The 57,671-nt window shown below is 38.4% G+C and carries 52 protein-coding genes (1 of these 52 only partly in view); 26 read left to right on the top strand and 26 right to left on the bottom strand.

Features of this window, described 5'->3' with window-relative positions; translation table 11 throughout:
* Window positions 1-189: 189 nt before the first annotated feature.
* Entirely contained in the window at window positions 190-696 is a 507-nt protein-coding gene (locus tag BGO88_RS16625; protein ID WP_101471171.1) for a GNAT family N-acetyltransferase, read from the bottom strand.
* A gap of 247 nt (window positions 697-943) precedes the next feature.
* On the opposite strand from BGO88_RS16625, the gene fbp reads away from it, so the two are divergent.
* Window positions 944-1,957, top strand: coding sequence for a class 1 fructose-bisphosphatase (gene fbp / locus BGO88_RS16620; RefSeq protein WP_056067792.1), 1,014 nt, complete (start codon window positions 944-946; stop codon window positions 1,955-1,957).
* Between the two features lie 41 nt (window positions 1,958-1,998).
* Here the strand turns inward: fbp and BGO88_RS16615 are convergent, their stop codons facing one another.
* The gene (locus BGO88_RS16615; protein ID WP_056067790.1) at window positions 1,999-2,430 is read right to left on the bottom strand and encodes a tellurite resistance TerB family protein; all 432 of its coding nucleotides are present in this window, start codon (window positions 2,428-2,430) and stop codon (window positions 1,999-2,001) included.
* 130 nt (window positions 2,431-2,560) lie between these two features.
* Between BGO88_RS16615 and BGO88_RS16610 the strand changes: the two genes are divergently transcribed.
* Window positions 2,561-3,154, top strand: a complete 594-nt coding sequence (locus tag BGO88_RS16610) for a HupE/UreJ family protein (RefSeq protein WP_056067789.1) — start codon at window positions 2,561-2,563, stop codon at window positions 3,152-3,154.
* Between the two features lie 67 nt (window positions 3,155-3,221).
* On the top strand, window positions 3,222-3,971 hold the full coding sequence (locus BGO88_RS16605; RefSeq protein ID WP_371417538.1) for a UDP-2,3-diacylglucosamine diphosphatase: 750 nt from the start codon (window positions 3,222-3,224) through the stop codon (window positions 3,969-3,971).
* Here the strand turns inward: BGO88_RS16605 and BGO88_RS16600 are convergent.
* The 5 genes from BGO88_RS16600 to BGO88_RS16580 form a co-directional block, all read right to left on the bottom strand.
* Window positions 3,968-4,327: a hypothetical protein gene (locus BGO88_RS16600; protein ID WP_056067785.1), complete on the bottom strand. Its 360-nt coding sequence runs from the start codon at window positions 4,325-4,327 to the stop codon at window positions 3,968-3,970. The two genes, BGO88_RS16605 and BGO88_RS16600, sit on opposite strands and share 4 nt — an antisense overlap.
* Before the next feature lie 149 nt (window positions 4,328-4,476).
* Window positions 4,477-6,174: a single-stranded-DNA-specific exonuclease RecJ gene (gene recJ / locus BGO88_RS16595; protein ID WP_286707630.1), complete on the bottom strand. Its 1,698-nt coding sequence runs from the start codon at window positions 6,172-6,174 to the stop codon at window positions 4,477-4,479.
* 79 nt (window positions 6,175-6,253) lie between these two features.
* Entirely contained in the window at window positions 6,254-6,670 is a 417-nt protein-coding gene (locus tag BGO88_RS16590; protein WP_286707629.1) for an OsmC family protein, read from the bottom strand.
* A gap of 32 nt (window positions 6,671-6,702) precedes the next feature.
* Window positions 6,703-7,380 carry a 16S rRNA (cytidine(1402)-2'-O)-methyltransferase gene (gene rsmI, locus BGO88_RS16585; protein ID WP_286707628.1) on the bottom strand — a complete coding sequence of 226 codons (678 nt, stop codon included), beginning with the start codon at window positions 7,378-7,380 and terminating at the stop codon, window positions 6,703-6,705.
* A 5-nt stretch (window positions 7,381-7,385) separates the two neighbouring features.
* The gene (locus BGO88_RS16580; RefSeq protein WP_286707627.1) at window positions 7,386-8,483 is read right to left on the bottom strand and encodes a DUF8457 domain-containing protein; all 1,098 of its coding nucleotides are present in this window, start codon (window positions 8,481-8,483) and stop codon (window positions 7,386-7,388) included.
* 101 nt (window positions 8,484-8,584) lie between these two features.
* Between BGO88_RS16580 and BGO88_RS16575 the strand changes: the two genes are divergently transcribed.
* The 9 genes from BGO88_RS16575 to BGO88_RS16535 all read left to right on the top strand — a co-directional run bounded on the left by BGO88_RS16575 (window position 8,585) and on the right by BGO88_RS16535 (window position 19,684).
* Window positions 8,585-9,211 (top strand): thymidine kinase, encoded by a 627-nt coding sequence (locus BGO88_RS16575; RefSeq protein ID WP_056067776.1) that lies wholly within the window; start codon window positions 8,585-8,587, stop codon window positions 9,209-9,211.
* Window positions 9,212-9,318: 107 nt separating this feature from the next.
* Complete coding sequence (locus BGO88_RS16570) at window positions 9,319-11,760, top strand: bifunctional UDP-N-acetylmuramoyl-tripeptide:D-alanyl-D-alanine ligase/alanine racemase (RefSeq protein ID WP_286707626.1); 2,442 nt, start codon at window positions 9,319-9,321, stop codon at window positions 11,758-11,760.
* Between the two features lie 99 nt (window positions 11,761-11,859).
* Window positions 11,860-12,246, top strand: coding sequence for a large conductance mechanosensitive channel protein MscL (mscL, locus tag BGO88_RS16565; protein ID WP_101471165.1), 387 nt, complete (start codon window positions 11,860-11,862; stop codon window positions 12,244-12,246).
* A gap of 178 nt (window positions 12,247-12,424) precedes the next feature.
* Window positions 12,425-13,414, top strand: coding sequence for an aspartate-semialdehyde dehydrogenase (locus BGO88_RS16560; RefSeq protein ID WP_101471164.1), 990 nt, complete (start codon window positions 12,425-12,427; stop codon window positions 13,412-13,414).
* Between the two features lie 100 nt (window positions 13,415-13,514).
* Window positions 13,515-13,859: a hypothetical protein gene (locus BGO88_RS16555; RefSeq protein WP_286707625.1), complete on the top strand. Its 345-nt coding sequence runs from the start codon at window positions 13,515-13,517 to the stop codon at window positions 13,857-13,859.
* Between the two features lie 81 nt (window positions 13,860-13,940).
* Window positions 13,941-16,328 (top strand): TonB-dependent receptor, encoded by a 2,388-nt coding sequence (locus BGO88_RS16550; protein WP_286707624.1) that lies wholly within the window; start codon window positions 13,941-13,943, stop codon window positions 16,326-16,328.
* 19 nt (window positions 16,329-16,347) lie between these two features.
* Entirely contained in the window at window positions 16,348-16,917 is a 570-nt protein-coding gene (locus tag BGO88_RS16545; protein WP_056067755.1) for a hypothetical protein, read from the top strand.
* Window positions 16,918-17,131: 214 nt separating this feature from the next.
* Window positions 17,132-17,512, top strand: a complete 381-nt coding sequence (locus BGO88_RS16540) for a hypothetical protein (RefSeq protein ID WP_056067752.1) — start codon at window positions 17,132-17,134, stop codon at window positions 17,510-17,512.
* 48 nt (window positions 17,513-17,560) lie between these two features.
* Window positions 17,561-19,684 (top strand): prolyl oligopeptidase family serine peptidase, encoded by a 2,124-nt coding sequence (locus BGO88_RS16535; protein WP_286707623.1) that lies wholly within the window; start codon window positions 17,561-17,563, stop codon window positions 19,682-19,684.
* 67 nt (window positions 19,685-19,751) lie between these two features.
* Here the strand turns inward: BGO88_RS16535 and BGO88_RS16530 are convergent, their stop codons facing one another.
* From BGO88_RS16530 to BGO88_RS16500, 7 genes are all read right to left on the bottom strand, one after another.
* Window positions 19,752-20,357, bottom strand: a complete 606-nt coding sequence (locus BGO88_RS16530) for a carboxypeptidase-like regulatory domain-containing protein (RefSeq protein ID WP_056067749.1) — start codon at window positions 20,355-20,357, stop codon at window positions 19,752-19,754.
* Between the two features lie 246 nt (window positions 20,358-20,603).
* Window positions 20,604-20,906 (bottom strand): hypothetical protein, encoded by a 303-nt coding sequence (locus BGO88_RS16525; protein ID WP_056067747.1) that lies wholly within the window; start codon window positions 20,904-20,906, stop codon window positions 20,604-20,606.
* Between the two features lie 55 nt (window positions 20,907-20,961).
* Window positions 20,962-21,912, bottom strand: coding sequence for a lipid A deacylase LpxR family protein (locus tag BGO88_RS16520; RefSeq protein WP_353743427.1), 951 nt, complete (start codon window positions 21,910-21,912; stop codon window positions 20,962-20,964).
* A 3-nt stretch (window positions 21,913-21,915) separates the two neighbouring features.
* Entirely contained in the window at window positions 21,916-22,593 is a 678-nt protein-coding gene (mtgA, locus tag BGO88_RS16515; RefSeq protein WP_286707621.1) for a monofunctional biosynthetic peptidoglycan transglycosylase, read from the bottom strand.
* Between the two features lie 26 nt (window positions 22,594-22,619).
* Complete coding sequence (locus tag BGO88_RS16510) at window positions 22,620-23,747, bottom strand: NAD(P)/FAD-dependent oxidoreductase (RefSeq protein ID WP_286707620.1); 1,128 nt, start codon at window positions 23,745-23,747, stop codon at window positions 22,620-22,622.
* A 50-nt stretch (window positions 23,748-23,797) separates the two neighbouring features.
* Window positions 23,798-24,496 (bottom strand): DedA family protein, encoded by a 699-nt coding sequence (locus BGO88_RS16505; protein WP_056067741.1) that lies wholly within the window; start codon window positions 24,494-24,496, stop codon window positions 23,798-23,800.
* A 2-nt stretch (window positions 24,497-24,498) separates the two neighbouring features.
* Window positions 24,499-25,749: a dicarboxylate/amino acid:cation symporter gene (locus BGO88_RS16500; RefSeq protein WP_056067739.1), complete on the bottom strand. Its 1,251-nt coding sequence runs from the start codon at window positions 25,747-25,749 to the stop codon at window positions 24,499-24,501.
* A 258-nt stretch (window positions 25,750-26,007) separates the two neighbouring features.
* On the opposite strand from BGO88_RS16500, the gene BGO88_RS16495 reads away from it, so the two are divergent.
* Window positions 26,008-29,610 carry a reprolysin-like metallopeptidase gene (locus tag BGO88_RS16495; protein WP_286707619.1) on the top strand — a complete coding sequence of 1,201 codons (3,603 nt, stop codon included), beginning with the start codon at window positions 26,008-26,010 and terminating at the stop codon, window positions 29,608-29,610.
* 112 nt (window positions 29,611-29,722) lie between these two features.
* Window positions 29,723-31,624 carry a S9 family peptidase gene (locus BGO88_RS16490; protein WP_286707618.1) on the top strand — a complete coding sequence of 634 codons (1,902 nt, stop codon included), beginning with the start codon at window positions 29,723-29,725 and terminating at the stop codon, window positions 31,622-31,624.
* Window positions 31,625-31,684: 60 nt separating this feature from the next.
* Here BGO88_RS16490 and BGO88_RS16485 read toward each other — a convergent pair whose 3' ends face one another.
* The 3 genes from BGO88_RS16485 to BGO88_RS16475 form a co-directional block, all read right to left on the bottom strand.
* The gene (locus BGO88_RS16485) at window positions 31,685-32,527 is read right to left on the bottom strand and encodes a T9SS type A sorting domain-containing protein (RefSeq protein ID WP_286707617.1); all 843 of its coding nucleotides are present in this window, start codon (window positions 32,525-32,527) and stop codon (window positions 31,685-31,687) included.
* 173 nt (window positions 32,528-32,700) lie between these two features.
* Window positions 32,701-33,423 (bottom strand): tetratricopeptide repeat protein, encoded by a 723-nt coding sequence (locus tag BGO88_RS16480; RefSeq protein ID WP_286707616.1) that lies wholly within the window; start codon window positions 33,421-33,423, stop codon window positions 32,701-32,703.
* 7 nt (window positions 33,424-33,430) lie between these two features.
* A complete protein-coding gene (locus BGO88_RS16475; protein WP_056067730.1) occupies window positions 33,431-34,012 on the bottom strand; it encodes an RNA polymerase sigma factor in 582 nt (193 codons plus the stop codon).
* 173 nt (window positions 34,013-34,185) lie between these two features.
* On the opposite strand from BGO88_RS16475, the gene BGO88_RS16470 reads away from it, so the two are divergent.
* The 6 genes from BGO88_RS16470 to BGO88_RS16445 all read left to right on the top strand — a co-directional run bounded on the left by BGO88_RS16470 (window position 34,186) and on the right by BGO88_RS16445 (window position 41,982).
* Window positions 34,186-34,626 carry a hypothetical protein gene (locus BGO88_RS16470; RefSeq protein WP_121366403.1) on the top strand — a complete coding sequence of 147 codons (441 nt, stop codon included), beginning with the start codon at window positions 34,186-34,188 and terminating at the stop codon, window positions 34,624-34,626.
* 52 nt (window positions 34,627-34,678) lie between these two features.
* Window positions 34,679-35,644 carry a hypothetical protein gene (locus BGO88_RS16465; protein WP_286707615.1) on the top strand — a complete coding sequence of 322 codons (966 nt, stop codon included), beginning with the start codon at window positions 34,679-34,681 and terminating at the stop codon, window positions 35,642-35,644.
* Window positions 35,645-35,707: 63 nt separating this feature from the next.
* Complete coding sequence (locus BGO88_RS16460; protein ID WP_286707614.1) at window positions 35,708-36,313, top strand: hypothetical protein; 606 nt, start codon at window positions 35,708-35,710, stop codon at window positions 36,311-36,313.
* Window positions 36,314-36,381: 68 nt separating this feature from the next.
* Window positions 36,382-37,350, top strand: a complete 969-nt coding sequence (locus BGO88_RS16455; protein ID WP_056067721.1) for a hypothetical protein — start codon at window positions 36,382-36,384, stop codon at window positions 37,348-37,350.
* Between the two features lie 82 nt (window positions 37,351-37,432).
* Window positions 37,433-39,439, top strand: coding sequence for a PKD domain-containing protein (locus BGO88_RS16450; RefSeq protein ID WP_286707613.1), 2,007 nt, complete (start codon window positions 37,433-37,435; stop codon window positions 39,437-39,439).
* A complete protein-coding gene (locus BGO88_RS16445) occupies window positions 39,439-41,982 on the top strand; it encodes a CHAT domain-containing protein (RefSeq protein ID WP_286707612.1) in 2,544 nt (847 codons plus the stop codon). Before BGO88_RS16450 ends, BGO88_RS16445 begins: the two co-directional genes overlap by 1 nt.
* A gap of 31 nt (window positions 41,983-42,013) precedes the next feature.
* On the opposite strand, the gene accC is transcribed toward BGO88_RS16445, so the two are convergent.
* The 6 genes from accC to pdxA all read right to left on the bottom strand — a co-directional run bounded on the left by accC (window position 42,014) and on the right by pdxA (window position 47,025).
* Window positions 42,014-43,360 carry an acetyl-CoA carboxylase biotin carboxylase subunit gene (accC, locus tag BGO88_RS16440; protein ID WP_286707611.1) on the bottom strand — a complete coding sequence of 449 codons (1,347 nt, stop codon included), beginning with the start codon at window positions 43,358-43,360 and terminating at the stop codon, window positions 42,014-42,016.
* Between the two features lie 102 nt (window positions 43,361-43,462).
* Complete coding sequence (gene accB, locus BGO88_RS16435; protein WP_056067715.1) at window positions 43,463-43,951, bottom strand: acetyl-CoA carboxylase biotin carboxyl carrier protein; 489 nt, start codon at window positions 43,949-43,951, stop codon at window positions 43,463-43,465.
* 24 nt (window positions 43,952-43,975) lie between these two features.
* Window positions 43,976-44,974 (bottom strand): beta-ketoacyl-ACP synthase III, encoded by a 999-nt coding sequence (locus BGO88_RS16430; protein WP_056067713.1) that lies wholly within the window; start codon window positions 44,972-44,974, stop codon window positions 43,976-43,978.
* Window positions 44,975-45,141: 167 nt separating this feature from the next.
* Window positions 45,142-45,336 (bottom strand): 50S ribosomal protein L32, encoded by a 195-nt coding sequence (gene rpmF / locus BGO88_RS16425; RefSeq protein WP_082482157.1) that lies wholly within the window; start codon window positions 45,334-45,336, stop codon window positions 45,142-45,144.
* 9 nt (window positions 45,337-45,345) lie between these two features.
* Window positions 45,346-45,891, bottom strand: a complete 546-nt coding sequence (locus BGO88_RS16420) for a YceD family protein (protein ID WP_056067711.1) — start codon at window positions 45,889-45,891, stop codon at window positions 45,346-45,348.
* 84 nt (window positions 45,892-45,975) lie between these two features.
* Entirely contained in the window at window positions 45,976-47,025 is a 1,050-nt protein-coding gene (pdxA, locus tag BGO88_RS16415) for a 4-hydroxythreonine-4-phosphate dehydrogenase PdxA (protein ID WP_286707646.1), read from the bottom strand.
* Between the two features lie 57 nt (window positions 47,026-47,082).
* Here pdxA and BGO88_RS16410 point away from each other — a divergent pair, with 57 nt between their 5' ends.
* The gene (locus BGO88_RS16410) at window positions 47,083-47,667 is read left to right on the top strand and encodes a riboflavin synthase (RefSeq protein WP_286707610.1); all 585 of its coding nucleotides are present in this window, start codon (window positions 47,083-47,085) and stop codon (window positions 47,665-47,667) included.
* A gap of 22 nt (window positions 47,668-47,689) precedes the next feature.
* On the opposite strand, the gene BGO88_RS17420 is transcribed toward BGO88_RS16410, so the two are convergent.
* From BGO88_RS17420 to BGO88_RS16395, 3 genes are all read right to left on the bottom strand, one after another.
* Window positions 47,690-47,887 carry an Fjoh_0651 family PID-CTERM protein gene (locus BGO88_RS17420; protein WP_502686517.1) on the bottom strand — a complete coding sequence of 66 codons (198 nt, stop codon included), beginning with the start codon at window positions 47,885-47,887 and terminating at the stop codon, window positions 47,690-47,692.
* A 346-nt stretch (window positions 47,888-48,233) separates the two neighbouring features.
* Complete coding sequence (locus tag BGO88_RS16400) at window positions 48,234-49,700, bottom strand: tetratricopeptide repeat protein (RefSeq protein WP_286707608.1); 1,467 nt, start codon at window positions 49,698-49,700, stop codon at window positions 48,234-48,236.
* Between the two features lie 990 nt (window positions 49,701-50,690).
* The gene (locus BGO88_RS16395) at window positions 50,691-51,578 is read right to left on the bottom strand and encodes a hypothetical protein (RefSeq protein WP_286707607.1); all 888 of its coding nucleotides are present in this window, start codon (window positions 51,576-51,578) and stop codon (window positions 50,691-50,693) included.
* Between the two features lie 329 nt (window positions 51,579-51,907).
* Between BGO88_RS16395 and BGO88_RS16390 the strand changes: the two genes are divergently transcribed.
* The 5 genes from BGO88_RS16390 to BGO88_RS16370 form a co-directional block, all read left to right on the top strand.
* A complete protein-coding gene (locus tag BGO88_RS16390) occupies window positions 51,908-52,087 on the top strand; it encodes a hypothetical protein (protein WP_101471145.1) in 180 nt (59 codons plus the stop codon).
* Between the two features lie 312 nt (window positions 52,088-52,399).
* On the top strand, window positions 52,400-54,094 hold the full coding sequence (locus BGO88_RS16385) for a tetratricopeptide repeat-containing sensor histidine kinase (RefSeq protein ID WP_286707606.1): 1,695 nt from the start codon (window positions 52,400-52,402) through the stop codon (window positions 54,092-54,094).
* Between the two features lie 17 nt (window positions 54,095-54,111).
* Window positions 54,112-54,780: a response regulator gene (locus BGO88_RS16380; RefSeq protein ID WP_286707605.1), complete on the top strand. Its 669-nt coding sequence runs from the start codon at window positions 54,112-54,114 to the stop codon at window positions 54,778-54,780.
* Between the two features lie 166 nt (window positions 54,781-54,946).
* The gene (locus tag BGO88_RS16375) at window positions 54,947-55,228 is read left to right on the top strand and encodes a hypothetical protein (RefSeq protein WP_286707604.1); all 282 of its coding nucleotides are present in this window, start codon (window positions 54,947-54,949) and stop codon (window positions 55,226-55,228) included.
* Between the two features lie 720 nt (window positions 55,229-55,948).
* On the top strand, window positions 55,949-57,671 hold the 5' portion of the coding sequence (locus BGO88_RS16370) for a hypothetical protein (protein WP_286707603.1). It continues 1,637 nt past the right edge of the window; the window shows 1,723 of its 3,360 coding nt (coding positions 1-1,723); its start codon is at window positions 55,949-55,951; its stop codon lies beyond the right edge, outside the window.

Raw genomic sequence — 57,671 nt, 5'->3', positions numbered from 1 at the left:
TTATGATTTTAGATTTCTGATTTTAGATTTTTGGCTTACTGCTTATGGCCTATCGCTTTCAGCTTTCATATTCGACTTTTAACTTTCGACCTTAGACTTTTGACCTTAGATTTCTGATTTAAGATTTAAGATTTAAGATTTTTGACTTATGCCCTATTACTTTTAGCTTTTGACTTTCGACCTTAGACCTTAGACTTTTGACGTTCGACTTTCAACCTTAGACTTTTGACCTTTTAAAAAATCATCAATTCCTTGTTCATCCATATGGACAACGCGCCAGTCTGATAAGACTTTTGCTCCGGATTTCTCATAAAATTCGATAGCAGGCGTATTCCAGTTCAGGACATTCCATTCGATGCGGCGTACATTTTCTCTTTCTCCTTCTTTTATAATTTCAGAATACAGTGCCATTCCGGCTCCTGTACCTCTGCTTTTTTCAGTAACAATCAAATCTTCGAGATGGATAGTCTTTCCTTTCCATGTAGAAAATCGGTAATAGTACAACGCCATGCCTATAATTTCACCGTCCAGTTCTGCTACAAAAGTATGGAACAACGGATTGCTCCCAAAACCATCCCGGATTAAATCTTCTTTTGTCACTACCACAGCTTCCGGCTCTTTTTCAAAAACTGCGAGTTCCTGAATCAGGGCTAAAACGGCTTTCATATCGTTTTCAGTTCCTCTTCTGATTATCATTTCTTTATTCTTTTCTCTGTTTCGATTTTTACAGCGAATATATTAAAAGCTTGTCCAACTGCACAATTCAGGACATTTCTTTTCTCAAAATTCCTTAAATAATCCAATCTTACCGCCTCTTTTAAAGTTGTGCAAAAATAACATTTATTTATATTTATAACATTTGTTTATAATATTTTTTTACTGCCTACTCTAAAATTATAGAATTTATGAACGATATTTGCACCACAACTACAACGATATAGTAATGGAGGAACGCAATAAAACATTAGGGGAATTTATTATTGAAAAACAGGAAGATTTCCAATATTCTTCCGGAGAATTATCCAGATTAATCAACTCCATCCGATTGGCCGCTAAGGTCGTTAACTACAAAGTGAACAAGGCCGGATTGGTAGATATTGTGGGCGCTGCCGGCGAACAGAATATACAGGGAGAGGATCAGCAAAAACTGGACGTTTTTGCCAACGAAACTTTCATACAGACGCTTATCAACCGTGAAATCGTATGTGGTATTGCTTCAGAAGAAAGTGATGATTTCATTACGATTAAAGGTAAGGACGAATGTCACAACAACAAATATGTCGTATTGATGGACCCGCTTGACGGTTCATCCAATATTGATGTAAATGTTTCTGTTGGAACCATTTTTTCGGTTTACAGAAGAATAACACCAATAGGGACGCCTGTAACTATAGAAGATTTTCTTCAGCCGGGTGTTAATCAGGTAGCTGCCGGATATGTAATTTATGGCACATCAACCATGCTGGTATACACTACCGGACGTGGTGTCAACGGATTTACACTGAATCCTGCCATTGGTACTTTCTATCTTTCTCACCCAAACATGAAATTTCCAAAAGACGGTAAGATTTATTCTATCAACGAAGGAAATTATGTGCACTTTCCACAAGGCGTAAAAGATTACATCAAATATTGCCAGTTAGAAGAAGGTGACAGACCGTATACTTCCCGTTATATAGGAAGTCTGGTTTCTGACATCCACAGGAATATGATTAAGGGAGGAATTTACATTTATCCGACAAGCTCTAAAGCTCCTAGCGGAAAATTACGTCTTCTGTATGAATGCAACCCGATGGCGTTCCTGGCAGAACAGGCAGGCGGTAAGGCTTCTGACGGTTTTGGAAGGATTATGGAAATCCAGCCAACAGAATTGCACCAGCGTGTTCCATTCTTTTGCGGCAGCTACAACATGGTAGAAAAGGCAGAAGAATTTATGAGAATAGCAAGCGAAAAATAAAAAGCATAGGCATAAAAAAAGCTCCGATTGGAGCTTTTTTTTTATTTATTCATGTGAGTCATTTCGAAAAGGAAAGTGTCCAAATCTACACCCAGGACAAGCAATGAAAGTGCTTTGTCAACAATGTAATGTACGTTTCCTGGAGTAAATCCTAATGCCAGAGCAAATCGGGTAAGGATTTCTTTTTGTTTTGGACCTAAAACGTGGTCGGCATATACCATCCTTGAAAGGTCATACAAACGCTCCAGTCTTTGCGTGTGCAGGTAAGGAGGATTGATTGGGTATTTCATCGGATTGGCAAGAATTTCAGCATACTCTTCAGAAGAAATCTCCAATTGCATGGCCAGTTTGTCCAAGAAGTGTCTTTCTTCCTCGCTTAAGTGCCCGTTTTCCATTGCAACTCTCACGATAGAAGCGAAATGTCCTTTATTTCTATTTTTAAATCCGCTATCAAATAAATCTGAAATTGACATAATTATATATTTTTTGCAAATATAATTCTATTTCTATTTTAACGGCATAAATTGCTGACTTTTCTTAACAGAAATAAACTCTTTCCAAAATATATCGTATGTTTGAAATCCCAATCAAAAATATCTATATATGTCTGAGTTTTGGATTTACTTCAACACAGGATTACGTCATGTTTTAGACATCAACGCCTACGACCATGTCTTGTTTTTAATCGCATTGACAATTCCTTATGCTTTTAAGGACTGGAAAAGAGTATTGCTTCTGGTCACTCTTTTTACTGTGGGGCATACCATGTCATTATTGCTTTCTGTATATGGCTTTGTACAAATCAAGGTCAATCTTGTTGAGTTTCTAATTCCAATCACCATATTAATCACGGCCGTTTTTCATCTTTTTACTGCCGGAAAAAATTCAAAAAAGGAAAGTATCAGCTTTATCGCTATCGTAACGCTTTTCTTCGGAATCATTCACGGATTGGGATTCTCAAATTATTTCAACACCATCCTTCCGGGAAATTCTTCTGACAAATTGCTTCCGTTACTGGAATTTGCATTAGGTATTGAAGCCGCACAGATTATTGTGGTTCTTATCGTGCTGATTCTGTCCTACATTGTACAGACTGTTTTCCGTTTTTCCAAACGCGACTGGACGCTCGTCATGTCTTCTTTTGTTATAGGTGTCGTTATCCCGATGGTTATTGAAAGTGAAATCTGGGGAAGGTAAAAGAAGAAAGCGCCATATCCTGTTAAGTGCGCAATCTTTCTTATCTTTGGATTTTAATTGAATAAACGTGGCAGACACTAAAATATATTTTGCTTCCGACCAGCATTTTGGAGCGCCAACGCCTGAATTGAGTTTTCCAAGAGAGCAGAAATTTGTAGCCTGGCTTGATGAAATCAAAAAAGATGCAACTGCATTATTCCTATTAGGTGACTTGTTTGATTTTTGGTTTGAATACAAAACCGTAGTTCCGAAAGGATTTGTACGCGTTTTGGGCAAATTAGCTGAAATTCGCGACAGCGGCATTCCGGTTTATTTTTTTGTAGGCAATCACGATTTATGGATGAGTGACTATTTTGAGAAAGAACTTAATATTCCTGTTTACCATACTACAAAAGAATTCACATTCAACGACAAACATTTTTTGATTGGCCACGGTGACGGATTAGGCCCCGGCGACAAGGGCTATAAAAGAATGAAAAAAGTGTTTACCAATCCTTTTTCAAAATGGCTTTTCAGATGGCTTCATCCTGATTTGGGCGTGAAACTGGCACAACATCTTTCTGTAAAAAACAAATTGATTTCCGGAGCAGAAGACGTTCGTTTTTTAGGCGAGGATAATGAATGGCTGGTACAATACTCCAAACGAAAACTGGAAACCAAACACTACGATTATTTTGTATTTGGACACCGGCATCTTCCTATGACAATAAAAGTTGGCGAAAATGCTACCTATATAAATCTGGGGGATTGGATTGGCTATTTTACCTACGGCGTATTTGATGGAACTACTTTCGAATTAAAAGAATACAAATCTTAATTCTGGCAGATTTCATCCAGATAATCTTTTAATTGGATTTGGAACAGGGTGCCTTCTACCAGGTCTTTAATCTGCATCAATTCATTGACGGAAACGGCCAAATCAATCTGCTGCACGGGTGTTTTTAGTAAAAATTTGTGGCATTTTCTTTTGAACTCGCAGGTGTCACAATTGGCATTGACCTCATAGCAAGTCGCATCAATCGTTTCTGCAAAATAATTCAGTTCTTCTTTTGAAAGATAGAAGCCTGTTTCCTTAAAAACCAGTTGTATTTTGTTTTTCAACACCTTCTGCTCTTTTTTCCAATGGAAAGCGACACCAAAGTCATTAAAATAGATTTGCTCGATTTCTTTCATAACTGAATTGTTTCGAACAAATATAAGAATTATTTAAAATCGTTCTAAATTAAATTTTCATAAAGTTTTTTCTTGGCGTCTTTGTCTCTTTGCGAGAAAATAATGGCACGCAGAGGCGCAAAGTTTTTAATATGCTTATTCGTATAGTTTTATTCCTTGCCTTTGATATCGCGGAGTCTTAGCTGCAGGCTGACGTTTCCATTGAATTCGTTTTCTTCCAGTGAGTAGACTGCATCGAATGGTTGCTGATTTTGAGTAAGTTCAAACTTATTCCCCATTCCAAATCCTATGGCACCATAACCTTCTGAATCGTCTTGCTTTACAAAAAGCCTCAGGTGGCTTTCATCACTGCCAATTCTTTTTCCGTAACCGGTATCTCTCAAATTTTCCGTCATAAAAACCGGCATCATGTTCATAGGCCCGAAAGGCTCGAATTGATTTAAAATGCGGACAAATTTTTCGGTAATATCGTTCAGGTTGATTACGGCATCAATCAGAATTTCAGGAGTCCTTAACTCTTCCGAAATAGTTTCCGAAATCACTTTTTCAAAGTGTGCCTTGAAATTCTCGAATTGTGCTTCTTCCAAAGTCAGTCCGGCGGCATACATGTGCCCGCCAAACTGCAACAAATATTCTGAACAGGCTTCCAATGCATTGTAAACATCAAAATCTTTGACAGAACGGGCAGATGCGGCCAACTTGTCGCCACTTTTGGTAAACACTAAAGTCGGACGGTAATAGGTTTCAATCAGGCGTGAAGCCACAATCCCAATAACTCCTTTGTGCCAGTCTTCTTTATATACGACCGTTGAATACCTGTCTTCTTCCTGATTTTCTATAATCTGGAGTAAGGCTTCCGAAGTAATCTGCTTGTCTAATTCTTTTCTATCAGCGTTAAAAACTTCCAGTTCTTTTGCAAAGGCTTCTGCTTCTTCAATTCCGAATTCTGTGAGTAATTTAACGGCGTAATTGCCATGCTTTATTCTGCCTGCTGCATTGATTCGTGGCGCCAATATAAAAACGACATCCGTAATGGTAAGGTTTTTTTTCTTGAGGTTTTGGGTGATTGCCTTAAAACCCGGTCGTGGATTTGAATTAATAACTTCCAACCCGAATTTGGCCAAAACTCTGTTTTCACCTGTTATCGGAACAATATCAGCTCCAATAGCCGTAGCTACCAAATCCAGATACGGACGCAAATCATCTATGGTCTGGTTTCTGTTTTTGGCCAATGCCTGCAATAGCTTAAAACCGATACCGCAACCGCACAATTCGTCATACGGATAATGGCAATCTTCGCGTTTCGGGTCTAAAACAGCAACCGCGTCCGGCAATGTATCACCTGGCCTGTGGTGGTCGCATATGATAAAATCGATGTTTTTTTCTTTGGCATACGCTACATGGTCTATAGACTTGATGCCACAATCCAGTGCAATAATCAGCGTAATCCCATTATCATCCGCATAATCGATACCTTTAAGAGAAACGCCATAACCTTCGTCATAACGGTCCGGAATATAAGTATCAACATTAGGATAAAAGCTTTTCAAATAGGAAGAGACCAATGATACGGCAGTAGTACCATCAACATCATAATCTCCAAAAACCAGAATATTTTCCTGTTTTTCAATGGCCTTTTCAATACGAGCCACTGCCTTATCCATATCTTTCATGAGATACGGGTCGTGCAGGTCTTCTAACTTTGGCCGGAAAAACTGCCGGGCCTGTTCAAAGGTTTCAATACCTCGTTGCAGGAGCAATGTTGCAATAAGTTCATCAATGTTTAAGGAATCCTGCAGGCTTTTAATTTTTTCTGAATCGGGTGTAGGTTTAAGGTTCCAGCGCATGTTTTAAGGTTCTAAGGTTCTAAGGCGCTAAGTTGCTAAGGCCTTAGAACCTTAGTATCTCAGCAACTTAGTACCTTTATTAATGATACAATATTCTAACTTCTACCTTTGCAAAATGACGGAACATTTCCATCACGCCGCAATATTTTTCAACGGATAGGTCTACGATTTTTTGAAGTTTTGTCTGGTCGAGATCCATTCCGTAAAAATGGTAATCGACACGAACCGTATGGTAAAATTTTGGATGTTCTTCCGTCAGGTCGCCTTCCACTTCAATCGTGAAGGTATCAATATCCACCTTCATCTTTTTTACCAGAGAAGCAATATCAATTCCGGTACAGCCTGCCAAAGAAGCCAGCATCATGGCTTTTGGACGAAGTCCGTCGTCATGTCCGCCATATTCCGGATCTGAATCCATTTTTATTGTTCCGCCAGGGTTGGTGGCTTCAAAAGCCATGTCGCCCAGCCATTTCGTAGTTACGTGATGTGTTGCCATGAATGTTTACAGTAAGGTATTAACTGATAAAATTATTTATTGCTTTTTCCTCCAACAATAACTACAATCTCTCCTTTTGGAGGTTTGGTTTCAAAATGTTTCAAAACTTCTGTAGCTGTGCCGCGAACCGTTTCTTCGTGCAATTTGGTCAATTCGCGTGAAACCGAAACCGGCCTTTCTGCTCCAAAATACTGTATAAATTCTGCCAGAGTCTTGACTAATTTATGAGGCGAAACGTATAAAATCATGGTTCGGGTTTCTTCCGCCAAAGCCAGAAAACGGGTCTGCCTTCCCTTTTTATCAGGCAAAAAACCTTCAAAAACAAACCTATCATTTGGCAGGCCACTGTTCACCAAAGCCGGAACAAAAGCAGTTGCTCCGGGAAGACATTCTACTTCAATATTATTTTCTACACAAGCCCGCGTCAGCAAAAATCCCGGATCGGATATGGCAGGAGTTCCTGCATCCGAAATCAGGGCAATCGTTTCACCTGACTTTAGTCTTGCAATCAGATTTTCCACCGTTTTATGCTCGTTGTGCATATGATGGCTCTGCATGTGCGTTCCAATCTCGAAATGTTTTAGCAGCTTGCCGCTGTTGCGGGTATCTTCTGCCAGAATCAGGTCGACTTCCTTCAGGACTTTTATAGCCCTGAATGTCATATCTTCAAGATTCCCGATAGGTGTTGGAACTAAATATAATTTTGACATCCGGATTATTTAAACTTGTTCTCTACCACTTCAAGGAAACGCTCGGCATAATCTTCCTTACCTTTCCATTCGTTATAGTCCGGCTTTACCAAATCTTCAATAAAATTTCTGGCATCCTGGAAAGTATCAAAGGTGTTCAACTGAGACAGTACCCTGTTGAAATCCTCATTACTACCGCCAAAAAGATGGTTTACAAAACCAACCCTGTCGTTTAGCCCAATCGTAATTCCTTTGGTTACTTTTTCAACAGCCGGTTTTGGAGTTTCCACGACAGGCTCTTCTATCTTTTGAGGCTCTTCCGCTTTAACTTCTTCTGCAATTTCTTCTTTTACTTCTTCCCTGGTTTCTTCTGCGACAGGTTCTTCATAGTGGTCATGCCTGTGCTTTTCTTCGATTTCCGCCTTTACAAATTCAAGGTCTTTATAATCCGAACCTAAGAAATCCTCAAAAATGATCTGGTGTCCTGACTCTTTTGCTACTTCTTCAACATCCTCTTTTTTATCAAAAGCCAATTCAAAAGCCGGTTCTGCCAATTCTTCTTTTGTTTCTTCTTTTGTTTCTTCTTTTATTTCATCAGAAGCTTTTTCTTCCTCCTCTTCTTCCGGTTCTTCTATTGCGGGTTCTTCTTCCTCTTCTTTCTCAACAGGTTCCTCCTCTTCCATTTCTTCATCAGAAAGTTCAATTTCGCCTACTACCACTTTTTCCTGTTCAGATTCCGGTTCATTAGCCACTTCCTCTTCTGCCTCTTTTATTTCTTCAGCAGTTGTTTTTTCTCCTTCAGGCGCTTTTTCTTCCTGTATTTCTTCTTTTGGTGCTTCTTCTATTGTTTTTTCAGCTTCCAAAGCAATTTCTTCCTGTACATCCATTTCAATTTTTCCAGGAACCTCATCATTATCAAAAGCGGTTTCCAAAACTTCATAAGCCTCAGACCTGCCAATTGTTGGCTGTGATCCTGTAAAATTCTCTTCTACAAACAGCAAGACAGACAGTTTTTCATACAATTTTTGGCTTTCCTGATGGAGCTGAATCAATTCAGATTTATTTTTCAGCTTCAAAATCCTGTGTGCTATGCTGATTAACTCGGCCTCTAATTTTTTCTTCATAACTTTTGATATTATATTGAGTAAAGCAAGGGTTTTTTAATAAATTTGTTTTCAGCACAAAGTAAAAAAAACTAATCCTTTTTAAGGCTGAAAAATACAAAATGTTTCTCGAAAATACAGTAAATCATAAAGAACAATTTGGCTGGATTGAAGTAATCTGCGGTTCAATGTTTTCGGGAAAGACCGAAGAGCTTATCCGCCGTCTGAAAAGGGCGCAATTTGCCAAGCAGAAAGTAGAAATTTTCAAGCCTGCAATCGATACACGCTACCATGACGAAATGGTCGTTTCGCACGATTCCAATGAAATACGGTCAACTCCGGTTCCTGCTGCTGCCAACATCCGCATATTGGCTCAGGGCTGTGAAGTGATTGGCATTGACGAGGCACAGTTTTTTGACGATGAAATTGTTTCGGTCTGCAATGACCTCGCCAATTCCGGAATACGCGTGATTGTGGCCGGACTGGACATGGATTTCAAAGGCAATCCTTTTGGCCCGATGCCCGCTCTTATGGCTACGGCAGAATATGTCACAAAAGTCCATGCCGTATGCACCCGCACCGGAAACCTTGCCAATTACAGCTTCCGAAAAGCCAATAACGACAATCTGGTGATGCTTGGCGAAACAGAAGAATATGAACCTTTAAGCCGTGCAGCCTATTTTAATGCGATGAAAGAATTACAGGAAAAAGAAGAAGGCTTTTTTGCCAAAAAGAAAGAAAACAAATAATTGTTTCAGACATAAAATAACCCGTTTTTCTTTTTGTTTCTATTATCATTCTTCCTGTGAATCGTCTAAAATCGCTACCTTTAACCTAGCTTTAAAAAGAAACCAAATTGAGCCTGAAAATTCAACATATTGTTCCTGAAATACAAGCCCGTCTTTCAGGAAATCCAGACATTGAAATCACCAATGTTTCTATAGACAGCCGCTCGCTGCAAAACAATTCCGGAACTTTATTTTTTGCCCTTTCCGGACAAAATAATGATGCACACAGCTATATCCCGGACCTTATCGGTAAAGGTGTACGCAATTTTGTTGTGAACCATATTCCAAAAGGACTGGAAAACAAGGCTAATTTTCTGGAAGTAAAAAATACGCTTCAGGCTTTGCAGGACTTTGCCTCATTTTACAGGAAAGGCTTCCGTTTTCCAATCATCGGGATTACGGGGAGTAACGGAAAAACCATTGTAAAGGAATGGCTTAATTTTCTGTTGAGTCCGGATTACAACATCATCCGAAGCCCAAAAAGCTACAATTCGCAAGTTGGCGTACCGCTTTCGGTAATTTCTATAAATGAAAAACACAATCTTGGGATTTTTGAAGCCGGTATTTCCACCGTACATGAAATGGAAAAACTGGAAAAAATCATCCAGCCTACCATTGGAATCCTAACCAATATAGGTTCTGCCCATGATGAAGGCTTTCAAAATCAGGAAGAAAAAATCAAGGAGAAACTGCGCCTTTTTGAACATTCAGAAGTCCTGATTTACCAAAAAAATACTCTTGTCGATTCGCTTATCAGACCAGACATCAAGACTTTTTCGTGGAGTCTTGACAATAAAGAAGCATCAGTACACATTTCGCAAAAATCGGTTGCAGGGAAAACCCAATTGACCATCACTTATGATAAAATTTCTTTTGATGCCGTGATTCCTTTTCAGGACAAAGCGTCTATCGAGAATGCCATAAACTGCCTGATGGCTATGCTTTATTTGGGCTACCTGCCGGAAATTATACAGGAAAGAATCCAGCTTCTGTATTCTGTTGAAATGCGACTCAAAGTGAAAAACGGAATCAACAATACCGAAATCATTGACGACAGCTACAGTTCCGATTACCAATCGCTCAGAATTGCCCTGGATTTTCTGGAACAGCAAAAACAATACAAGAAAAAGACAATCATCCTTTCGGATATTTTCCAAAGCGGATTGCCCACGGATGATTTATACAAAAGAGTTTCAGAACTCGTCGCTTCCAACAAAATAGACCTGGTTATTGGTGTAGGAGAAGAAATAGGCACATATTCCGGCAGTTTCAAAAATATCATTACCTATAAAAATACGGATGAACTGATTGCCGACTTCAAAAACCTGAATTTCGCCAACGAAACCATATTGATAAAAGGAGCCCGTATTTTCCAATTTGAGAAAATCGCTTCCTTGCTCGAAGAAAAGACCCATGAAACGGTTTTGGAAATCAACCTGAACGCCATCAGTCATAATCTGAATTTTTTCAGGTCAAAGCTAAAACCCGAAACCAAACTTATGGTTATGGTTAAAGCTTTTGGTTATGGCAGTGGCGGTTTTGAAATCGCAAAACTTCTGGAATATCATAAAGTAGACTATTTGGGGGTTGCCTTTGCAGATGAAGGTATTGCCTTGAAAAGCGCAGGAATAACATTGCCAATTATGGTGCTTAATCCTGAAAACACAAGCTTTGGCGCCATAATCGAGCACAATTTAGAGCCTGAAATTTATTCCATAAAAGGATTAAGGGCCTTTTTGAAAATAGCCGAACAGAGAAACCTGCAACAATTTCCAATCCATATCAAACTGGACACTGGAATGCACCGTCTTGGCTTTCAGGAAAATGACCTTCCGGAATTGATTGAGACGCTCAGAGGAACTTCCTACATACAGGTAAAAAGTATACTTTCGCACATGGCAACCAGTGATGACCTGGAGCACCACGATTTTGCGAAATCACAGATTGCCCTTTTTGAAAAATTATCATCCCGATTGATGCAGGAACTTTCTATAGAGCCAATCCGTCATATCCTAAATACCTCCGGTATCAGCAATTATCCGGAAGCCCAATACGGAATGGTACGATTAGGAATAGGACTTTATGGAATTTCCAACGACCCGTCGGAAACAAAATATTTAGAAAACGTAGGAACCTTAAAATCCATAATCTCACAAATAAGAACCATACAGTCTGGCGAAAGTGTTGGTTATGGCAGACGGTTTATGGCTCAAAAAGAAACCCGAATCGCCACAATCCCTATTGGTTATGCCGACGGAATTCCAAGAAGTTGGGGGAATCAGCTGGGTTATGTGCTAATCAAAAATGAGAAAGCCCCAATTGTAGGCAGTATCTGTATGGACATGCTGATGGTGGATGTTTCTGCAATTGATTGTCAGGAAGGCGACCCGGTTGTAATTTTTGGAGAAAATCCGAATGTTACCTACATCGCTGAAAAACTCGGAACCATTCCATATGAAATATTAACCGGCATTTCGCATCGCGTCAAGCGTGTTTTTTACAGAGAATAGCACATTTTTTAAAAAGCCGGCGTTGAAATGTTAAAATATTTAACTACTTTAGCTAGTAACAAAAACCAATTTATTTAATAATCCTAAAATCAAATAATTATGGGAATGGTATCTGAATTTAAGGCCTTTGCACTGAAAGGCAATGTTGTAGACCTGGCTATTGGTGTCATCATTGGTGCCGCTTTTGGAAAAATTGTCAGTTCTTTTATTGAAGACGTGATAACGCCGTTATTGCTAAAACCGGCTCTTGAAGCTGCTAACCTTTCCAGAATTGAGGACCTTGTTATTTTCGGGTCTGTCAAATACGGTATGTTCCTTTCTGCCGTAATTAACTTCCTTATCGTAGCGTTCGTTCTTTTCCTGGTTGTGAAAGGTATTAATGCTGCCAGAAAAAAAGAAGCCGAGGCACCTGCTGCACCACCTGCTCCAACCAATGAAGAAAAGCTGTTGATGGAAATCCGCGATGCGTTGAAAAACAGACCGTAATTAGCCAATACCGCTATACTATATATTCTAATTAAACCGCCTGAAAAACAGGCGGTATTTTTATAAAATATAATTTTATATAACAATTTGTTATATTTTTATAATTCGTTTTTTCAATAACTTTATTAGCTACTTTTGCATTCATAAAATCAGTTTTAACCACTTTAAAAAATAGAATATGAGAGTTGCTGTTGTTGGCGCAACCGGAATGGTTGGCGAAGTAATGCTTCAAGTTTTGGCAGAAAGAAATTTCCCTGTAACCGAATTAATTCCTGTAGCTTCTGAAAAATCAGTAGGCAAGGAAATTGAATTTAAGGGTAAAAAGTATGCCGTTGTCGGATTGGAAACAGCCGTATCAATGAAGCCGGACATTGCCTTATTTTCTGCCGGTGGTGAAACCTCATTGGCCTGGGCTCCTAAATTTGCTGAAGCCGGGACTACCGTAATCGACAACTCTTCTGCGTGGAGAATGCACGCCGACAAAAAACTGATTGTTCCTGAAATCAACGCTTCAGAACTTACAAAAGAAGATAAAATTATTGCCAACCCAAACTGTTCAACCATACAAATGGTTCTGGCTTTGGCACCTTTGCATAAAAAATACAACATCAAAAGAATTATAGTTTCAACCTACCAGTCTATTACCGGAACGGGAGTAAAAGCTGTACAGCAACTTGAAAATGAATATGCCGGCACTAAAGGTGAGATGGCCTACAAATACCAAATCCATAGAAATGCCATTCCGCAATGTGATATTTTTGAAGACAACGGATACACCAAAGAAGAAATGAAACTGGTTCGCGAAACTCAAAAAATATTAAGCGACAAAACGATTGCAGTAACCGCTACAGCTGTTAGAGTGCCAATCGTAGGGGGACATAGTGAAGCTGTGAATGTTGAGTTTTCTAATGATTTCGATGTAAATGAGGTAAGGCGAATTCTACATGAAACTCCGGGAGTTGTTGTTCAGGATAACACCGATACATTTACTTACCCAATGCCTCTGTATGCACAAGGAAAAGACGATGTTTTTGTGGGAAGAATCCGCCGGGACGAATCACAACCGAACACGCTAAACATGTGGATTGTTGCTGACAACCTTCGCAAAGGTGCTGCAACCAACACTATCCAGATTGCAGAATATCTGGTTGCTAACGGCTTGGTATAAATCATTTTTGAAATAAATTAAGGTACCGCCTGTTTTGACAAACCATAAAATTTGTTAAAACGGGCGGTATTTTTTTTCACTTTCATACATTTGCATTGGAATGAAGAAGAAGTTTGCCATAATAAATCTCTCTTTGATGATTGCAGTATTGTTTTCAATACTGTTTCAATCCGTTCACTCCTATGAGCATTTCTTAAGTGGAAAAGCAGCAACAGTAAGCCAGTCAGACGACAATGGCCATACTAAAATCCAAACTTTAGACCACGACCACGAAAAATGTTTTGTCTGCGAATTTACGCTAAGCAGTTTTATCGCGACAGAAACCTACACTTTTGATTTATTTGTCCCTTTTAAGGCAGTTGCCTATAACTTTGCTTCTGTAGAATCAACTGAATTCTTTGCCGGAAGCCTGTATTCACATCGCGGACCACCATCTAACTGCTAATTAACGAAAAGAGCAATGCTCTTCTTTCGGACGGCTTCATTCCCGAAGCACGTCTTAATTATCATTTTAGATTTTTTCAAAATGCGCTATATCTTATTTTTTGTTTTCCTCCTGGCAGGAAACCAAACTCGTGTATATTCCCAACAGGTGTTGAGCGGAACGATTACCAACGAGAAAAAACAACCTTTGGCAGGAAGCCACATCCATGCCGGAACTTTTTTTGCAACCACTGCTGTTGACGGCCGTTACGTAATAAACGGAATCCCGCAGGGAAACATTCCAGTCACTATTGAATATCTGGGTTACAAGACCCTGGATACTATAATTGCCATACAAAATGACCAAGTACTGGATATTTCCCTCCAACCGGACGTATCGCAACTGTCTGAAGTAGTGCTAAAAAAGACCGTTTCTGAAAAGAACGCCTCAACACAGGAACTCAAAGCTAATGTGCTCGAGAACTACAGCAGCGAGAGCCTGGGCGATGCGCTTAAGGAAATTAGCGGTATTTCTTCACTAAAAACCGGGAGTACTATTGTCAAACCAATTATTAACGGATTGCACAGCAGCCGCGTACTGATTATCAACAACAATGTGCGTCTTGAAGACCAGCAATGGGGAACCGAGCACGCTCCGAATATGGATGTCAACACGGCCGGGAAGATTTCCGTAATCAAAGGTGCTTCCGGGCTGCAATATGGTGGCGATGCCATTGGCGGAACCGTAATTGTAGAACCTGCCCATATCCCGGTAAAAGACACCATTTTTGGAAAAACCATTATTAACGGTGCTACCAACGGACGAGGCGGCAGTATTTCTTCTTCGCTTTCCAAAGGCTATGAAAATGGCTGGAACTGGAACCTTCAGGGCACTTTCAAATATTTTGGAGATTTTGAAGCACCGGATTATGTACTTTCCAATACCGGAAACCGGGAGAAAAATTTTTCCGGAAATGTGGGCTATAAGGGAGAAAACCAGGGTTATAGTTTTTTCTACAGTTATTTCAATGCTGATATCGGTATTTTGAGGTCATCACATATCAGCGGTATGTCTGACCTGATTCGGGCTATCAATAGCGGACAGCCCCAAATTATCAGGGATTTCACTTATGATATTAACGCACCCAGACAGGAATTACAGCATCATTTAGGAAAAATAAATTACTATACTTTCTTCTCTGAAGCTTCAAAACTGTCTTTGCAATATTCTTTCCAGTTCAACAACCGTAAGGAATTTGACCTGAGAAGAGGTGATGACCGCAACAAAGCAGCTGTTGACCTCGACCTGATGACACATTCTTTTAATGCCGATTTTGAAACCAATTCTTCAGAAAAGGTAAAATACAAAGCCGGAATTAGTGCTGCCTATCAAAACAATGCGGCGAATACAGGAGATACACAGGTTCGTGCCCTGATACCGAATTATAACAAATTTGATGTGGGAGCTTATGCTGTTGCCAGCTACCAAACCAATGAAAATCTGGTTTTGGAAGCAGGCTTACGCTACGACTTTAGCCATATTGATGCCAAGAAATATTATTTGAAATCGCGATGGACGGAACGGGGTTACGACCGTGACTTCAGCGACATCATTATTGGTGAAGAAGGACAGCAATGGTATACGAATCCTGTCTTTACCTATCATAATTTTTCAGGAAGTCTGGGTGCCAAATACCAACTCAACGACAAGCTGAAGTGGTTTTCCAACATTGGAATAGCCAGCAGAAATCCAAATCCTGCGGAATTGTTCAGTGACGGACTGCACCATGCTACCGGACAGATTGAACTTGGCGACCTGAGACTGAAACGCGAAGTGGCGCTTAAAATGTCAACGGCACTTCATTATGCCGGTGACGGTTTTGCTTTTGAAATCAATCCCTATTTCAACACTATTTCCGATTTCAAAATCCTGATTCCTACCACCATCATCCTGTCCAACCGCGGACCATTTCCGGTTTGGGAATACAGACAGGTTGATGCCAGAATGTTAGGAATTGACCTCACTGCAGATTATGATTTCGCCAAAAACCTCAACTGGCATTCAACTGCCGCTTTTGTATATGGCGAAGATCTGACAAATGACAGGCCTTTGATTGATATGCCGCCGTTGAATCTCAACAACACTATAAGTTTTAAGAAGGAAAATTGGAATCATCTGGTGCTGGGAATTAAAAACGAAACTGTGTTTACACAGCACCGCTACCCTAACAATGACTTTTATGTGGATGTAACCGATTCCGGCGAACCTGTCAGTACGCTGGTAAAAATAAGCAGACCGCCAAAGGGATATAGCCTGTTGCATTTTAACTCCGAAATGAGCTTTGATGTTTTGAAAAAATCTAAAATGACCATCGGATTCAATATCCAAAATCTTTTGAACACGAATTACAGAGATTACCTCAACAGAACGCGCTACTATGCAGACGAGTTGGGCAGGAATTTCAGGATTCAGGTGAAATTAAATTATTAATCTTTTAAACCATTATCTTATGAACGTATTTAAATTTTTATCAATGGGCTTAGCTGCCATAACACTTTGTGCTTCCTGCAGCAACGACGACAGCAATCCTGTAAATGAAGAAGAAGTAATCACAACGCTTACCGCTACTCTAACAGGCGGTGGCCAAACTATTACCCTGACCTCCCGCGACCTTGACGGTGCGGAAGGACCAAATGCTCCGGTAGTGACGGTATCCGGCAATCTGGCAACAAACACAACCTATAATGGTTCTCTGACTTTGCTGAATGAAGCTGCAACGCCAACCGAAAGTATCACCGAAGAAATCCTGGAAGAAGGCCATGAGCACCAATTCTTCTTTACAGTTTCAAATGCCCTGGCGACTACTGCCTATGCTGTTCCAAATGATGTTAATGGCAAACCGATTGGCCTGAACTTTACGTTTACGACAAACGCCACAACAGGAAACGGCCTGTTTACCATAACTCTTAGACACGAACCAAATAAAAATGCGGAAGGTGTGTCTTCCGGAAACATCACCAATGCCGGAGGAGAAACAGACATACAGGTAAGTTTCCCTATAACGGTAGTTGCTCCATAATTTGTTATACTTATAAAAACCGTCTGAGTGGCGGTTTTTTTATTCCTATCCAATACTTTTGAAGTCTCCAAAAAAATGAAGAATTCACCTGTCCTCAAATTGCATTTTTGTTAATTAACTTTTTATTTTTTTAACATACTTAATTTTAATTAACATTTTTTTAGTAATTTAGGATTTTCAATAAATAGTTAGTAACCAAAAAATTGTAGATAGTATGAATTCGAAATTTACCTCCCTGGTCCGAATATTACTCGGACTTGTTCTTTTAGTTTTTGGATTGAACAAGTTTTACACGCTACCTTTTATTCCAACGCCTAAACTTCCTGAACAGGCCGCAGACTTTATGGGTTCGTTAGCGGCAACAGGCTATGTACTGCCTATCATTGGTATCCTTGAAATTTTCATCGCATTGCTTCTTTTTACAAAAAACTGGATTGCATTTGCGTTGATTTTACTGGTTCCAATTTCTCTGAATATTCTTCTATTCCATTTATTTCTGGATATTCCGAGTATAGGCGGCGCTATTTTAGTAGCCGTTCTCAATGGTATCTTAATCTACAAACATTGGCCGCAATACCGACCACTTTTTAACTAATTACTAACTAATGATTCCCTATTTTTGTAAGAATCAAAAAACATTTTAATGAAAAAAGTATTATTAACCATGATTGCAGCATCAGCACTTCTATCTTGTAAAGAAGAAACTAAAGAAGAAGCCATAGTGCTGAAATATCCTGAAACAAAAAAGGTTGACACCACTAACACTTACTTCGGAACTGAAGTAAAAGACCCTTACCGCTGGCTGGAAGATGACAAATCTGCCGAAACTGCCGCCTGGGTAAAAGCCGAAAACGAAGTAACTTTTGGCTATCTTGAAAAAATTCCTTTCCGCAAAGAGATGAAAGACCGTCTTGAAAAGCTTTGGAATTATGAAAAGATTTCTGCCCCAACACAAGAAGGAGATTATACGTATTACTTTAAGAACAACGGACTGCAAAACCAATCCGTAATGTATCGAAAAGACAAGAGCGGTAAGGAAGAATTATTCCTTGACCCGAATACCTTCTCCTCAGACGGAACAACGTCTTTATCGTCTGTTGAATTTTCAAAAGACGGTTCTTTGGTAGCCTATTCGATTTCAGAAGCAGGTAGTGACTGGAATAAGATTATCATCATGGATGCTGTGAGCAAGAAAAAACTCGAAGCTGAATTGGTTGACGTAAAATTCAGCGGTATTGCCTGGATTGGCAACGAAGGTTTCTACTATTCAAGCTATGACAAGCCAAAAGGAAGTCAGCTTTCTGCTAAAACCGACCAGCACAAATTGTATTTCCACAAGTTAGGAACGTCGCAAAAAGAAGATAAGGTTATTTTTGGACAAAATGAAAAAAGAAGATATGTAGGTGCCAGCGTAACAGAAGACGACAAATACCTTGTAATTTCTGCTTCAAATTCTACTTCCGGAAATGAGTTATACTTTAAAGACCTTAGCACTCCTAACAGCAAAATAGTCAACATTGTTGATAATTTTGACAGTGACAGCTATATTATGGATAACGTTGGAACGAAATTATATATCGTAACCAACCTGAATGCACCGAACCAAAAAGTAGTTACGGTCGACGCTTCAAATCCAAAACCTGCCAACTGGAAAGACTTTATTGCCGAAACAGAAAACGTGCTTTCGGTTTCTACCGGTTCGGGCTTTATTTTCGCCAACTACATGAAGGATGCCGTTTCACAGGTAAAACAATATGATTATGACGGAAAAATGGTTCGTGAAATCAAATTGCCGGGAATAGGTTCTGCAGGTGGTTTTGGAGGTAAAAAAGAAGATAAGGAACTGTATTATTCATTCACGAACTACACAACTCCGGGAACAATCTATTCTTTTGAACCTAAAGGTGGCGTATCTGCAGTATATGAAAAACCAAAAGTAGATTTCAATTCTGCCGATTATGAAAGCAAGCAGGTATTCTACAACTCAAAAGACGGCACCAAAGTACCGATGATTATTACCTATAAAAAAGGCATAAAGCTCGACGGTAAAAACCCGACTATTCTTTACGGATATGGTGGTTTTAACGTAAGTCTTACACCTGCTTTCAGCATTACCAATGCGGTTTGGTTAGAGCAAGGCGGCGTATATGCCGTTCCAAACCTTCGCGGTGGAGGTGAATATGGTAAGAAATGGCACGATGGCGGAACGCAGATGAAAAAACAAAACGTATTTGACGATTTCATCGCGGCAGCAGAATACCTGATTGCACAGAAATACACCTCATCTGACTTCCTGGCTATACGAGGCGGTTCTAACGGAGGGCTTTTAGTAGGAGCTACTATGACCCAAAGACCAGACCTGATGAAAGTGGCACTTCCGGCTGTTGGTGTATTGGATATGCTTCGTTATCATACATTTACTGCCGGGGCAGGATGGGCTTATGATTACGGAACAGCAGAAGATTCAAAAGAGATGTTTGAATATCTGAAAAAATATTCTCCGGTACACAATGTTAAAGAAGGTACCAGCTATCCGGCAACCCTAATTACTACCGGTGACCATGATGACAGGGTAGTTCCTGCGCACAGCTTTAAGTTTGCAGCAGAGCTACAAGCCAAGCAGAAAGGAAACAATCCGGTATTAATCCGTATTGAGACCAATGCCGGACATGGCGCCGGAAAACCGGTTTCCAAGACTATCGAAGAAGCGGCAGATATTCTTTCGTTTACCTTATACAATATGGGAATTCGCGAATTGAAAAAATAACCGATTTACCCAAATAAAAAAAGCATCCTTAACGGGATGCTTTTTGTTTTTAATAAAATCTCAGACGTTATTTCAATTTGACTTTAACAACTTCACCGTCTTCTTTAATCTCTACAAATTCTTCAAGTCGTTCATTGTGATCCACAGTGTAGTATTTCTTTTCATAATGATTGGCTTGCGTACCGTAACTTCCATAACTGGTTCCTGTAAGTTGGTCATACGAACCTGTAGAACTCCAGGTCATAAAACCCTGTAGAAAATATTTCCCAGGTTTCATATCCGGAAAAGTAAACTTTCCTGCACTGTTGGTTATGGCTTCCAGCCTATACTTATAAGCTACATCAGACATATAAACATACCTGCGCTTTTTTAAGTTTTCCTTACTTTTTCGAAGTTTGTACCACGCTTCAAAATAAGGCGTGACCGGAAACAGCACAATCTTGATATTACCGGCATAAATTCTAGGTTGTGAAAATATTGGTCTGGTAAAGGCAACACCCGTAATTTTCCCTTTGCCTAATGCCAGGGCTTTTTTCGCCTGTATGGAATCAAAAACGACTTCAGGATAAAGGGTTGTGATTTTTTCTTCTTCTTCTTTTTCAACATACTGTGCCTGGATGTTCTGGTTAAGACAGAGCATAAAAACAACGGAACATAAGAACTTTAAATTCATAGCAATTTTTATTTTGGGTTATAATTGGTTTTCAAAAAAAACCGGTCGTTTTTAGATTGAATGATAAAATTAATAACCTCATTGCAGAATATGTTCAAAACAGCAATCAAAATATATAAAAATACCTGATATCAGGTAGATTTAGAGGCAATTACGAAATCGATTTGTACTATTTTGACATGTTTAAAAACAAAAAAACTGCCGGAAAAAGCAGTTTTTTTAAAGATATAGTATTGCTACAAAGTTTTATTTGAGTGAAAGCTTTTGCAATAACTCTTCAGAAATATCATCAATATACATTCCGTAAGAAGTTACCAGAATACCTTTTACACCATCTTTTGATTCAATACCATAAACGGTCGATTCTTCATCCGGATTGGAATCGCCTTCATAACGGTAAACTTCAACAATCTCGAAATCGTCGATATGGTAATTACTGGAATTCGCAGTCAAAAAATTTCCTTCTATATTAAAATCGACCATAAATCCGGCATCTCTTAATTGTTTTATGGCTTCCAGCACTGTGGCATATTTATATTGAGCACTCATGTAAAAAAAGTTTTGATTATGTTCCTAAAGTTAGGAAAAATATCAACGCCTAGGTCTAATACAGCAAATATGTCGCACCAATAGAGCCGTAAAAATAGTTTTCCATTCTGTCATTACGCAATTCCTTACTCCTGAAAACGAAAAGGTAATGAAGGTTCCAATGGTCTTTTCTGTAACGGAAACCCGCTTCTCCGTTAAAACGTAACGGCACAAGATTATAAGTTACGGGACTGTTGTCGTTAAAAAGCCTACCCTGTATCGTGGCATCATAAACCTGAACATTCAGATTCGGATTGATGTAGAAATAAAACTCCGACTGTTCTTTATATTTTGCCTTATCCGCATTTAATGACGCGCCATACAGTCCCGAATCATAAACAGGCAACAATGTTTTTTTAAGACTGATTCGTGCCAGCGGACCTACTGTAATTCCGGTAAACACCGTCCCTAAATTTGCTTCACCCTGAATATGGTAGTCGATTTTATCCGTCTGTTTTGGACCAATCTTTTTAGAATAGAACAAACTTCCCTGTACGGCTATTCCGTTATGAATCTGATAATTCCATCCTTCCACATCTTTATAGCCAAAAGCTTTATGAAATAATTTCTGAAAGCCCTCAGCCTGTGAATTGGGACCAATAACACCGAGCTGTGTTCCTAACTTCAAAACCGATTCGTTTTGGTAAAATTTTACAAATCCCGCTTCTCCGAAAAGATAGCCTGCAAAAGGACGGTCGTGCTTTGAAATGGAAGCCGCTTCAACAGTGTGTGGGTTATAAATGTATTGTCCAACCCTGAATTCGGTTGTTTTTTTATTGACTTTTGGGTTCTCGTTGTGATTCAGGTACCGGTAAAAAATCTCGATACCATTCGTATAATACTGGTCATTGACCGTAGAGGTAAACAGGTCGTTATCTATGATTATTCCTATTTCTCCATTTCTTTGCTGAGCCATAAGCGGCAGTGCAAAAATCAGTAGCAAAAACAAAGAAATTTTCCGGCACATAAATCAATAGTCTAGCTTGACATAATTCATGTGTTTCATGATTCTGCCTTTTCTTCTTTCAATATAGGCCGACGAATTGGTCGCCTTGAATTTTCGGGGATTAGGAAGTATGGCAGCAATTCCGGCAGCTTCTCTTTTTGAAACCTGAGAAGCATCTTTACTGTACCAATATTGCGATGCTGCCTGTACGCCATACACGCCTTCTCCCATTTCGATACTGTTGAGATATACCTCCATAATACGTTCTTTGCCCCAAAACATTTCAATCAGGACTGTAAAATAAGCTTCAAGCCCTTTTCGCAGATAGCTCCTTCCCTGCCAAAGAAATACATTTTTTGCTGTTTGTTGTGAAATGGTACTTCCTCCTTTCAGCTTTCTTCCCCGTGAATTATTTTTGTAGGCTTTTTGCAGGGCTTTAAAATCAAAACCATTATGGCTTAAAAAGGTTCCATCTTCACTGGCAATAACGGCCTTTTGAAAGTTGACGGAAATATCTTCAAGTGGCACCCAGTCATGGCTGCAAGTCATTTCTTTTCCTGCTTGCTTTTGTTCCAGAGCACGAATACCCATCAGAGGTGTAAACGGAACAGGAACAAATTTGAAAAGGATGACAAAAAAAACTGAGATTCCAAAGAACCAAAGCGCACACTTCCATAAAAACCTGAATATTTTTCTCAACATATGAATATAAAAACTTAACTATTTTTTTAGCTTGTTACCAAATCTGCCAATTCCTGACCTACAAGGCTGCCAATTGCAACTCCCATACCTCCCAGTCTTACGCCGCAATAGACATGTTCGGAAAGTTTTTCAACAATAGGCTTTTTGCTTGAACCCATTCCCATAATACCACTCCATCGGTGTTCGATTTTGAAATTGTGCCCCGGCAAAATTACTTCTTTTAAAATTTCCTCAAGTTTATTTTGGATTAAATCTGTCTGTCCGAATGTTGATGTCGTTTCGCCCTCAAAATCAAGATTCCTTCCTCCTCCAAAAAGAATACGGTCACCAAAATTTCTAAAATAATAATAACCTCTGTCAATATGGAAAGTTCCTTTTATGTCCAGATTGGGAATTGGTTCTGTAATTAGCACTTGTGCCCTGGCCGGCTTTACGGCTCCGTTAGTCAGTTTTTCTGCAAATCCGTTGGTGGCAAACAACAGTTTTTTGGCGCTGAAATCAAAATCATCGGTGCTGATTTGAACGCCTTCCGAAGTTTCATGATAGGCAACCACGTTCTGTCTGTTAAGAATAAGAATATTCGCGGCAATTGCTTGCTTCAACAAAGCTTCCATCATGTTTCCGGTATCAATCTGACCTTCAAAAGGATTAAAAACAAGATATTCATGGATGCCTCTAAAATCAAAACGGTCAATTTGCTTAGCAAAAACATCCGCCTTGAATAAGGGCTTCAACACCTCATTAATAAATGGTATTTTTTGAAGACATTCGTTATAATGACTTTCCGAGTCTTTAAGGAAAAGCTCATAACCGCCATATAATTTATAATCAATAGCGGCATCACCCAATCGGTTCCTAAGCAGTTGCAATCCCTGCCAACGTTTTCGGATTAGCTGTATGACTTCTTCTTCAGAATGGTTCCTGAGGTCGTCTATAATTTCAGAAATACTACCAAAGCAGGCAAATCCGGCATTTTTAGTACTCGCTCCTTGCGGCAGAAATCCTCTTTCCAAAATAAGAATTTTGCTTTCCGGAAATTTTTCACGGAGTCTTAAAGCCGCATGAAGCCCTACAATTCCGCTTCCAACTACAGCAAAATCTATATTTGAAAACCAGTTTTTGAGTTCCCAGTAGCTTAGATTTGCTTTCATCATTGATTTATTTTGGTTCTGAAATAGACAATTCCCAATTGCCGCCTACAAGATTATGCTCCTTCCTGACCGTCTTTTGGTGCGGTTCTTTTCTTCAGGTAATTGACAACCAGCGGAACAGTAGTAATGGCAACAATACCTAAAACAATAAATTCGATATGTGCTTTCAGGTCGATTTCAAATTTTGTCAGGAACAGGTCATAAAGATAATGTCCTGCAAAAATAAGGGTGAAGGCCCATAAAAACGAGCTGACAATATTATAGAACATGAATTTCTTTTTCTCCATAGAAACAATGCCTGCCACAATTGGCGCAAAGGTTCTGATGATTGGGACAAAACGGGCAAAAATGATAGCTCTCCCGCCATGTTTTTCAAAAAACACCCTTGATTCTATCAGGTATTTTTTCTTGAACCAGAACGTATCCTTTTTGTTATAGAGATAGTAGCCGCTTTTTGCTCCAAACCAATATCCGAAAGTATTTCCAAGTATTCCGGCTGTCGCTATCATGGTTGACAAAACGACCAGATTTACAAAATCACTGTTGATGGTAAAAAGTGTCGATGTCAGTTCTGTACTATAAATTCCCGACAAGAACAACAGACTATCGCCCGGCAGAAAAAATCCGGCAAAAAGCCCAGTTTCTGCAAATACGATAAATAAGACAACATAAATTCCTATTGGAACACCGCTGATTTTTAAATTAATATAGAATTCCGGATTCAATAATTGAGTCCACTCAAAGCTTTCCATCGTTATGCTGTTTCTTGTGTTACTGTTTCAGGTTCTGATTCCCATTTATCAACTGCCGTTGTTGCCAAAGCATTTCCTAATACATTGGTCATACTTCTTGCCATATCGCAAAAGTGGTCGATTGGCAAGATGAGTGCAATTCCTTCCGGCGGAATTCCAAACATGGCACAGGTGGCTACAACTACAATCAGCGAAGCACGGGGCACACCCGCAACTCCTTTACTGGTTAGCATCAGTACTAAAAGCATCGTAAGCTGTTCTCCCAATGACATATGTACGCCATAAACCTGCGCAATAAAAATACTGGCAAAAGTCATATACATCATACTTCCGTCCAGGTTAAAAGAATAACCTAACGGCAATGTAAATGAAACTATTTTGCTCTTACAGCCAAAACGTTCTAATTCTTCAACAAGTTTTGGAAATACGGCCTCGCTTGAAGTTGTGGAAAAAGCGATAAGCAACGGACTTTTTATCCTTTTCAACAAAGTCCACAATCGATTGCCTAAAATCATATATCCAACTAAAAGCAATAGTATCCACAGTACCACAATTCCGAGAGCAAAATCAACTAAATATCGGGCATACAGGCTAAAGATTTCAAAACCATAATTAGCAACTGCTGCTGCAACCGCTCCAAAAACACCCAGAGGAGCCGTCCACATAATGTAGGTCACCATTTTCAGGATTACGTGCGAAACAATATCAAGGGATTTCATAATCGGATTGCCAATCTTGCCCATTGATGACAAGGCAATTCCAAAAAGTATGGCAAAAATTACAATCTGAAGAATTTCATTGGTTGCCATAGCTTCGATTACACTTTTAGGCACCACATGGGTTACGAACTGCTCTAAAGAAAATGAATTGGTATTTTTCAGCAAATCATCAGCAGATGACAAATCATCCATTTTTATAGAAGTTCCCTTGCCCGGCTTCAACCAGTTTACCAGTACCAATCCAACCGACAAGGATACTAATGATGCCGTAATAAACCAGGCCATAGCTTTGGCACCAACTCTTCCTACCATTTTCATATCGCCCATTTTGGCAATTCCAACTACCAAAGTCGAAAACACTAACGGAGCAATAATCATTTGCACCAAACGGATAAAAATCGTTCCGAAGAGTTTTATATTTTTGGCAAACTCTGCTTTTCCATCCGGATATTGGTAATGCACGAAAGCTCCTAAGCCTACCCCAAGAACCAAAGCAATGATAATCGCTATAAATAGTTTATTGTTGTTCTTCAAACCGTAATTATTTTAGTTCGTGAAAATAGTTATATTTTTTGACACCCTCATTTGAATGGCCTTAAATTCTTAATTTTTTACCTAAAAAAGCTTTTCCAGCAAAAAAACCACCTCATTTCATAATTACAAATAATCCAACAATAACAACACTTGTAAGTTATATTTATAATTTTTTAATATTTTCTTTGGTTATTTATAACAATATAAAGAAAATTGATATACATTTGATATAACCAAATTTAACCAACCTACTAATTTATGAAGCAGATTCTACTATCAGTGGCCTTACTGGCTTTCACTGGATTTTCGTTTGCGCAAAATGGAAAATCGCCCTGGAAAAAAACAGACCTAAAAAGCAGCGTCACAATTTTTGAAAACCGGACGCCTCTTCCCACAAAGAACCTATTCGAACTGGACATTACTTCATTAAAAAATGAATTGTCAAAGGCACCGCTTCGAAACAAATCAAAATCAGATGTCATCGTTTCCATTCCCAATGCAGAGGGAATTTCCGAACAGTACCGCATCTTTAATGTCCAAACCATGGAGGCTGAACTTGCTGCCCGATATCCGGAAATCAAATCCTATATTGGGATTGGAATCACAGACCCGACCGCAACAATTTATTTCAGCGTTTCGCCACTTGGGTTTCGGGGAATGAAACTGGCAGCAGACAAGCCTGCCGAATTCATCGAGCCTTTTTCAAAAGATTTAAAAACCTATGCTGTCTTTAAAAGAGCAGACAAAAGAATGGGTTTCACAAAATTTGAATGTCAGGTAATCGACCATGCAAAAAACGAGATGGACTCTAATCTGGCGCAACGCCCGAATGCAGACGACAGCACGTTGAGAACCTATCGATTGGCCATGTCGGTTACGGGAGAATATACGGCCTATCATGGAGGAACCAAAGCCCTTGCCTTAGCGGCCATCAATAATACGATGACACGGGTTAACGGTGTGTTTGAAAAAGATTTCGGCGTTAGGATGGTTCTTATTTCCAATACAGATGCCGTAATTTACACCAATGCATCAACCGACCCTTATGGCAGTACGGATGCGAATTACAATTCACAATTGCAATCTACCCTGACCAGCGTAATTGGAAATGCCAACTATGACATTGGGCATTTGATGTCGGCTATTGGAAACAATGGAAATGCAGGATGTATAGGATGCGTGTGTGCTTCCGGAAAAGGGAGCGGATTCACGACCAGTACCGTTCCTGTAGGCGACAATTTTGACATTGATTTCGTAGCTCACGAAATGGGACACCAATTCGGGGCCAACCACACCTTTACCTTCAGCAACGAAGGAACCGGTGTACAAAATGAGCCAGGAAGCGGCACAACAATTATGGGGTATGCCGGAATCACGGGAGCTACAGACGTACAACCGCATAGCGACCCTTTCTTTCATGCCGTAAGCATCCAGCAGGTTACAAATTATGTAAAAACAACCACCTGTCAGACCAATACAGCAACAGGCAATGCCGTTCCAACAGCTAATGCAGGTGCCGATTATACGATTCCAAAAGGAACTCCTTTCCTACTGACAGGTTCCGGCACCGATGCAAATGGGGATACGCTGACCTATTGCTGGGAACAGATGAATTCAGGAACTTCAAGCACTACCTATCCGAGCGCTACCGCCACGTCAGGTCCTGCTTTCCGCTCCTTCGTGCCTTCAACTTCAGGCATTCGTTATTTTCCAAGACTGGAAACCATCAAAACAGGTGCAACAACCTGGAAATGGGAAGCCGTTCCAAATGTAGCAAGAACGTTAAATTTTAGATTGACAGTGAGGGATAACAAAGCAGGCGGGCCGGCAAATAATAGTGATGATACGGTCATTACTGTAAACGGAACCGCAGGGCCTTTTGTAGTAACAGCACCAAACACGGCTGTTTCATGGACAGCAGGAACTTCCCAAACTGTAACCTGGAATGTAGCAGGCACAACTGCCAATGGAGTAAATGCTGCAAACGTAGACATCTTATTATCAACTGATGGTGGTGATACCTACCCAATTACGCTACTGGCCGGAACTCCAAATGACGGAAGTCAGGCCATTACCGTTCCGAATAATCCCGGCACACAAAACAGGATTATGGTCAAAGGGTCAAACCATATTTTCTTTGACATCTCCAATACCAATTTCACCATCACGGCTGGTTCAGGCGATACGACAGCTCCAACAGCACCGACAAGTCTGGCAGCTTCAGGCACAACCCAAACAGCTACAAATTTATCATGGACGGCTTCTACAGACAATATTGCCGTTACCGGATATGAGGTATATCAAAACGGCGTACTGAAAACCACCGTAACCACTACAACCTATCCCGTAACAGGATTGACACCATCTACCGCCTATTCTTTTTATGTAAAAGCCAAAGATGCGGCAGGTAACTTATCAGCATCAAGCAACACGGTCAACATCACAACATTGGCCGGAGCTGCATCCTATTGCGCTTCTAAAGGAAACAGCGTGGCAGATGAATATATTGGAAGAGTTCAATTGGGAACCATCAATAACACTTCAACAGGAGGAACCGGATATACTGATTTCACCTCTATTTCAACCAACCTGAACAAAGGAACAGCCTATACAATTACCGTAACGCCAACATGGACAGGAACTTCTTATTCCGAAGGTATCGCTGCCTGGATTGACTACAATGGTGATGGCGATTTTGATGATGCAGGAGAATTGGTTTGGAGCAGAGCCGCATCAACAGCAACACCGGCAAGCGGTTCATTTACAGTTCCGGCTACGGCTGCAACGGGCGCAACCCGAATGAGAGTGTCGTTGAAATACAATGCCATTCCAACAGCCTGTGAAACTTTTTCTTATGGAGAAGTAGAAGACTATACCGTAAACATTCAGGCCGGAACTGCTGACACCACACCTCCAACTGCCCCAACAAGCCTGACTGCCACAGGAACTACACAGACAACCACAAACCTGTCCTGGACAGCATCTACAGACAATGTTGCCGTTACCGGATATGAGGTATATCAAGACGGCGTTTTAAAGACAACCGTAACCACAACTTCCTATGCAGTAACCGGATTGACAGCAGCTACCGCCTATACTTTTTCTGTAAAAGCAAAAGATGCCGCCGGAAATTTGTCGGCTTCAAGCAACAATGCCAATGTAACTACCTTGTCAAACTCCGTTTCCTACTGCGCTTCGCAAGGAAATAGTGTAGCCGATGAGAAAATAGGACGCGTACAGTTTGGCACTATTGACAACACCTCAACCGGAGGTACCGGATATACTAACTTTACTTCCATCTCGACCAATGCCACAAGAGGAGCAACATACACCATAACCATAACGCCTTCCTGGACAAGCACCGTTTATAGCGAAGGCTATGCAGTTTGGATTGACTATAATGGCGATGGCGATTTCACCGATTCCGGAGAACAGGTTTGGACAAAAGCGGCTTCAACCACAACCCCTGTAAGCGGCAGCTTTACGATTCCTGCCGGAGCTACTTTAGGAGCTACCCGTATGAGAGTCTCTATGAAATATGACGGAATTCCTACCGCCTGCGAAGCCTTTTCTTATGGACAAGTAGAGGATTATACCGTAAACATTGTAGCTACAGCAAGAGGAGAAAATAACATACAAAATGAAATTAAGCTATATCCGAACCCGGCTTCTTCGGTTATCAACCTGACATCGGTTTCAGAAAAAGCCAGTTTCAGAATACTAAACATGCTTGGACAGGAAGTCTTGAAAGGAAAAATTCAGGACGGCACCATTTCCGTTGCTTCTTTGAATGACGGAAACTATATCGTTGAAATTAATGACAATGAAAATGTATCTGTTAAACGTTTCATCAAAAAATAATTCTTTCTCATTTTTGCAGAAGGCTGTCTTTTCGGACAGCCTTTTTTTATTGCTCTTATTATGGTATTTGAATAAATGTTTACCTTTAAGCCTTTATTTAACAGCATTTGAAATGAAAAAAATTCTTTTTTTAACCATTAGCATGATTGGATTAACGGCTACCGCACAAAACGTAATGACTCCCGAACTGCTTTGGCAGCTAGGACGGGTCAGCCCTCTCGGCATCTCAAAAGACGGGAAAAACATAATCTACAAAGTTTCGATTCCTTCTGTAGAAGAGAACAAGTCAAACTCTAAATTTTACAGCATTCCAATTTCAGGAGGAAATCCGACCGAAGTTGCAGACTACACCACTCTTGTTCAGGACAAAAACATTTCTCCGGACGGAAAGCTTTTACTGGCAAGTAAAGAAGTAAAAGTTGGGAAGGTTTTAGGGAAAGACTACTATCCTAATTTAGAGAAATCGGATGCTCAGGTTTATGACGGGCTGAATTACCGCCACTGGGATACATGGAATGACGGAACGCACAATCACGTGGTTTTTTCAAATGTAAACGACAAGGAAAACTTTACGGACATCATGAAGAACGAGCCGTATGATTCGCCTCAGAAGCCTTTTGGCGGAGACGAGGACTATATCTGGTCACGTGATGGCAAAAGCATCGTTTATGTTTCTAAAAAATTAGAAGGTACGGCCTATGCACTTTCTACCAATACCGACCTTTACCAATATGACCTCGCCACAAAAACCACAAAAAACCTTACGGAGAAAAATCCGGGCTATGACACGGCTCCGCAGTTTTCTCCAAATGGCGACCTTACCTGGTTACAGATGAAACGTGACGGATATGAGGCCGACAAAAATGACATTATTGTCCGTTTTAAAGGAATGGACATCAATCTTACATCCGGTTGGGACGGAACAGTGGAAAGCTTTACCTGGAGCGCCGACGGGAAAAAAGTATATTTCCTGGCACCAATTAACGGAACAAAACAATTGTTTGAAATTAATTTCCCGGGATTAACAAGAATTGCCATTACAGTAAGACAGCTTACGGATGGTGATTTTGACGTAACTGACATTGTTGGTTTTTCAGGAGATAAGGCTATTGTTGCCAGAACAGATTTTAACCATGCGGCAGAAATCTATTCGTATGACCTGAAGAAAAAAACATGGGCACAAATCACAAAAGTAAATGATGCTGCCTACTCAAAAATTGCACTTAGCAAATTTGAAAGACGTTATGTAACCACTACAGACGGAAAGAAAATGCTGGTTTGGGTGATTCTTCCCCCTAATTTTGACAAGAACAAAAAATACCCGACACTTTTATATTGCCAGGGAGGTCCGCAGTCTGCCTTAACACAATTCTATTCTTTCCGGTGGAATTTCCAGGTTATGGCAGCACAAGGTTATATTGTAGTAGCGCCAAACCGAAGAGGAATGCAGGGTCATGGAGTAGAATGGAACGAACAAATCAGTAAAGATTGGGGAGGCCAGGTAATGGACGACTACCTTTCTGCCATTGATGATGTTGCAAAAGAAAACTATGTTGACAAAACAAGACTGGGAGCCATTGGCGCAAGCTATGGGGGCTATTCTGTGTTTTACCTGGCAGGAATCCACCAAAAAAGATTCAAGACATTTATAGCACATTGCGGTGTTTTCAACCTTCAAAGTATGTATGGCACAACCGAAGAAGTATTCTTCACGAATTGGGATTCCGGAGGACCATATTGGGAAGCCGGTAATGCAGCGGCACAAAAAACCTATTCGCAATTCAACCCAATCAACAACGTGAGCAAATGGGATACTCCTATTCTAATCTTCCAGGGAGGAAAAGACTACCGTGTTCCAATCGGACAAGGACAGGAAGCTTTCCAGGCCGCACAATTGCAAGGCATCAAGAGTAGATTTGTTCTTTTCCCGGATGAAAACCACTGGGTACTCAAACCTCAAAACGCCCAGGTTTGGCAGAAAGAATTCTTCAGATGGCTGAAAGAAACATTATAAAAACAAAAAATCCCCTGAGAAAAATTCTCAGGGGATTTTTTGTTGCGTTATATATTTTTTTTATTTCTTGACAATTTTGAAAATCTCTTTGCCTTTTTCTGTGTTGGCATGAATTACATAATTGCCGCTGGTAAGAGACGAAATATCCAACTGTCCCTGATTTGAATTAATTGTAGATTCTAATACTTTTTGCCCTAACAGATTAAACACTGTCACATCAGAAATTGTCTCGCCGCTTGACAGATTCAACAATCCTCCTGTTGGGTTTGGATAGTATTTTACTAATGATTTTGAAAATTCATGAAGTCCAAGAGCATTGCCTTTTACTTCCAAGGCATCAACTGTTGTAGAATATCCGTAATCGGTTTCAACTTCCACCGCAATCTGGTAGGTTGCAGAAGGTGACGGAAGTGCAATATCGCCTGATGAAGTCCAGGTTCTTACATCAGAATGGAACTCCGCAATCTGTACCCATGCCGCAGATTCGGATGTACGATAAAAAATCCTTAGCCAATTCTGGTCCGGATTCCAAAAAGGATTTCTGAAATAAAAACTAACCGATGGATTACTTACAGCCGACAAATCCAGCACAGGGCTCACCAGTTTGGTTTTGTCAAAATCGTGTGAAGTTCCGGGATAATTGGCAAATTTAACGCCTTCATAGGCCGTTACTCCGCTTCCACCTGTAGACGGCGAAGTAGCAAATGTCCACGACATATTATTTACTTCATAAATTTGGGTCCAGGCACCTCGGGATGGCGAATTGTCCTCAAAAGTTTCCATCCACGGAAACGTTGAAATCTGTGCATTAGCTCCAAAAGCCAATACAAATAATACCACAGTCAAAAAAGACTGTCTTTTGATTGGGGCAAAAAACAATTTTTGATGGTAATTTTGTTTCATAATGATTAAATTTTGATTATCGCAACATTTCAAATATATCAAAATTTAATTCAAAACATACAAAATATTCTCATTTTTAATTAATTACATAAATTATAATCAATAAAAATAGCTAAAACACCATTAAAAATTAAAAAGAAATAAAAAAACCGGCTTTCTCAGCCGGTTTTTCCTCACTCTAATTGTTGTAGTAATTTCTGGGCGTTCTCATAATCTTCCGCGTCTTCAGGAATTTGCCGAAGCAATTCTTTACATTGCTCATAATCAAGTTGTTTCAATTCAGACAATGCCAGATACCAGGTTGCTTTATTTTTATAAACTGAATTTCCGTTCCTGATGGATTCCAAAAGCATTTCCGCCTTTTTAAAATGGTTTGTTTCTATCAAGGCTATAGCATAAAAATATTGGTATTCCGGATTATCTGCATTTCTTATTTCTTCAAACGATGCCACTGCCTCAGCATATTTTTTTTGGTTGAAAAAATCCTGAGCATTTTTTAAATTTTCATCATTCGTACTTCTTTCCACAAAAGCCGCATTCTCATGCTGGCTGTAATCGCTATATTCCGGCATGGAGTCTTTATTAAAAATCCAGGTTCCCAGAAGCAACAGCACTGATGCTGCAGCAGCATAATGCCAGGGCTTAATTGAAATGACTTTAGCCTTCTTTTTACCTTCAGCAAAATAGCCGTCAGAAATGGACTCTAAATTTTTCTTGAAAGCCATGGTTTCCGGCGAAAATTTCTGCTTTACAAAAGTTGTTGTCTCTTTATACAATTCAAAGCTTTCCTTAAACTGTGAACTATCCCGGAGTTCCGATTCAAAATCCAGACGTTCTTCCTCTGACATTTCATTATTGAGGTAGTTTTCAAAACGGATGTATGCCTCTTCATTCATAATAACCTTATTTTTTTAACGATTTATATCGGTTCGACTGCTGAATCATTTCTGTTAACTGCCCTGTGCAAAGTGATTTCTTCTTTCGCACATAACCGTATGTCACATTAAGCTGACGGGCCACCTCTTCCATCGTTTTCAAGACAAAACTGAGCTTGAGAACTTCCTGACACTTTTCGCCAAGTTTCCGGAACATTTCATCAAACAGTGATTGTCTTTCATCAAAAGATTCTGATTGCAGGACCAGTTCATAGGCTGATTCGTCTGTAGATACAATGTTGTCATTAATTGTTACCCCTTTATTAGAAGGTTTTTTTAATTCATTGAGCCATTTCCTTTTGCAGAGCAGAAAAAAATAGGCTTCAAACGGACAGGTGAGCTGCAATCCTTTTGTTTTTGCCTGATGGTAAATAGTCACAAGAACTTCCTGAACGACATCGGCCGCATTATCATCATCACCGCTATTGGTACGGATATAGTTTTTGACTTTAGGTACAAAATTTTTATAAATGGATTTGATAACTGCCGAATCATTTTGCAGCAATCCTTCAATATAAAATTGGTCAGAATGAATACTCTTTTCTGTCATAACTGCCTTGTTTACTGCTAATGTAGAAAAAATAAAAACACAAGGGTAACAAATTTGGCACAACAGGTATACAGGTATACAAAGCACATCAATTTCCGGTAGGGTAACAATTCAGAAAGACGATTGATGTACTGACAGAAACAAAGACAATAACACTAAAAAATTTAGAAATCATGAAAAAGTCCATTTTAACATTAGTAATGATAGCATTGTCGATAAGCGCAAATGCTACAGAAAAAAGAACTGCCGTAAATAATGAAAACACTACAGAAATCACAGCAGACAAAATCATAATCGTATATGACTGGAGCGTAAAAACTGACCAGGGAAGCTATTCCGGTACCGCACGGTCATTAGAAAAAGCAGAAAGCAGGATTGCCATGGCAGCTGCCGGCGAAATTATTCTTGATAAAAAAATAGAAAGCTATTACCAATTAGCAGACGAAGCCTCTAATCCTATGCTACGCTTGTATTTCTGGGAAGTAGAAACCGTAAACGGTACTGCCAAAGGATTTTCAGGTTCTGAAAACCATGCCTTGAAAATGATTCAGTTAATCAGCACAAACGATATCCTTACTTATAAAATCATACGAAGTGCAGAATTTGAGAGGTAAGCCCGTCAAAAAAACTAGCGAACAATTAATCCAATTAAAAACAGTAGAAATTATGAAATCATTCTTTAAAAAAATAGGAATCCTGTCTATAGCCTCTTTTTCACTATTGAGCTGTGACATGAACGACGACGACAACCAAAACCTGAATCCATTCCCTACAAGCAACGAATTGAATGCTTTATTCTCTGAGGCTATTAATTCAAGAAAACAGGTTTTTACAATCGATGCGTCAACTACCAATTATATTACTACAACACAAGGAGCCATAATCCAGTTTAACGCAGGAGCTATCACGCTTAATTCTACTCCGGTTGCAGGCCCTGTTACGGTAGAGGTCATAGAAATTTACCAACGGGGCGACATGCTGGTAACCAACAAACCTACTGTAGCCAAACTTCCGGGCAATAATTTCGAAATATTGACTTCGGGCGGGGAAATTTATGTCAATGCAAAGCAAAACGGCCAGCAATTGGCAACATCGGGTTATGTGATACAAATTCCCGCAGCATTGACCGGAGGACTTGACACCGATATGGATGTTTTTACCGGAGAGTTTTTACCTGATGGAAATCTGGTCTGGGTACAGCAAAACCAATGGGATTTAGGATTTGGAAATAGTGCTGCGCCAGCCTACACTACTTTTTCTGCCAATTTTGGATGGACCAATGTAGATAAATTTTACACCCATCCGAATCCAAAAACTACTATTAACGTCATTCCTCCTGCCGGTTACACCAATGCAAACAGCGAAGTTTTTCTTTCGCTTGACGGAGACGACAACTCCTTGGTTAATTTGTTTGGAGACCCTTTAACGCAAACATTTACATTCAACAGCTATCCGGCTTTCCCAATCGGACTGGAATGTCATATCATATTTATTTCTGAAGAAAACGGAATGTGGAAATACGGAATAAAACCGGTTACTATACAGGAAAATGGCACTTATACTTTTTCTGCCGGCGAACTCAATACGGCCAGTGAAGCCAATCTTGTACAGATTATCAATAACCTTCCGTAAGATGGGTAACAATTTCAAGACACAATTGATATAATAACAGTTAACACAAAAAATATAGAAATCATGAAAACAAGTTTTACAAAAATCGGATTAGTATTCTTAGCCCTGTTTGCAATCATAAGCTGCAATAATGATGATAATCAAAATCAGCCAGTGCCTGCCGGCTGCAACACAGCCAATTCCGAATTCAGTCAGCTATACGCCACAACCCTGGCAAGCGACCCTTCTTTTACTGATGTCACGACAATGGATTTGCAGACTCACGAATATACTTTCGTGTTGAGCGCGAATAAAACAGTATGCTCCATAGGCTATCAGGGAAATGCGAATCTTTATACTGCCAATATTCCCTATCTGATTGAAATTGTAGACAATAGTACCAATACCGTTATCTATAGCGGAAACCACGTTTTTGATTCTGCTCTTACAGACTATGTTTCAATAACACCTACTGCCTTAACAGCCGGAACTTCTTACACGCTAAAGAGAACAGTCACAAATTATTTAGGAAACATTGGAAACACCGTTGGAAGATTACTGCGATTTAACGGACCAAGCCCGTATCCTGTATCAAACACACTGATGACAATTACCGCTTCTGACTTTTATGGAACAGGAGGACCGGTACCGGATTTCGGAATTCCTTACATCGACATTGTTTTTCAATAACCAGGGGTAACATTTTACAGACCCAATTGATATATGTATATATAATTAATCACAAAAAACCAGAAATCATGAAAACAAGTTTTAAAAAAATCGGACAATTCCTGCTATTAGGAATCCTGGTAGCCGGCTGTAGTAAAAATGACGATGGCGATTCGCCAGATTATGTACCATCAGCCTCTGCTTTTGCAGCTTTAAGACAAGACGCTTTAGGTGTACAAACCTTTACTTTTAACGCAGAAGACGGAGTAACGACTTTCACTAGTGCTAAAGGTGTCCAATTCACAATAAACGGAAACTGCCTGACACAAAACGGGAATCCGGTAAGCGGAGAAGTAGTAGTTAAGTATTCTGAAGTATTTGACCCGGGCACTATGCTTGCCACTGACAAGACAACCATGGGAAGAATGTCAAACGGCGATATGGCATTGTTAATTTCAGGGGGAGAATTTTTTATCAATGCCACAAAAAATGGTCAGCAACTTCAGATTTCCTGTCCAATGCAGGTAATCATTCCTACCAACCTTACCGGAGGTCCTGATTCAGGAATGTCTTTATGGGACGGTACATTTGATGAAGACGGCAATCTTGAATGGGATCAACAAGACCGTGGTGCCAACGGACAAAACGGCGTTTTTGTAGAAGGCGCAAACTACTACGCTTATTTTAGCAGCTTCGGCTGGACAAACGTTGACCGTTTCTATAATGACCCAAGACCAAAAACTACCATATTGGCTGAAGCACCTGAAGGATATAATTTCGAAAACAGCGCTATTTATCTTCACTATGACGGCGAAGGAAGTTCTTTGGCAAAACTTGACACTTATAATCCCGTAACAAATCAATTTTCAGAGCATTACGGACAGATTCCTATCGGATTACAGTGCCATATCATTTTTGTCACAGAAGATAACGGACAATGGCGTTATGCAATCAAACCGGCAACAATTGCCGCTAACGATGTACACGTTTTTACCCTGGCACAGACAACTCTGGGAACAGAAGCGCAATTAATAGCAGCCATCAATGCGCTGCCTTAAGAAACTATTAATATAATTTTAACAAAAGTGATGTCAACTCATCACTTTTTTTTACATTTATAGTAACAAAACACCTTTGATTATGAAGAAATTAATCCTCATAGCCGCTTTATTCTTGGGAATTTCTTTTTGCTTTTCGCAAACCAAACCAAAGGACACTATAACCCGAAAAGCCATAATTGGTTTTGATCAAAAGGGAAACAAGGTATCTTTCAAACCTGAAACTCCGCCTTTAATACAGATTGCAGGAGCACCTCCTGCCAATTACACTTATTTTTGGGAATTGGGCGACGGACATTACAGCAGGGAAAAAGAACCAAAACATACCTACAAAAAGAAAGGTGACAAAACCGTACGGCTTGCCGTGACCAACAATTACGACAACGGAAAGCCACCTGCCACACGCCCCAAAACAGTAGCTGTAACAGAACTATCGGAAACAGACTATCAGGACATTGCTTCTATTGAGCAACATGACGGTTTCCTGTTGCAAAAAAACCGGGAACCCGTACCCGACGAAGAAATTATTGTGGTGATGAGCTACCAAAATCTAAAAGATTATTCTACTAACGGGAAACTCTATCTTTTTTATAACGACAAACAGTTCAAAGACGATAATTTTGGAATACCGGAAGCTCGGGCATACGAAAATGAAAAAGAAAAGCTGGAAGAAAACTATGCTTTTGTTGACGACTATGACAAACACGAAACCTATCTGGCGAGTAATGCAAATGCCTTTTTCAGAAATCCAAAAAACATAGAAGATTTGGAAAATCTGGAAGAAACGCTGGAACAGTCAAAAGCACTCTATCGCAATTCAAAGGTTTTTGAATTTGACAGCCTTGCTCCAAAACAAACCCGAAATCTGTTCTTCACTTTCAGGACTACACCCGAAATGATTAAGGACACCAGTGCAACCCTCACAATCCGCGGTGTTTTTGTACCAGACAGGAATTATAAAAACCACAAGGTAAAAAATCTTGAAATGGAAATTGTGACTTCTCACGACCCCAACAAGATGTCTTCCAATGGTTTTTTCATGAATTACAGGCTCGTCCGTTTTAAAACCCTGAATTTCAAAACCCGCTTTCAGAATGATGGTGAAGGTCCGGCACGAAAGATAAAGCTGGAAACGGATGTTCCGGATATTTTTGACAAATCGACCTTAAAGATTGTAGACATGTATCCGAAATGCGAAATCTGTCCCAAAAATGAAGAAGTAAATTACAGCTGTCTTGACACGATTGTCTTAAAAAACCAAATCCATTTTACATTTAAGAATATCTATCTGCCCGGAAGCAACCAAAAAAATGTAATGGAAAAGGACAGTACCAAAGGATTCGTAAAATACAGTTTAAAATTTGGCAAAGATTTCCATAAAGTTAAGACCAAAAGCCGTACTGCTATTATTTTCGATAAGAACGAACCTATTATTACCAATTATGCGGTTACACGTTTCAGTCCGGGAATTTCTATTGGCGTTCGCACTGGATATAATTATTTCCCCGACCAGGAAAATCCGAAAAGCTATTTTCTGGGCGCTACTATTTCCCCATATAAATCCTATCGTTGGTATTTGCAGGCCGAATTGTATTACAATTATATGGAAAGCAGTTCCTCTTCTGCGAGTGACCCGGTGCTGACACAAATTTCACCGCCTCTGGTCTTATCTAACGGAACGGTTCTCGACGTTGCCTATGTACAAAAAGAAAACAGCCAGAAAACAGTCCGGAATTTAGCCGAAATCGTTCCTGTTTCCTTACGCTATAATCTTAATAACTATATAGGGTTTGGATTGGGTCCTCAGTTCTCGGTCGCATTGGATGAAACTATGGAAAACAACAGTATAACCCGATATTTTCAGCCACTTTTCAATAATCCTGATGGTCCAAGACGCGGAGAGGAAGTGGCCAGAGACACCAAAACAGAAAAGACCAAAACAAAGGCATTTGAAAAAATGCAAAGCAATGTTTTTGCAGATGTCACATTTGGATTTTCCCGTATAGGCCCAAGCCTTGGAGCGCGTTATGTGTGGAGTTTTGAAAACGATTTCAGCCATTGGCAATTTTATGCAATCTGGAAATTCTGATGAAACAATTCTTAGTCTTCTTATTGTTTACCCAATGGGCCTTTGCGCAAAAAAATGCAACAAGGGAAGAAAAGTTGTATGCAGCTTTAGACCAATTCATAGCCAATCCTACAGTAACCGGAATAAAAAATCTTGAAATTACCGAAAGGCAATTTTGGGACGACCCAAAGCCCAAATCAAAAAACGAAATATTGGCTCTCGTAATTCTGGACTGCAATAAGGCTTTTTATGAGAAACAATTTGGTTTGTATTTTGATGCCATACGTTCTTACGAAAAAGCATTATCCTTATTTCAAAGCCATCAGCTCACCAACTATGATATTGTTGAGTACTGTCTCAAACCATTGGGAAACCTCTATACCTTAACAGGCGATTATACCAGTGCAGAAAACACTATCAAACAGTATCTTTTTCTTGCTATAAAAAACAACAACACAGAACAAAAAACCAGCGCTGTTATTAATCTGGCTGCCGTATACAAAAGCATAGGAAAAAGCGAGGAAGCAATTGATTTACTGGAAAGCCAGCCTGTTGACAAGCTATCTTCCGAAAAGAAATCCTTACTGCTTTCGCTTTTAGGTGAAAACTATCTTTTATTGGGAGAATACGAAAATTCAAAAAAAGCATTAGAAAAAGCCGAAAGCATACTGCCTGATTTTGTCGTATATAAAAATCTGGCCCTGGTTTACAGAAAGCAAAGGAATTACCCAAAGGCAGAAGAATATATCAAAAAAGCAAAATCCAGCCTGATTGGCACTTCAAGGCGTGATATTTCGCAGGTTTATCTCGAAGAAGCAAAATTATTCCTGGCCCAAAAGAAAATAATGGCAAGCCAGAATGCAGTCCGTGCCATTTTTAAAGAACTCATTCCCGGCTATAACTCTAAAAATATACTTCCAAAAGAGAAAAACCTCTACCCTGAAACTCTTTTGATTGACGCATTGGAAGTATTGGCGCAGACCTATACCGAACAAAAAAACTATTTCAAAGCCATTGACTGCTACCAACTTACTTTTGCCATTGATTCACGATTTTCCACCGTGTTTTTTTATGAAGAAACATCATTACTCCATACTTCGAATATCAGGAATCGTGTCGAAAAAGCAATCGGAATCTACGAACAGCTTTTCCATAAAACGAACGACAGGCAATATTTAGAGCAGGCCTTTAAACTACAGGAAACAACCAAATCAAAGGCCTTAAAAAACTATATTGCGCTAACAAAAAAATCAGGCAGTAAAAAACAAAAGGAAATTTTATATAAAATTCACGAACTGTCTGCCATTATCACCAAAGAGCAGGAAAAAGGTGAAAATGCCAACCTGGAAGTCATAAACAATACATTGTCACTCCAAAATGAAAAGATAGCCGAACTGAAAAAAACTTTTGGAAAAAACGGAATGGAACTGACTTCAGAATTTGATATGGACAGGCTGTATGTCAAGCTTAAAAACGATGATATCACGCTTACCTCCTACTTTTACGGAAAAGACACTATTTATATTTTTGACATTGCATCCAACGGAATACGGCTGAAGTCTTTCCCGAATTCCCCAAAAAACAAAAAAACGATTACAGATTATCTGGATTATTTCACTGAAGCCTCTGCCATTTCAGACCATGTTTCCGGCTACCAAAAACAAAGTTTTGCCCTATATAAACTTCTTGCTCTCGAAAAAATAAAAACCGGGAAACACCTCATAATTCCGGATGGCCTCCTGTGTTTTGTGTCTTTTGAATCTCTGCTGACAAAAGCTTCACAAAGCACAGACTTTTCAAAGCTCCCATATCTTATGAAAGACGAAATCATAAGTTACGAAACTTCCGCCGATTTTTATTTAAATCATGAAAACCACCATATAAAAGAAGCCTCTGTTTTAGGAGTTTTCCCGGTTTTTGAAAACAGTAGCAGAAGCCTGGTTTTTTCTTTAGAGGAAATGAAAGCAATTAAAGAACTGTTTCCCGGAGCTTATCTTGAAAAATCGGAGGCAACCTACGCCCATTTTATAAAAGAAAGCAAAAAACATCCTATACTGCATCTTTCTACACATGCTTCGTCCGGTACTGTCGACGTTCCTGCTACTATTTCTTTTTACAATCAGGATATAGTATACAGCGATTTGTATTCGTTAGATATCCATCCGGATTTGGTAGTATTGAGCGCCTGCGAAACCGGAATAGGAAAATTATACAGAGGAGAAGGCGCAATAAGCATTGCCAGAGGATTCCAGAATGCAGGTGCTGAAAATCTGTTGTTTTCTTTATGGAAAGTAAATGATTTTACGACTTCCCTGCTTATGAAAAACTTTTATACCCATTATAAAAAAGGCAATAGTTACTCAATTGCAAACCATAAGGCAAAAATGAAATTCCTGAATGACAAGGCTATCCCTAATGGCAAAAAATCGCCTTATTATTGGAGTGCTTTTGTTTTTTACGGGGAAGTTTCAGAAGATACTTCCTGCAACTATTGGTATTTGTTTGGCGGAGCGCTCATTATTCTTTCCTGTTTGATTGTACTCCAAAGGCAGAAAAAGAGCTAAAAAAAACCCAGCTAAAAAGCTGGGATTTTTTTTATTTAGGCTCTTCCATTTTGAAAGTTTCCATGAATTTTGTTGTATAATTTCCTTCTACATAAGCCGGATCATCCATTAGCTGTCTGTGGAAAGGAATTGTCGTCTTAATTCCTTCGATTACGAATTCGTCAAGTGCACGTTTCATTTTGCTGATTGCCTCTTCTCTTGTCTGAGCAGTAGTAATCAATTTTGCAATCATAGAATCGTAGTTTGGCGGAATTGTATATCCGGAATAAACGTGAGTATCCAAACGAACTCCATGGCCGCCAGGCGTATGCAATGTCGTAATTTTTCCTGGTGACGGTCTGAAATCGTTATACGGGTCTTCTGCATTGATTCGGCATTCGATAGCATGCAACTGTGGCAGGTAGTTTTTCCCTGAAATTGGCACACCGGCAGCAACCAAAATCTGCTCGCGAATCAAGTCATAATCAATAACCTGTTCTGTAATTGGGTGCTCTACCTGAATACGGGTATTCATTTCCATAAAGTAGAAATTTCTGTGTTTGTCAACCAGGAATTCTACTGTTCCGGCACCTTCATACTTAATATATTCTGCAGCTTTCACAGCAGCTTCTCCCATTTTTTGACGAAGTTCATCTGTCATGAACGGAGAAGGCGTTTCTTCTGTTAATTTTTGGTGGCGTCTTTGAACAGAACAATCTCTTTCAGAAAGGTGGCACGCTTTACCGTAAGCATCACCCACAACCTGAATTTCGATATGGCGAGGCTCTTCAATCAGTTTCTCCATATACATTCCGTCATTTCCAAATGACGCAGCAGCTTCCTGACGGGCACCTTCCCAGGCTTTTAGAAGGTCTTCTTCTTTCCAAACCGCTCTCATTCCTTTTCCTCCACCTCCGGCAGTAGCCTTAAGCATTACAGGATAGCCAAATTCTTTAGCCAGTTTTTTAGTCTGCTCATAAGATTCAAGCAAACCTTCAGAACCTGGAATGGTTGGAACTCCTGCAGCTTTCATTGTTGCTTTGGCAGTAGCCTTATCTCCCATCTTTTCAATCATTTCAGGAGAAGCACCAATAAACTTGATTCCGTGCTCCTGACAGATTTTTGAAAATTTTGCATTTTCAGAAAGGAAACCATATCCCGGGTGGATAGCATCTGCATTTGTAATTTCTGCAGCCGCTATAATATTAGACATTTTCAAGTAAGACAGGTTACTTGGTGGTGGGCCTATACAAACAGCTTCATCAGCAAAACGAACGTGAAGACTTTCTGCATCTGCTGTGGAATAAACGGCTACCGTTTTGATACCCATTTCTCTACAGGTTCTAATAACACGAAGTGCTATTTCTCCCCTGTTTGCGATTAATATTTTTTTAAACATCTTATTTTGGTTAGATAATTAGACAATTTGGATGGTTTAGATTTTTAGATTGTAATTCTGGTCAAATCTGCAATCTAAAAATCTGCAATCTAAAATCTAAATTTAGGATGGATCAACTAAGAATAATGGCTGGTCAAATTCTACCGGAGATGCATCATCTACCAATACTTTTACAATTTTTCCAGAAACTTCTGATTCGATTTCGTTGAAAAGCTTCATCGCTTCGATAACGCAAACTACATCACCTTTTGAAATAGTGCTTCCAACTTCTACGAAAGGAGCTTTGTCTGGCGAAGGTTTTCTATATAATGTTCCAATAATTGGAGACTTAACGGTAACATATTTTGAAGTGTCTTCATCTGATGAAGGAGCGGCTGGCGCTGAAGGAGCAGCCGGAGCAACAGGTTGTGGCATTGCTGCTTGCGGTAGTGCATGGCTGATAGGTGCCTGCTGGATGTAAGTTGTAGTTTCAGAGGATCCTCCTTCTGTAGTTTTGATTGTGATCTTAAAATCATCCATCTCCAATTTTACTTCAGTAGCTCCCGATTTTGCTACAAACTTAATCAAGTTTTGAATTTCTCTAATATCCATGATATTCGATTTTAGGTTTTAGTTTTATTGTTTGTCGTATGCCCATTTCATATAGATAGATCCCCATGTGAATCCACCACCAAATGCAGCAAATATTAAATTATCTCCTTTTTTGAATTGCTTCTCGAAGTCGTTCAGAAGCAATGGCAGTGTACCTGAAGTGGTGTTGCCATATTTTTGAATATTAACGAGTACTTTGGATTCATCCAGACCCATTCTGTGTGCCGTAGCGTCAATAATACGCTTGTTTGCCTGATGGGCCACCAGCCAATCGACATCATCCTTGGTAAGGTTGTTGCGCTCCATTATTTTTTCGCTGACGTCTGCCATTCCTGAAACGGCATATTTGAAAACGGTTTTCCCGTCCTGAAAAACATAGTGTTGTCTGTTTTCAACTGTTTCTTTTGATGCCGGAAGTAAAGATCCCCCTGCTTCAATTTTCAAGAATTCGCGGCCTATACCGTCACTTCTTAAATACTGATCCTGAAAACCAAGTCCTTCATAATTTGGTTCGAACAATACGGCTCCTGCTCCATCACCAAAAATGATGCATGTTGCGCGGTCTGTATAGTCTATTATAGAAGACATCTTGTCTGCACCAATCAATAAAACTTTTTTGTATCTTCCTGATTCGATGTATGCTGCTGCGGTTGACATTCCGTATAAGAAACTGGAACAGGCAGCCTGCAGATCATAAGCAAAAGCATTGACTGCACCAATTTGCGAAGCAACATAAACGGCTGTTGCAGCCACAGGCATATCAGGGGTTGTAGTTCCCAGCAATACTAAGTCAATTTCTGCCGGGTTAATATTGTTTTTAGCAATTAAATCTTCTGCAGCTTTAATGGCCAGGTAAGATGTTCCTTTCGTATCATCTTTTAAAATGCGTCTTTCTTTAATTCCTGTACGAGAGGTAATCCATTCGTCATTCGTATCGACCAACGTCTCAAGTACTTTATTTGAAAGCACAAAATCAGGCACATAGGCACCAACAGCGGTAATTGCGGCTGTGATTGTATTCATATTATTTTTTAATAATTTCTTCCCGAAAATTAGTGTTTCGAAAAGAGGTGGAAATTACAAAAAAAATCTAAAACATACCTTCTTGCAATCTGTTATTTATCAATAAATTATAAATAACAAAAAAACTCCCACAACGTGAGAGTTCGATTTTTTACTGCAAAATTGTATTAAGCAACAGCTTCTTGCTTATCAATTACTACTTGACCTCTGTAGTACATCTTACCTTCATGCCAGTAAGCTCTGTGGTATAAATGCGCCTCTCCAGTCACTGGGCATGTAGCGATTTGAGGAACAGATGCTTTATAGTGTGTTCTTCTTTTATCTCTTCTTGTTTTCGAGGTCTTTCTCTTTGGATGTGCCATTTTACTATATTATTTATCCGTTAATAGTTTTTTTAATTGATCCCATCTGGGATCTGTCTCTTCTTGTTTTGCATCAGCTTTTTGTTCTTTCGCATTGACTTTCAATTCATCCAGCTTGTCAAGGATATCGGTTTTTAACGTACCGTCCTTCACACCCGGATGGATTCTTTTTAGAGGAATGGAAAGCGCAATCATTTCGTAGATATATTGCGAAATATCTACCTGATGCTCGCCATGAGGCAAAATGAGCAATTCTTCATTGTCATTATTAAAAGCTTCTCCAAACTGGACAATAAGATTGATTTTTCCTTTAACCGGCAAATCAAACATCTCATTAGTCAAATCACAAGGCACATGAATAGTACCTTTGTGTTTGAAATGAAGCTCAAGCATAGTGCTTTTTTTCTCTAAAACTACATTGACTTTGATATCACAACTCTCAAACTCGTCATAACCAAAGTCTTCAAAGAACTTTTTATTTATTTGATATTCAAACTGATGTTTTCCTAACTTTAATCCTATAAAAGGAATTAAAAACTCATTACTTACTCTCATCTTAACAACAATTTGCCCTAAACTTCGGGAGTGCAAAGATATAAAATAATTACAATTCCAAAAGCGTTATAAACATTTTTTTGTTTATAAGTGTTTTTCTTTTATTTTTAAGGGTTTCTCCGTCATGGCCGCATATTCATTTCTGGAATGGAATATATCAATAGCCAGATAAACGGCTTCTTTAAATGAATTATAATCTGCAATTCCTTTACCTGCAATATCATAAGCCGTTCCGTGATCCGGAGAGGTTCTGATTTTATTTAATCCCGCCGTATAATTCACTCCTTTTCCAAAAGAAAGGGTTTTGAAAGGAATAAGACCCTGGTCATGATATGTTGCTATTACCGCATCGAACTTTTCATATTGTCCGCTTCCAAAAAAACCATCAGCCGCATAAGGACCGAAAGCAAGAGTCCCGCTTTCAAACAGCTTTTTGATTGCCGGCCTTAAAATTTCATCATCTTCTTTCCCAATTACTCCTCCGTCTCCGGCATGGGGATTTAATCCCAAAACTGCTATTTTGGGCTTGCTTATGCTGAAATCCTGTATAAGCGATTTTTTTATTGTCTCAATTTTACTTTTAATCAGCGCTTCTGTAAGATGGGAAGCCACTTCATTTACCGGAACATGATCTGTAATCAGTCCAACACGCAAATCGTCCTGAACCATCAGCATAAGGGCATCACCTTCCAATTCCTGATTGAGATAATCTGTATGACCCGGAAACTTAAATTCCTCAGACTGTATGTTGTATTTATTAATAGGTGCTGTAACCAAAACATCAATCTGCCCGTCTTTTAAAGCGTTTGTAGCTGCCACGAATGATTTTATAGCATACTTCCCTACATTTTCATCGTTGACTCCATATTCAATAGTAACGCTTTCTTTCCAGACATTCAGCACATTGATTTTTCCGGGTAGCAACTGCTCTATCTTGTCGATACCATGAAGCGCTATTGTAGCATCAAGGTTTTTCTTAGCAAAGGACATTATTTTCACGTTGGCAAAAATAACCGGAGTACAAAGCTCAAGCATTCGGGTATCTTCGAAAGTTTTTAGGATAATCTCGCTTCCAATACCGTTCAAATCCCCTACTGAAATTCCAACGATTATATTTTCTGCTTTTTTCATAATGCTTGCTCCTTATTTATTGCTAATTTTGAAGTGCAAATTTAGTAAAATAAAACCAGAATGTTTACAGGAATAATAGAAACCCTCGGCACAATCAAAGACCTGCGTAAAGAGGGAGAAAACATACACATTACGCTTTCCTCATCAGTCACCCACGAACTTAAAATCGACCAAAGCGTCTCGCATAACGGCGTGTGTCTGACTGTTGTAGGAATTTCAAACGACCAATATACGGTTACCGCTATCAAAGAATCTATCGATAAGACAAATATAGGCGAGTGGAAAATTGGCGACCAGGTTAATTTAGAACGTGCCATGAGACTTGGCGACAGATTGGACGGACATATCGTACAAGGACATGTTGACCAGACCGGAACCTGCATCTCCATTGAAGAAGCAGACGGAAGCTGGTATTATACATTTGAATATGACCCGAAGCTAAGCAACATTACAATAGAAAAAGGTTCCATTACCGTAAACGGAGTAAGCCTGACTGTTGTAAATTCCCAAAAAAATGCATTTAGTGTTGCCATTATCCCCTATACGTATGAACACACCAATTTCAAAAATTTTGAAGTCGGCACAAAAATCAACCTTGAATTTGATGTTATAGGAAAATATGTCTCACGACTACACACCAATTAGCATAAAAACAAAAAACTCCGATTTACATCGGAGTTTTTTTATTTGTATTTGATATTTTAAATCTAAAAAAAGCAAATGCCAGACCTATCACCAATAAAACCAGAATCCCATTATCGATGGGAAGACCAATTGGCGTTGGGCCTGTGGGCGGCGGTGGCGGCGGTTCATTATCTGCAAAACAATTTGCAACTGAAAACAAAATAACCGCAAGACTTATCATTGGGTTTGGGACAATCCTCATAGGCTGTAAAAGTAAATAAAAAATCTTTTTATCAAAATATTTTGCCAAAGAAAAATATCCTTTTATATATCTACAAAAATCACACTGTCAAATTCTTAAATACTCTATATTTTTCATCAAAATCTGGGAAATAAGCAAAAAATTCCATTTTATTTTTTTAAGAATTCCTCACTCTTCTACAGGCTCATCTAATTTCAGAAGACCAGGTATTCACAAAAAATTCCCGCCAGAATGGTTCCGGCTATAAGAGCAAGCCAAAATACATCAAGCCACTTTTCCATAAAAAAGGAGTCAATGCTCACACAATATGAAGGGCTGTGCTTACTTATAAATTCATCATCCAAACATTAATATCTTCTTCTGAAGGAATGGAAAGCTTTTTGCGCAACCTGTATTTCTTAGCTTCCACCGCCCTGATGGAAGAATTGGTGAATTGCGCAATTTCTTTGGTAGAAAGATCCAGTTTCAGGAAAGCACATAATTTTTGTTCTCCGGCAATGAGTCCGGGATTAATCTTGTTCAGTTTTTTATAAAAATCCGGATAGGTTTCTTTAAACAACATTAAAAAGGACGGATCATTGGAACTGGCAAGATGGCGTATCTTTTTTAAGTGTGCCTCATCTTTTTGCAGCAAAGTAAACATTGTGATGGAATCCTCAACTTCCGCCTGCAATCGCGCGTTATTTGCCTTTTCTTTTTGGAACTTCCTGTAAATATGAATTAATATCATAATCAGCAACAGGACAAATATTGCTGAAAAAATAAGTGTCCGTTTCGAGTTTCCATCAACATCGGCAATAATGTTACCATCTTCCATTGAAGCAGTCTGCATCTGTACGTCTTCTTTTTGATTCTTTTTGACGCTGTCATTTAACTCATTATAGAGGAGAAGATAGTTTTCAGCATTTTTAGTGTCGCGAACTGCCTCATAGGATTTTGAAATCCCCAGATAAAGCGATTTAAGCGCATAAACATCATTTATGGCTTTGGCAACACCAATACCTTTTTCGAAATAATCAATTGACTGTTTGTATTTTTTTTTGGAGTAATTAAGACTGCCTAAATCACACAAAGTATTGGCCTTAACAGCTTCATGATTGACAGAATTTGCCAATTGCAGTGCCCTGTCGAGATAAAATTCTGCCGAATCCAATTGTTTTGCTCTTAAAAAACTGGAACCTACATTGGAGCAAGCCAGGGAAAGTGTCTTATTCCTCAACGGATTGTTGAGCACCATTTTCTGAAATTCCTGATAGCCTTTTCTATAATAAAAGGCTACGGAATCTGTTTCTCCACCATTTTCATCCAAATTAAAAGCGATATCATTATAAAGCACACCAAGTCTTGAGCTTTTGACTTCTTTATCTGTAAGGTTTTGGGCAAAACGGATTGCTTTCCTGAATTGCGCCAATCCTTTATCATAATCGCCGGTTCCGGTAAAGCCTATCCCTTTTAGCCGAAGCGCATCGGAAATTAATTTGGTATCGGAAATTTCAATGGCTAGTTTTTCTGCTGCTGTAGCATTTTTAAGCACATCCTCATATTTAGCCAATTCATGCTGTTTCCGGCTGGCAATCAGCAATCCTTGCGCCATGCCTTTTTTGTAGCCAATTTTTTTGGAATCATCATAAGCTTTAAGACTTAATGTTACCCCATAAGCAGCATCTTTAATTTCAAGCTGTTCCGCAACCAGCAGTAAGCTGTCAATCTGGGGCTGATTAAAACTCTGACCAAAGCTTTTGCCTAACGACAGAAAAAAAATGAAAAGTGGGAGGTATTTGTTCTTTTTCATAAATATAGAAAGGCACTTGTGCTGGGCTTTAGTTTTTAATCAATCCATATTTGAGGGCAGACAAAATAAGTAAATATTTATTATATCATAAAAAACGCATTTTCACAACAAAACAATATAAAAACTAATAAATATTTGACCTTTAAATAGTTTTAAGAGAAAAATCACAACTATACAACCATTAAAGTTATAATATATTTAAAAAAGAAACCTTTTTGAAACAAAAAATAATTTTATTAACCGAATACTCTATTATAAGCAACTATTTTTACAAAGAGCCACAAGCAATAGAAAAAGTCTTTAAGTAAGGAAATTGGGAAAAGATAAAAATTGCAGAAATAAAAAATAAGGAGGGTGACATAAACCAAGAACATATTTTCCCCTAAAATAACACTTATGGGTCACCCTCCTCTCAAAAATTACCGCATTGACCTACCACCAATCAATGTTAAAGCTATGTCACTTTAGTTGGTAATTTATTTTCATCTTGCTAAACAAGATATTTCTTTATTCATAACAATTTTTACGGCTTCTATGGTGAACCATAGAAAGGAATTTTCTATCAGTAAAAATTTATAGAATTTGTAGATTGTTCTTCGGCAGATTTGGGATTTGAAGAATTGTAATTATTAAGAACCCTGAAGTCCTCTTGTAAAGCGATAGGACAAATAAAAGACGGAAAATCAAATTATGAAAAAAAACGCCTACTCACATCTACTCAAGCCTTAAAAAAACACGCAAAATTCTGTTTATCAAAATATTAAAATTTTAAATTTATTTAAAATGAGTAGTAAAAAAACAGAAACAACAAGATTACGAGTAACAAATAAGTACTTTTTTGGTGTGTCCCGTTTGTTAATCACATCCGCTTTTTGTCAAAATACGGCATCTTTTACCTAAAAAGTATTTTTCAGGCAGCCAACACAAGAATCCGCATCCAACTGGCAATAACGATTAGGCCGGTTTTAAACGTCGTTTTTAATCTTAGAATTATTTTTTACCATACCCCTTTAAGATGTGTTTTTCCACCATATGTTTAGTAATAGGCTTCAGTTGTTTTCGGGTTATGGGATGTACACCACCATACGAAAAAAATTCGTATTTGCCGTTTTGTTTGATATACCAAATCATGGGTCTGTCATTAATAAAAAAAGTAGTGGTATCGCAAATTTCTATTCTTTTAAAATTCTCCAGAATATCTTTATTGAAAGCTATTACATTATCATAACTTTTTTCACCAAAAGCACGGCTATCATCACAATCTATTCTTTCATAATGATCTCCTTTCCAAATCATGCATTTGTCATCAAAAACATCCTTCACGAAAATTGTTAAAAAAAAAATTGCAGCAAAAGAAACCAGGGCAAACAGCATCCTTTTTGACAAAGGTGACCTGACTGTCAATTGATAATCATTCTCAACAGGTTTGGAGATTGCCATCCTTTCAGCAAAATATTCTCTGTTTGGAACTTCTTTATTGGCAATAGGGTTTTTGGAGTTTGCAATATCCAAAGCGCAATGCGTGTCAAGAAACTTAGTATATGGTCTCTGTTTAAAATCAACCAAAACCGCAATGAGGTTGGCGCTTCTGTAATCTTTTAGATTGGTTCCCAGCTTCAGGAAAGTGCTTAAAGGTTTAAATTTTTCTGTGTCAAAATTCTTAATCCATTTCGCAATGTCTTCATCAGACTTAAAAGAGAAGAAATGACGGAAGATTGTCAAATCTGAAAACCTCATTTCGTCTTCACTAATTAGCAGGCATAGCCTTTTTAGATTTGCGGGAGTGGGATCTAAAAGCAAATCAGCAAATTTCCCCATTTTTTCTTCTTCATATCGGGTTATGATGGCCTTTTTATATTCTTCAAAATTATTTTTCATAGTTATTAAATCAGAATTAATTGGAATCAATCGGAATTATCGGAATCATCGGAATTCCCTTGCTATCACCAGCAAAAACCACATTTACTTTGCCTCAGAAATCAGTTCTGTCCTAACATGCATTTAGGACAAATGTACAAAACTGATTTTACCTCAGTGTTGCCAGATCAGGATGGTACGACCATTCGGGAAGTATGATCTACTCTTCTGTTTTGGCACGCTGAACTTCCCAAAAAACAGGGCTACCACCCCATTAAAAAAAGACGGATTAAGATTTCAGAACCCCTCTGAAAGCAATCCCCTATGTCAAACTTTTTAATTCAAAAGAGATGAAAAAATTAATCCTGGCTTTGGCTATTTTAGCCTCAAGCACCCTGTTTATCTCCTGTACAGCAGATGACACAACAGATGAAGCCAATAAAATGACCTTGCAAGCTGACGAAAGTGGCGGTAATAATACGACAACAACTACAAAACCACCTCCACCACCCTTGAATCCAAGGCCATAGACTAAAAAACAGTAATAAAAAAAAGTTTTTGTAAAACACTTTTAGTATTTTCGGGGAAATATTCTTCTATGAAGCATTACTCCCCGATTTTGCTTTTTTTCATGACATTGATTTTCATTTCATGTGGAAAAAATATGCCTGTAAAAAAAGGGAGTACCGCAACTGACAGCCTTGAGCATTACATAAAACTTTCTTATGACAGTAAATTTTCACAAGAAAGGCAAAGAGTTTTTAGCAACAAAGCCTATAAAATTGGAATGGAATCCGGCAACGATTCTTTGCTTTACAAAGGACTGTACACCAAAATAGAACATGATCTTACCTATATCAGACAGTTCCAGATATTATCTCAGCAGGCTCAAAAAACTGGCGCTGAATACCAAAAAGCAAGCAGCTCTTGGAGGATATTATTATCTCTACGCTTCCTATTTTTCACCCATAAACATTGACAGCAGTTTTTCGTATTACGACCGTTCGAAAACAGAATATTTGAAAGCAAATGACAGCATGCGGGCTGGATACAGCTTATTGATGATGACCGACCTGCAGCGAATCTCTTCTGATTATTATGGGGCCGAAACGACTGCTACAGCAGCTCTTGCCTGCTTAAAAAACTCAGGAGAAGAGTCTTATCTTGTGGCTGTCTATAATTATCTGGGCATGTCATACAAACAGCTCTTTAATTATGAAAATGCTTTAAAATATTACAGCAAGGCCTATGAAATCACAAAGGATTCTCTTTCTAAAGATGCTGTAATGAATAATATAGCCCTTATCTATATGGACCAGAAGGAATATGCCAAGGCTATAAAAATACTCAGGGGGCTGGTTTTCAAAAAAAGGTCAGATACAGACATCGAATTCAAAGCCAAAGCTATGGACAATCTGGGGTATTCTTATTTTCTGTCAGGAGACAAAAGAGGTCATGAATATATGCTACAGTCATTGCGGCTAAAAGATTCCATTAAGGATGAATTTGGATTATTGGCAAGCTGCCTGCACCTTTCGGAGTATTATCTCAACCAAAATCCGAAAACGGCAAGGAACTATGCAGAAAGAGCCTATAGTTTAGCCAATAAACTAAAGAATACTGATGACAAACTGGATGCTATTAAATTCCTTTCAAAAACTGCCGCCTCCAAGCAAGAATCTGACAGGTTGTTTTCAGAATACACCAAACTGAATGACAGCATCAGGGTTGTACGCCAAAAGGCTAAAAATCAGTTTGCAAAGGTTCGTTATGATTCAAAACAGGCAGAAGAAGATTTGCTTAAATACCAGGCAGAAAATGCAGAAAACAAATTAAAAGCAGAAAAAGCAAAACGAAGGAACGAACTTTTATTATTGACAATATCATTTCTTGTACTTGTAGGAGTGCTTTTCTATAGACTGTTAAAGTCAAGACACGAAAAAGAAAAGTTTCAGGAAGCCTATAATACAGAAACCCGGATTGCAAAAAAAGTACACGACGAACTGGCCAATGACGTATATAACGCCATGACATTTGCCTCTACTCAGAATTTAGAAAGACCGGAAAAAAAAGAAGCCCTTATCCATTCGCTCGACAGCGTCTATTTAAGAACCCGGGATATCTCAAGAGAAAACAGCCCTATTGAATTGGGAGAGAATTTCCCAAATCAGTTAAAAATAATGCTTTCAGAATATCAAAACCAATCACTTAACGTATTAATAAAAGATATTGACTCCATTGATTGGATGAAGATTGACGAAAACAAAAAACTAGTGACCTACAGGGTGCTCCAGGAGTTAATGGTCAACATGAAAAAGCATAGCCAGGCCACATTAGCCGTGATTGATTTTTCAAGTACCGACAAAAAAATCCAGATCCAATATTCGGATAACGGAATAGGAATGCCTTTCGGAAAAACTATTTTAAAAAATGGCCTCCAAAATGTGGAAAACCGTATAAAAAGCATTCGGGGAACGCTTATTTTTGACATACAGACAAATAGAGGAGTAAAGCTTTCTTTTGGCTATCCTGTTTAAAATTTAACACACCTACCATGTTTAGAAAAATTTTAGTTGCAGAAGACATTGACAGCATCCACGCTGCTGTAATTTCACAGCTTGACCAGCTAACACACGCAGAAATTCATCAGGCAAAATATTGCGATGAAGCCTATCTAAAGGTAAAAAAGGCATTATTAGATGGCGAACCTTATGATTTGCTCATAACAGATCTCTCCTTTAAGCAGGACCATCGTGATACTGTACTGGAAACTGGCGAAGACCTCATCAAGAGTGTCAAAGAAACCCAACCTGAAATAAAGGTCATAGCCTATTCTATAGAAGACCGTTCTTATAAAATAAAAGCCCTGTTCGAAGAATGCGGTATTAACGGTTATGTCTCGAAAGGACGTGAAGGTTCAAAAGAGCTCGAAAAAGCGGTAATTGCCCTGGCTGGAACTACAGAAAACTATGTGCCGGCTCCGCTGTCCAACATATTCCAGGCAAATAACATTATTGAAATCGAAGAATACGACCTGAAGCTTATTAAATACCTGTCAATTGGCCTGACACAGGATGAAATAGGTGCCAAATTCAAAAAACAAGGCAACGTTCCTTCCAGTAACAGCAGTATTGAGAAAAGAATAAACAAGCTGAAGCTTTATTTCAAGGCAAAAAACACCATACATCTTATCAGTAATGCCAAAGATTTAGGACTCATATAGCCCTTATTGTCCCAAACCTACCATTTTCTAACCGACACAACCCCTGTCGGTTTTTTTATTTCCAACACTTAAAAAAAGCCTAAAAAAATGCCTTTACGGAAAACCGTAAGGAAATGGCCCTTACCGGCAGTAAATTTGAGTATCTAAACTACCACAATAGTAAGCTATGGGATACAAAGCTTTAGTCATTTTGGAATTACCTAATGCCAGCGAGGAACAGAAAAATATTTTTCATACTGTTCTATTAAAGGAGCTTTGGTTTAAAATTCAGAATCTGAATACAGCCTGGGAAATAGCGTTCAACCAAAACTGGTCGCGGGGTAGCGCTATAGAAGCTATAGAAAGCGATTTAAAAAAAGCACAGGAAATCAGTGGCGTAGAGCAAATACAGTACGCTTTACAGCTGGACATCCAACTGGTCGTTAAAAGTTGCCAAACACAACCCTAAGTAGCTTTTCCCTAAATTTAACTCAAACCATCTGCAATTTTTAGTACAAAGTCCAGACTAGTGCTTTCTGTTCCCTGCAAAATACCGGATGCCTTAATAAAATAGGCAAATAACAACACTGTACAAACTGCTGATATTGCAATCAAAAACAGTTTTAGGAAGCGAAAAGAAATCCTTGATTCCTCCTCGACAATTATGGATGCGGAAGTAAAAAAATCTTTCAATATAACGGGGGGGTTTTTAATGAATGATCTATTATAAAAATGGAAATTACAAAATTCCAATCAGTTAGAAAAGAAAAATTTTAAAGAATAAGTAAAATCTTTCAATATATTAGAAATTAAACCTTTTTCTGGTTCAGAAAGGATAATAATTTTCCGAAATTCATTTCTAAAATCAATAAAACAACAATTCTTAATAAAAAAGGTTATGACATATTTTTATATTTGTTATTATACAAATTAACAAACCAATATGAGTAGTTTAGGAACACCAAAAAGATCACTTTTAAAGACAGGAAGAAGTTTTTTTTCAAAAAGCAAAAAGAGGAAGTCAATAATTTATATGTGACTAAAATCTGTAGTAAAACTGATTTGTTTAGATATAAAAGTCAAATTCAAAGTATAATATTTAATATAATCAATATACTTTTAAAAAGGTCACACATAAACATCTGAATAATAATTTTAAATTATTATTATAATACAAATTTAATTAAACATGAATGAATCCTTGAAATTAAGACAAATCTTAAACAACTCTAAAATAGGGCTTTTAGACAAGGTTAACTTTGTAAAAACAGAAATCAAACCTATAGATTTCTTTAAAACTTTCAATAATAATAGAATTTTAAAACAAGTACTAAATAAAAATCTATTCCCTCAAAAACTTGATCATATTAAGATTAACGAACCGTTTAATTTTACCAATAATTTTGAAGCTGAATTTCAATGGGTAGCAACGAAAATTTTATTTAACACTGAGCAGATAAATCAATTTGTAACATTAAAAGAAGATTTTGAAATAGCAATTCTGAAAAATGAGTATGAAAAAGCAAAAAATATAGTTGAAAAAACCATTTCCAATTATGGGCATAGTCTATGGTCAATAGAATCAGAATTACATATTGCCGAAGATGAAATAGGTTCAAGTGAAAATTGGCAAAAATTGTCAAACTATTTAAGAACTATAGATAATCCTTTCTATGAGTTTTGTATTAATGCAAGTAGTAAAAAAATCGAGAATTCAATATCCTTTGAAAGCTATGTAAACCAAGTTCAAAATGATATTGATATTATCAATGCTAATATTTTGATAAAAGATTTTTTTGTTTTTAACAATTTTAAATTAGCAAATTATAATTATGATTTTTCAGATTTAAGAAGTGTCATATATATAAGTAATCTATTCAGCATATTTGACCAATATAATACAATAATAGATATAATCATTTTCAATTTAAACAATAAAGAAGTCATATACAATGCCACTTTTAAATCATTTATTTCAAAACTAATTGCAACAGGAAATACTGATTCGAGAGTAATAAACATTAATAATTATCTATCTCAAGACCACTTTATTGAAAATAAAAACTGGGTACGCATTAATGAGATATTCGAAACATATTATGAAGGAAACTTTGTACAAGCACTTCAGTCAAGTAAAGATTTTATATTAGAATACCCTTTAGAATTTGAAGTGTATGAGATTTACACTAAGTCATTAATTAACTTAAATAAGAATTTTGAATCCATTGACATAAAGCCTGTTAGCTCCATCTTGTTTGACATATATAATTTTCTGCAATTCAAAAAGGAATACGAGAAATATGGGAAAAAATTATTGAAGCATGCTCTTAAATATTCAAATTCCATATTAGGCTTTCAAATTATGGAATTTTTATCAAATATAGACAACAACAAAACTAACTTGCTCAAATATTCATTTTATTCTAATACATATAAAATAACAACACAAAAAATTGAAAATAATTTTTCAGAAGAATTAGATCAATATTTTAACAGATACAATTACTATAGTTATAAAAAAATACTGCATGGCATAAAGAATGCCGAATACAATAAATTTAAAACCAAAGATATATTGCTACAAATTAATGCAGAAGTAACTCATCTTTATAATAATAAAGATTTTATCAAAGTAATTAATACAATAAAAAAACAAAAATCAGCATGTATTTCAATAAATTATTACAAAGAAAGATTTATCTTTTTTTTATTCAATTCCTATTTAGGAGAAAATAATATCGTAGAGGCATTAAATTTATTTGGGACGCTCTTTTTTGATGATGAAACTTTTTATTTAAAAATAAATTTCAGAGAATTATATGATCAAACTTTTAAAGAAGAAAATAAATTCAAATATGTTGATAATATAAACTCATTAATTCTTGCTTCGTTATATCAATCTGAATATAATT

Origin of the sequence: Flavobacterium sp. 38-13 (assembly GCF_001899155.1) — a bacterium.
Taxonomy (GTDB): domain Bacteria; phylum Bacteroidota; class Bacteroidia; order Flavobacteriales; family Flavobacteriaceae; genus Flavobacterium; species Flavobacterium lindanitolerans.
The sequence above is the reverse complement of the archived record's forward strand: the minus strand, read 5'-3'. Positions and strand labels throughout refer to the sequence as shown.

Excerpts from the sequence above, each read along its gene's own strand:
- BGO88_RS16545 (WP_056067755.1), top strand. The coding sequence starts at position 16,348 with ATGAACGTATTTAAATTTTTATCAATGGGCTTAGCTGCCATAACACTT.
- BGO88_RS16445 (WP_286707612.1), top strand. The coding sequence starts at position 39,439 with ATGAAACAATTCTTAGTCTTCTTATTGTTTACCCAATGGGCCTTTGCG.
- BGO88_RS16560 (WP_101471164.1), top strand. The coding sequence starts at position 12,425 with ATGAGAGTTGCTGTTGTTGGCGCAACCGGAATGGTTGGCGAAGTAATG.
- BGO88_RS16380 (WP_286707605.1), top strand. The coding sequence starts at position 54,112 with ATGTTTAGAAAAATTTTAGTTGCAGAAGACATTGACAGCATCCACGCT.
- BGO88_RS16505 (WP_056067741.1), bottom strand. The coding sequence starts at position 24,496 with ATGGAAAGCTTTGAGTGGACTCAATTATTGAATCCGGAATTCTATATT.
- BGO88_RS16535 (WP_286707623.1), top strand. The coding sequence starts at position 17,561 with ATGAAAAAAGTATTATTAACCATGATTGCAGCATCAGCACTTCTATCT.
- mscL (WP_101471165.1), top strand. The coding sequence starts at position 11,860 with ATGGGAATGGTATCTGAATTTAAGGCCTTTGCACTGAAAGGCAATGTT.
- BGO88_RS16430 (WP_056067713.1), bottom strand. The coding sequence starts at position 44,974 with ATGAATACAATCACAGCCGCAATTACCGCTGTTGGTGCCTATGTGCCT.
- BGO88_RS16590 (WP_286707629.1), bottom strand. The coding sequence starts at position 6,670 with ATGGCAACACATCACGTAACTACGAAATGGCTGGGCGACATGGCTTTT.
- BGO88_RS16580 (WP_286707627.1), bottom strand. The coding sequence starts at position 8,483 with ATGAAGAAAAAATTAGAGGCCGAGTTAATCAGCATAGCACACAGGATT.
- BGO88_RS16385 (WP_286707606.1), top strand. The coding sequence starts at position 52,400 with ATGATCTTACCTATATCAGACAGTTCCAGATATTATCTCAGCAGGCTC.
- BGO88_RS17420 (WP_502686517.1), bottom strand. The coding sequence starts at position 47,887 with ATGATAAGTCTTGCGGTTATTTTGTTTTCAGTTGCAAATTGTTTTGCA.
- accC (WP_286707611.1), bottom strand. The coding sequence starts at position 43,360 with ATGTTTAAAAAAATATTAATCGCAAACAGGGGAGAAATAGCACTTCGT.
- BGO88_RS16525 (WP_056067747.1), bottom strand. The coding sequence starts at position 20,906 with ATGAGTGCTCAATATAAATATGCCACAGTGCTGGAAGCCATAAAACAA.
- BGO88_RS16375 (WP_286707604.1), top strand. The coding sequence starts at position 54,947 with ATGGGATACAAAGCTTTAGTCATTTTGGAATTACCTAATGCCAGCGAG.
- BGO88_RS16600 (WP_056067785.1), bottom strand. The coding sequence starts at position 4,327 with ATGAAAGAAATCGAGCAAATCTATTTTAATGACTTTGGTGTCGCTTTC.
- BGO88_RS16520 (WP_353743427.1), bottom strand. The coding sequence starts at position 21,912 with ATGTGCCGGAAAATTTCTTTGTTTTTGCTACTGATTTTTGCACTGCCG.
- rsmI (WP_286707628.1), bottom strand. The coding sequence starts at position 7,380 with ATGTCAAAATTATATTTAGTTCCAACACCTATCGGGAATCTTGAAGAT.
- BGO88_RS16480 (WP_286707616.1), bottom strand. The coding sequence starts at position 33,423 with ATGAATGAAGAGGCATACATCCGTTTTGAAAACTACCTCAATAATGAA.
- recJ (WP_286707630.1), bottom strand. The coding sequence starts at position 6,174 with ATGCGCTGGAACCTTAAACCTACACCCGATTCAGAAAAAATTAAAAGC.
- BGO88_RS16540 (WP_056067752.1), top strand. The coding sequence starts at position 17,132 with ATGAATTCGAAATTTACCTCCCTGGTCCGAATATTACTCGGACTTGTT.
- BGO88_RS16610 (WP_056067789.1), top strand. The coding sequence starts at position 2,561 with ATGTCTGAGTTTTGGATTTACTTCAACACAGGATTACGTCATGTTTTA.
- BGO88_RS16550 (WP_286707624.1), top strand. The coding sequence starts at position 13,941 with ATGCGCTATATCTTATTTTTTGTTTTCCTCCTGGCAGGAAACCAAACT.
- mtgA (WP_286707621.1), bottom strand. The coding sequence starts at position 22,593 with ATGTTGAGAAAAATATTCAGGTTTTTATGGAAGTGTGCGCTTTGGTTC.
- BGO88_RS16460 (WP_286707614.1), top strand. The coding sequence starts at position 35,708 with ATGAAAACAAGTTTTACAAAAATCGGATTAGTATTCTTAGCCCTGTTT.
- BGO88_RS16485 (WP_286707617.1), bottom strand. The coding sequence starts at position 32,527 with ATGAAACAAAATTACCATCAAAAATTGTTTTTTGCCCCAATCAAAAGA.
- BGO88_RS16475 (WP_056067730.1), bottom strand. The coding sequence starts at position 34,012 with ATGACAGAAAAGAGTATTCATTCTGACCAATTTTATATTGAAGGATTG.
- BGO88_RS16455 (WP_056067721.1), top strand. The coding sequence starts at position 36,382 with ATGAAAACAAGTTTTAAAAAAATCGGACAATTCCTGCTATTAGGAATC.
- BGO88_RS16395 (WP_286707607.1), bottom strand. The coding sequence starts at position 51,578 with ATGAAAAATAATTTTGAAGAATATAAAAAGGCCATCATAACCCGATAT.
- rpmF (WP_082482157.1), bottom strand. The coding sequence starts at position 45,336 with ATGGCACATCCAAAGAGAAAGACCTCGAAAACAAGAAGAGATAAAAGA.
- BGO88_RS16465 (WP_286707615.1), top strand. The coding sequence starts at position 34,679 with ATGAAATCATTCTTTAAAAAAATAGGAATCCTGTCTATAGCCTCTTTT.
- BGO88_RS16510 (WP_286707620.1), bottom strand. The coding sequence starts at position 23,747 with ATGATGAAAGCAAATCTAAGCTACTGGGAACTCAAAAACTGGTTTTCA.
- BGO88_RS16490 (WP_286707618.1), top strand. The coding sequence starts at position 29,723 with ATGAAAAAAATTCTTTTTTTAACCATTAGCATGATTGGATTAACGGCT.
- fbp (WP_056067792.1), top strand. The coding sequence starts at position 944 with ATGGAGGAACGCAATAAAACATTAGGGGAATTTATTATTGAAAAACAG.
- BGO88_RS16390 (WP_101471145.1), top strand. The coding sequence starts at position 51,908 with ATGAAAAAATTAATCCTGGCTTTGGCTATTTTAGCCTCAAGCACCCTG.
- BGO88_RS16400 (WP_286707608.1), bottom strand. The coding sequence starts at position 49,700 with ATGAAAAAGAACAAATACCTCCCACTTTTCATTTTTTTTCTGTCGTTA.
- BGO88_RS16625 (WP_101471171.1), bottom strand. The coding sequence starts at position 696 with ATGATAATCAGAAGAGGAACTGAAAACGATATGAAAGCCGTTTTAGCC.
- BGO88_RS16530 (WP_056067749.1), bottom strand. The coding sequence starts at position 20,357 with ATGAATTTAAAGTTCTTATGTTCCGTTGTTTTTATGCTCTGTCTTAAC.
- BGO88_RS16470 (WP_121366403.1), top strand. The coding sequence starts at position 34,186 with ATGAAAAAGTCCATTTTAACATTAGTAATGATAGCATTGTCGATAAGC.
- BGO88_RS16615 (WP_056067790.1), bottom strand. The coding sequence starts at position 2,430 with ATGTCAATTTCAGATTTATTTGATAGCGGATTTAAAAATAGAAATAAA.
- BGO88_RS16495 (WP_286707619.1), top strand. The coding sequence starts at position 26,008 with ATGAAGCAGATTCTACTATCAGTGGCCTTACTGGCTTTCACTGGATTT.
- BGO88_RS16410 (WP_286707610.1), top strand. The coding sequence starts at position 47,083 with ATGTTTACAGGAATAATAGAAACCCTCGGCACAATCAAAGACCTGCGT.
- BGO88_RS16420 (WP_056067711.1), bottom strand. The coding sequence starts at position 45,891 with ATGAGAGTAAGTAATGAGTTTTTAATTCCTTTTATAGGATTAAAGTTA.
- accB (WP_056067715.1), bottom strand. The coding sequence starts at position 43,951 with ATGGATATTAGAGAAATTCAAAACTTGATTAAGTTTGTAGCAAAATCG.
- BGO88_RS16575 (WP_056067776.1), top strand. The coding sequence starts at position 8,585 with ATGTTTCTCGAAAATACAGTAAATCATAAAGAACAATTTGGCTGGATT.
- BGO88_RS16450 (WP_286707613.1), top strand. The coding sequence starts at position 37,433 with ATGAAGAAATTAATCCTCATAGCCGCTTTATTCTTGGGAATTTCTTTT.
- BGO88_RS16555 (WP_286707625.1), top strand. The coding sequence starts at position 13,515 with ATGAAGAAGAAGTTTGCCATAATAAATCTCTCTTTGATGATTGCAGTA.